At 40.1% G+C, this 57,671-nt stretch carries 63 protein-coding genes, 1 tRNA gene, 3 rRNA genes and 1 pseudogene (1 of these 68 cut by a window edge); 3 read left to right on the forward strand and 65 right to left on the reverse strand.

What is annotated here, in order from left to right; genetic code table 11:
- Both CDO33_RS17640 and CDO33_RS17645 read right to left on the reverse strand, forming a co-directional pair.
- Positions 1 to 125, reverse strand: the 5' end (the start) of a protein-coding gene (locus CDO33_RS17640; protein WP_133158701.1) for a hypothetical protein. It extends 157 nt beyond the left edge of the window; 125 of the gene's 282 nt are visible here — the first part of the coding sequence; the start codon lies at positions 123 to 125; its stop codon lies off the left edge, out of view.
- Between the two features lie 5 nt (positions 126 to 130).
- Positions 131 to 1,048, reverse strand: coding sequence for a ParM/StbA family protein (locus tag CDO33_RS17645; RefSeq protein ID WP_103082724.1), 918 nt, complete (start codon positions 1,046 to 1,048; stop codon positions 131 to 133).
- A gap of 514 nt (positions 1,049 to 1,562) precedes the next feature.
- Here CDO33_RS17645 and CDO33_RS17650 point away from each other — a divergent pair.
- The gene (locus CDO33_RS17650) at positions 1,563 to 2,234 is read left to right on the forward strand and encodes a hypothetical protein (protein ID WP_103082725.1); all 672 of its coding nucleotides are present in this window, start codon (positions 1,563 to 1,565) and stop codon (positions 2,232 to 2,234) included.
- A 48-nt stretch (positions 2,235 to 2,282) separates the two neighbouring features.
- Here CDO33_RS17650 and CDO33_RS17655 read toward each other — a convergent pair whose 3' ends face one another.
- From CDO33_RS17655 to CDO33_RS17735, 17 genes are all read right to left on the reverse strand, one after another.
- A complete protein-coding gene (locus CDO33_RS17655) occupies positions 2,283 to 4,931 on the reverse strand; it encodes a hypothetical protein (protein WP_103082726.1) in 2,649 nt (882 codons plus the stop codon).
- Between the two features lie 142 nt (positions 4,932 to 5,073).
- Positions 5,074 to 5,280, reverse strand: coding sequence for a hypothetical protein (locus CDO33_RS17660; protein WP_103082727.1), 207 nt, complete (start codon positions 5,278 to 5,280; stop codon positions 5,074 to 5,076).
- A gap of 93 nt (positions 5,281 to 5,373) precedes the next feature.
- Positions 5,374 to 5,811, reverse strand: coding sequence for a hypothetical protein (locus CDO33_RS17665; protein ID WP_031517644.1), 438 nt, complete (start codon positions 5,809 to 5,811; stop codon positions 5,374 to 5,376).
- A 142-nt stretch (positions 5,812 to 5,953) separates the two neighbouring features.
- Positions 5,954 to 6,829 carry a helix-turn-helix domain-containing protein gene (locus CDO33_RS17670; protein ID WP_103082728.1) on the reverse strand — a complete coding sequence of 292 codons (876 nt, stop codon included), beginning with the start codon at positions 6,827 to 6,829 and terminating at the stop codon, positions 5,954 to 5,956.
- Positions 6,830 to 7,219: 390 nt separating this feature from the next.
- Positions 7,220 to 8,497, reverse strand: coding sequence for a TnsD family Tn7-like transposition protein (locus CDO33_RS17675; RefSeq protein WP_103082729.1), 1,278 nt, complete (start codon positions 8,495 to 8,497; stop codon positions 7,220 to 7,222).
- Entirely contained in the window at positions 8,494 to 9,876 is a 1,383-nt protein-coding gene (locus CDO33_RS17680) for an ATP-binding protein (RefSeq protein WP_242973952.1), read from the reverse strand. Before CDO33_RS17680 ends, CDO33_RS17675 begins: the two co-directional genes overlap by 4 nt.
- Positions 9,857 to 11,920, reverse strand: coding sequence for a Mu transposase C-terminal domain-containing protein (locus CDO33_RS17685; protein ID WP_242973953.1), 2,064 nt, complete (start codon positions 11,918 to 11,920; stop codon positions 9,857 to 9,859). Before CDO33_RS17685 ends, CDO33_RS17680 begins: the two co-directional genes overlap by 20 nt.
- 119 nt (positions 11,921 to 12,039) lie before the next feature.
- Positions 12,040 to 12,843: an ExeA family protein gene (locus CDO33_RS17690; RefSeq protein ID WP_103083289.1), complete on the reverse strand. Its 804-nt coding sequence runs from the start codon at positions 12,841 to 12,843 to the stop codon at positions 12,040 to 12,042.
- Entirely contained in the window at positions 12,836 to 14,170 is a 1,335-nt protein-coding gene (locus tag CDO33_RS17695; RefSeq protein ID WP_103083290.1) for a DDE-type integrase/transposase/recombinase, read from the reverse strand. Before CDO33_RS17695 ends, CDO33_RS17690 begins: the two co-directional genes overlap by 8 nt.
- Positions 14,171 to 14,248: 78 nt before the next feature.
- On the reverse strand, positions 14,249 to 14,815 hold the full coding sequence (locus CDO33_RS17700; protein ID WP_103083291.1) for a DUF6431 domain-containing protein: 567 nt from the start codon (positions 14,813 to 14,815) through the stop codon (positions 14,249 to 14,251).
- Positions 14,816 to 14,964: 149 nt separating this feature from the next.
- Positions 14,965 to 15,777 (reverse strand): TnsA endonuclease C-terminal domain-containing protein, encoded by an 813-nt coding sequence (locus CDO33_RS17705; RefSeq protein WP_103082565.1) that lies wholly within the window; start codon positions 15,775 to 15,777, stop codon positions 14,965 to 14,967.
- 646 nt (positions 15,778 to 16,423) lie between these two features.
- Complete coding sequence (gene rpsI / locus CDO33_RS17710) at positions 16,424 to 16,816, reverse strand: 30S ribosomal protein S9 (protein ID WP_103082567.1); 393 nt, start codon at positions 16,814 to 16,816, stop codon at positions 16,424 to 16,426.
- Positions 16,817 to 16,841: 25 nt separating this feature from the next.
- Positions 16,842 to 17,276: a 50S ribosomal protein L13 gene (rplM, locus tag CDO33_RS17715; protein ID WP_103082564.1), complete on the reverse strand. Its 435-nt coding sequence runs from the start codon at positions 17,274 to 17,276 to the stop codon at positions 16,842 to 16,844.
- A gap of 427 nt (positions 17,277 to 17,703) precedes the next feature.
- Positions 17,704 to 18,471 (reverse strand): tRNA pseudouridine(38-40) synthase TruA, encoded by a 768-nt coding sequence (gene truA, locus CDO33_RS17720; RefSeq protein WP_103082563.1) that lies wholly within the window; start codon positions 18,469 to 18,471, stop codon positions 17,704 to 17,706.
- 314 nt (positions 18,472 to 18,785) lie between these two features.
- Positions 18,786 to 19,733, reverse strand: coding sequence for an ROK family protein (locus CDO33_RS17725; RefSeq protein ID WP_103082562.1), 948 nt, complete (start codon positions 19,731 to 19,733; stop codon positions 18,786 to 18,788).
- A 97-nt stretch (positions 19,734 to 19,830) separates the two neighbouring features.
- The gene (locus CDO33_RS17730) at positions 19,831 to 20,628 is read right to left on the reverse strand and encodes an energy-coupling factor transporter transmembrane component T family protein (protein WP_103082561.1); all 798 of its coding nucleotides are present in this window, start codon (positions 20,626 to 20,628) and stop codon (positions 19,831 to 19,833) included.
- Positions 20,621 to 21,475: an energy-coupling factor transporter ATPase gene (locus CDO33_RS17735; protein ID WP_103082560.1), complete on the reverse strand. Its 855-nt coding sequence runs from the start codon at positions 21,473 to 21,475 to the stop codon at positions 20,621 to 20,623. Before CDO33_RS17735 ends, CDO33_RS17730 begins: the two co-directional genes overlap by 8 nt.
- Before the next feature lie 190 nt (positions 21,476 to 21,665).
- On the opposite strand from CDO33_RS17735, the gene CDO33_RS17740 reads away from it, so the two are divergent.
- Positions 21,666 to 22,265, forward strand: a complete 600-nt coding sequence (locus CDO33_RS17740; RefSeq protein WP_103082559.1) for a class I SAM-dependent methyltransferase — start codon at positions 21,666 to 21,668, stop codon at positions 22,263 to 22,265.
- A 154-nt stretch (positions 22,266 to 22,419) separates the two neighbouring features.
- On the opposite strand, the gene CDO33_RS17745 is transcribed toward CDO33_RS17740, so the two are convergent.
- From CDO33_RS17745 to CDO33_RS20990, 36 genes and pseudogenes are all read right to left on the reverse strand, one after another.
- Positions 22,420 to 23,277, reverse strand: a complete 858-nt coding sequence (locus CDO33_RS17745; RefSeq protein WP_103082558.1) for an energy-coupling factor transporter ATPase — start codon at positions 23,275 to 23,277, stop codon at positions 22,420 to 22,422.
- Positions 23,278 to 23,370: 93 nt separating this feature from the next.
- Positions 23,371 to 23,895, reverse strand: coding sequence for a bL17 family ribosomal protein (locus CDO33_RS17750; protein WP_103082557.1), 525 nt, complete (start codon positions 23,893 to 23,895; stop codon positions 23,371 to 23,373).
- A 165-nt stretch (positions 23,896 to 24,060) separates the two neighbouring features.
- The gene (locus CDO33_RS17755; protein ID WP_103082556.1) at positions 24,061 to 25,005 is read right to left on the reverse strand and encodes a DNA-directed RNA polymerase subunit alpha; all 945 of its coding nucleotides are present in this window, start codon (positions 25,003 to 25,005) and stop codon (positions 24,061 to 24,063) included.
- Between the two features lie 148 nt (positions 25,006 to 25,153).
- Entirely contained in the window at positions 25,154 to 25,780 is a 627-nt protein-coding gene (rpsD, locus tag CDO33_RS17760) for a 30S ribosomal protein S4 (protein WP_103082555.1), read from the reverse strand.
- Between the two features lie 372 nt (positions 25,781 to 26,152).
- The gene (rpsK, locus tag CDO33_RS17765; RefSeq protein ID WP_103082554.1) at positions 26,153 to 26,557 is read right to left on the reverse strand and encodes a 30S ribosomal protein S11; all 405 of its coding nucleotides are present in this window, start codon (positions 26,555 to 26,557) and stop codon (positions 26,153 to 26,155) included.
- Positions 26,558 to 26,574: 17 nt separating this feature from the next.
- On the reverse strand, positions 26,575 to 26,946 hold the full coding sequence (gene rpsM, locus CDO33_RS17770; protein ID WP_103082553.1) for a 30S ribosomal protein S13: 372 nt from the start codon (positions 26,944 to 26,946) through the stop codon (positions 26,575 to 26,577).
- A 290-nt stretch (positions 26,947 to 27,236) separates the two neighbouring features.
- The gene (gene rpmJ / locus CDO33_RS17775) at positions 27,237 to 27,350 is read right to left on the reverse strand and encodes a 50S ribosomal protein L36 (protein WP_103082552.1); all 114 of its coding nucleotides are present in this window, start codon (positions 27,348 to 27,350) and stop codon (positions 27,237 to 27,239) included.
- A 73-nt stretch (positions 27,351 to 27,423) separates the two neighbouring features.
- Positions 27,424 to 27,642, reverse strand: a complete 219-nt coding sequence (gene infA, locus CDO33_RS17780) for a translation initiation factor IF-1 (protein ID WP_103082551.1) — start codon at positions 27,640 to 27,642, stop codon at positions 27,424 to 27,426.
- A 32-nt stretch (positions 27,643 to 27,674) separates the two neighbouring features.
- Positions 27,675 to 27,950: a KOW domain-containing RNA-binding protein gene (locus CDO33_RS17785; protein ID WP_103082550.1), complete on the reverse strand. Its 276-nt coding sequence runs from the start codon at positions 27,948 to 27,950 to the stop codon at positions 27,675 to 27,677.
- Between the two features lie 30 nt (positions 27,951 to 27,980).
- The gene (gene map, locus CDO33_RS17790; RefSeq protein WP_103082549.1) at positions 27,981 to 28,745 is read right to left on the reverse strand and encodes a type I methionyl aminopeptidase; all 765 of its coding nucleotides are present in this window, start codon (positions 28,743 to 28,745) and stop codon (positions 27,981 to 27,983) included.
- A gap of 23 nt (positions 28,746 to 28,768) precedes the next feature.
- Positions 28,769 to 29,434, reverse strand: a complete 666-nt coding sequence (locus CDO33_RS17795; protein ID WP_103082548.1) for an adenylate kinase — start codon at positions 29,432 to 29,434, stop codon at positions 28,769 to 28,771.
- A gap of 97 nt (positions 29,435 to 29,531) precedes the next feature.
- Positions 29,532 to 30,824 carry a preprotein translocase subunit SecY gene (secY, locus tag CDO33_RS17800; protein ID WP_103082547.1) on the reverse strand — a complete coding sequence of 431 codons (1,293 nt, stop codon included), beginning with the start codon at positions 30,822 to 30,824 and terminating at the stop codon, positions 29,532 to 29,534.
- A 1-nt stretch (position 30,825) separates the two neighbouring features.
- Complete coding sequence (gene rplO, locus CDO33_RS17805) at positions 30,826 to 31,269, reverse strand: 50S ribosomal protein L15 (protein WP_103082546.1); 444 nt, start codon at positions 31,267 to 31,269, stop codon at positions 30,826 to 30,828.
- A 14-nt stretch (positions 31,270 to 31,283) separates the two neighbouring features.
- A complete protein-coding gene (gene rpmD, locus CDO33_RS17810) occupies positions 31,284 to 31,463 on the reverse strand; it encodes a 50S ribosomal protein L30 (RefSeq protein WP_103082545.1) in 180 nt (59 codons plus the stop codon).
- Positions 31,464 to 31,474: 11 nt separating this feature from the next.
- Entirely contained in the window at positions 31,475 to 31,975 is a 501-nt protein-coding gene (gene rpsE / locus CDO33_RS17815) for a 30S ribosomal protein S5 (RefSeq protein ID WP_103082544.1), read from the reverse strand.
- Between the two features lie 18 nt (positions 31,976 to 31,993).
- The gene (gene rplR / locus CDO33_RS17820; protein ID WP_103082543.1) at positions 31,994 to 32,362 is read right to left on the reverse strand and encodes a 50S ribosomal protein L18; all 369 of its coding nucleotides are present in this window, start codon (positions 32,360 to 32,362) and stop codon (positions 31,994 to 31,996) included.
- A 15-nt stretch (positions 32,363 to 32,377) separates the two neighbouring features.
- Complete coding sequence (gene rplF / locus CDO33_RS17825) at positions 32,378 to 32,929, reverse strand: 50S ribosomal protein L6 (RefSeq protein WP_103082542.1); 552 nt, start codon at positions 32,927 to 32,929, stop codon at positions 32,378 to 32,380.
- A gap of 106 nt (positions 32,930 to 33,035) precedes the next feature.
- Positions 33,036 to 33,434, reverse strand: coding sequence for a 30S ribosomal protein S8 (gene rpsH, locus CDO33_RS17830; RefSeq protein WP_103082541.1), 399 nt, complete (start codon positions 33,432 to 33,434; stop codon positions 33,036 to 33,038).
- A gap of 27 nt (positions 33,435 to 33,461) precedes the next feature.
- Positions 33,462 to 33,647: a type Z 30S ribosomal protein S14 gene (locus CDO33_RS17835; protein WP_103082540.1), complete on the reverse strand. Its 186-nt coding sequence runs from the start codon at positions 33,645 to 33,647 to the stop codon at positions 33,462 to 33,464.
- A gap of 15 nt (positions 33,648 to 33,662) precedes the next feature.
- On the reverse strand, positions 33,663 to 34,205 hold the full coding sequence (rplE, locus tag CDO33_RS17840) for a 50S ribosomal protein L5 (RefSeq protein WP_103082566.1): 543 nt from the start codon (positions 34,203 to 34,205) through the stop codon (positions 33,663 to 33,665).
- Between the two features lie 35 nt (positions 34,206 to 34,240).
- Entirely contained in the window at positions 34,241 to 34,588 is a 348-nt protein-coding gene (rplX, locus tag CDO33_RS17845) for a 50S ribosomal protein L24 (protein WP_103082539.1), read from the reverse strand.
- Positions 34,589 to 34,606: 18 nt separating this feature from the next.
- The gene (gene rplN / locus CDO33_RS17850; protein WP_103082538.1) at positions 34,607 to 34,975 is read right to left on the reverse strand and encodes a 50S ribosomal protein L14; all 369 of its coding nucleotides are present in this window, start codon (positions 34,973 to 34,975) and stop codon (positions 34,607 to 34,609) included.
- A gap of 22 nt (positions 34,976 to 34,997) precedes the next feature.
- Positions 34,998 to 35,255 (reverse strand): 30S ribosomal protein S17, encoded by a 258-nt coding sequence (rpsQ, locus tag CDO33_RS17855; protein WP_103082537.1) that lies wholly within the window; start codon positions 35,253 to 35,255, stop codon positions 34,998 to 35,000.
- A 26-nt stretch (positions 35,256 to 35,281) separates the two neighbouring features.
- Entirely contained in the window at positions 35,282 to 35,485 is a 204-nt protein-coding gene (gene rpmC, locus CDO33_RS17860) for a 50S ribosomal protein L29 (protein WP_103082536.1), read from the reverse strand.
- Complete coding sequence (rplP, locus tag CDO33_RS17865) at positions 35,475 to 35,912, reverse strand: 50S ribosomal protein L16 (RefSeq protein WP_103082535.1); 438 nt, start codon at positions 35,910 to 35,912, stop codon at positions 35,475 to 35,477. Before rplP ends, rpmC begins: the two co-directional genes overlap by 11 nt.
- The gene (gene rpsC / locus CDO33_RS17870; RefSeq protein ID WP_103082534.1) at positions 35,912 to 36,580 is read right to left on the reverse strand and encodes a 30S ribosomal protein S3; all 669 of its coding nucleotides are present in this window, start codon (positions 36,578 to 36,580) and stop codon (positions 35,912 to 35,914) included. The genes rplP and rpsC overlap by 1 nt, the downstream gene beginning before the upstream one ends.
- 19 nt (positions 36,581 to 36,599) lie before the next feature.
- Entirely contained in the window at positions 36,600 to 37,076 is a 477-nt protein-coding gene (rplV, locus tag CDO33_RS17875) for a 50S ribosomal protein L22 (protein ID WP_103082533.1), read from the reverse strand.
- A gap of 32 nt (positions 37,077 to 37,108) precedes the next feature.
- Complete coding sequence (gene rpsS, locus CDO33_RS17880; RefSeq protein ID WP_103082532.1) at positions 37,109 to 37,393, reverse strand: 30S ribosomal protein S19; 285 nt, start codon at positions 37,391 to 37,393, stop codon at positions 37,109 to 37,111.
- A gap of 102 nt (positions 37,394 to 37,495) precedes the next feature.
- A complete protein-coding gene (gene rplB / locus CDO33_RS17885; RefSeq protein WP_103082531.1) occupies positions 37,496 to 38,329 on the reverse strand; it encodes a 50S ribosomal protein L2 in 834 nt (277 codons plus the stop codon).
- A 123-nt stretch (positions 38,330 to 38,452) separates the two neighbouring features.
- Positions 38,453 to 38,716, reverse strand: a pseudogene (rplW, locus tag CDO33_RS17890) (50S ribosomal protein L23); the annotation flags it as partial.
- Positions 38,716 to 39,342: a 50S ribosomal protein L4 gene (gene rplD, locus CDO33_RS17895; RefSeq protein WP_103082529.1), complete on the reverse strand. Its 627-nt coding sequence runs from the start codon at positions 39,340 to 39,342 to the stop codon at positions 38,716 to 38,718. The pseudogene rplW and the gene rplD, both read right to left, overlap by 1 nt.
- A gap of 23 nt (positions 39,343 to 39,365) precedes the next feature.
- On the reverse strand, positions 39,366 to 40,004 hold the full coding sequence (gene rplC / locus CDO33_RS17900; protein ID WP_103082528.1) for a 50S ribosomal protein L3: 639 nt from the start codon (positions 40,002 to 40,004) through the stop codon (positions 39,366 to 39,368).
- 126 nt (positions 40,005 to 40,130) lie between these two features.
- Complete coding sequence (gene rpsJ, locus CDO33_RS17905) at positions 40,131 to 40,442, reverse strand: 30S ribosomal protein S10 (RefSeq protein WP_103082527.1); 312 nt, start codon at positions 40,440 to 40,442, stop codon at positions 40,131 to 40,133.
- A 413-nt stretch (positions 40,443 to 40,855) separates the two neighbouring features.
- Positions 40,856 to 42,442 (reverse strand): ATP-binding cassette domain-containing protein, encoded by a 1,587-nt coding sequence (locus CDO33_RS17910; protein ID WP_103082526.1) that lies wholly within the window; start codon positions 42,440 to 42,442, stop codon positions 40,856 to 40,858.
- On the reverse strand, positions 42,423 to 44,030 hold the full coding sequence (locus CDO33_RS17915) for an ABC transporter ATP-binding protein (RefSeq protein ID WP_161496579.1): 1,608 nt from the start codon (positions 44,028 to 44,030) through the stop codon (positions 42,423 to 42,425). Before CDO33_RS17915 ends, CDO33_RS17910 begins: the two co-directional genes overlap by 20 nt.
- Positions 43,987 to 44,169, reverse strand: coding sequence for a hypothetical protein (locus tag CDO33_RS20990; RefSeq protein ID WP_161496578.1), 183 nt, complete (start codon positions 44,167 to 44,169; stop codon positions 43,987 to 43,989). Before CDO33_RS20990 ends, CDO33_RS17915 begins: the two co-directional genes overlap by 44 nt.
- A 156-nt stretch (positions 44,170 to 44,325) precedes the next feature.
- On the opposite strand from CDO33_RS20990, the gene CDO33_RS17920 reads away from it, so the two are divergent.
- A complete protein-coding gene (locus tag CDO33_RS17920) occupies positions 44,326 to 45,528 on the forward strand; it encodes an ISL3 family transposase (protein WP_103082524.1) in 1,203 nt (400 codons plus the stop codon).
- Positions 45,529 to 46,318: 790 nt separating this feature from the next.
- Here CDO33_RS17920 and rrf read toward each other — a convergent pair.
- The 10 genes from rrf to lysS all read right to left on the reverse strand — a co-directional run bounded on the left by rrf (position 46,319) and on the right by lysS (position 57,528).
- Positions 46,319 to 46,435: ribosomal RNA gene (gene rrf, locus CDO33_RS17925) — 5S ribosomal RNA — on the reverse strand.
- Positions 46,436 to 46,659: 224 nt separating this feature from the next.
- Positions 46,660 to 49,718 (reverse strand): 23S ribosomal RNA (locus CDO33_RS17930).
- A 344-nt stretch (positions 49,719 to 50,062) separates the two neighbouring features.
- Positions 50,063 to 50,139 (reverse strand) — tRNA-Ile (locus CDO33_RS17935).
- Positions 50,140 to 50,378: 239 nt separating this feature from the next.
- Positions 50,379 to 52,076, reverse strand: a 16S ribosomal RNA gene (locus tag CDO33_RS17940).
- Together the 16S, 23S and 5S rRNA genes with 1 tRNA gene alongside form the textbook arrangement of a ribosomal RNA operon.
- 587 nt (positions 52,077 to 52,663) lie before the next feature.
- Positions 52,664 to 53,107: an ATP-binding protein gene (locus CDO33_RS17945; protein ID WP_161496522.1), complete on the reverse strand. Its 444-nt coding sequence runs from the start codon at positions 53,105 to 53,107 to the stop codon at positions 52,664 to 52,666.
- An 85-nt stretch (positions 53,108 to 53,192) separates the two neighbouring features.
- Positions 53,193 to 53,969 carry a SigB/SigF/SigG family RNA polymerase sigma factor gene (locus CDO33_RS17950; RefSeq protein WP_103081715.1) on the reverse strand — a complete coding sequence of 259 codons (777 nt, stop codon included), beginning with the start codon at positions 53,967 to 53,969 and terminating at the stop codon, positions 53,193 to 53,195.
- 3 nt (positions 53,970 to 53,972) lie between these two features.
- Positions 53,973 to 54,365: an ATP-binding protein gene (locus CDO33_RS17955; protein WP_103081714.1), complete on the reverse strand. Its 393-nt coding sequence runs from the start codon at positions 54,363 to 54,365 to the stop codon at positions 53,973 to 53,975.
- A gap of 163 nt (positions 54,366 to 54,528) precedes the next feature.
- A complete protein-coding gene (locus tag CDO33_RS17960) occupies positions 54,529 to 54,846 on the reverse strand; it encodes an STAS domain-containing protein (protein ID WP_103081713.1) in 318 nt (105 codons plus the stop codon).
- A 209-nt stretch (positions 54,847 to 55,055) separates the two neighbouring features.
- A complete protein-coding gene (locus CDO33_RS17965) occupies positions 55,056 to 55,931 on the reverse strand; it encodes a J domain-containing protein (protein ID WP_103081712.1) in 876 nt (291 codons plus the stop codon).
- A 103-nt stretch (positions 55,932 to 56,034) separates the two neighbouring features.
- A complete protein-coding gene (lysS, locus tag CDO33_RS17970) occupies positions 56,035 to 57,528 on the reverse strand; it encodes a lysine--tRNA ligase (protein WP_103081711.1) in 1,494 nt (497 codons plus the stop codon).
- Between the last annotated feature and the right edge of the window lie 143 nt (positions 57,529 to 57,671).

Below are 57,671 nucleotides of genomic sequence, written 5' to 3' on the forward strand. Positions count from 1 at the left end.
TAGGCTAATATGGCTTTGATAATATAGGCTGTTTTCTGTCTTTTTGACCTGATAATATTGTAAGCAATCCGATCATTTTCTCTTTGTAAGTTAAAAGATAAGTTCAATCTTTTAATTTCATCCAAGAACATCACCTGTCCCTACTAACTGCCTGCTTTGCTAAAAGTTCAAAGCCTTTTACATTTGCAAAACTATCTAAAACTTCCATGTATCCTATTTTAGGACTGTTTTCAATGTATTTCTGCAAAAGCATTGAACCTCCTCCAACAAATATAGTTGGATTTATTTTCATCTCAAAGCCATACTCTTTCAATTTATCCAATAATTCTTCAACGTATATTTGTGTTTTCTCTTCAATTAAGGATTTGATATTTTCATTCTGAAAAAATGAGATATTTTCTCCTAGAATTGTATCTTCAATCTGTTCCTCATGTATTTCTATCCCTAAAGAGAGGATATCCTGTTTTATTGAATTTAGTAGAGTTACAATCCCAGTAGTTAAACTAATGCAAGATTTAATGTTCAAAAGCCCTTTTTCAACAGTGAAAACATCAATGGTATACCCACCAATATCTACAATATTAAGTCTTGATACATCCTTATAGTGGTTAAAGTGAGGCATTATTGCTGCATAGCCCTGGGGATATACATATGCATCTTTAATCGACACTTCATATTGCTTCTCTCCAAAGGTAAATGATACGTCATCCCTTATAAAATACTCCCTAAATTTATCCTTTTGCTTCCCGTAATACATAATAGGCAAGCCACATGCTAAAATGATTTCTCCTTTTTTAACCCCTTGATACTTCTTCTCTAATACTTCTGCAATGGCAGGCAATGATAGAATAAAAAAGTTGTCATTTACAGTCTTATCAAGTATTACAGGAAACCTTTCACCCGAAATGGAGTAATACTTGCCTTCAAATTCCAATAGTCTTTCTTTTGTAATAGGCATGGTGCCTGAAACTGTGAAGCCCGAATTATACTGATTAACAATGCTCTTTATTGCCTTATTCCCGTGGTCTATTCCTATAATATAACCCATAGATTTTCCCTCCTATTTTTTTGATTAATGGTTCCCCACAAGAACTTGCAATAACATTTAGTTCCTGTGGGGTTCTTAATAATAAGGTGTCACCTCCTTAAGTAATTACAATGTCTTTGTATCCTCCTTTCTTGCGTAAAATAAAAGGAAAAATGATTACAGGTTTAGAACACCCGCAGCATTTTCCCTAACTATCTAGAGTAAATAAAATTTGTCATGCTATATTTGAACAAATGATGTTGGATTCCTTGTTTTTCCCTAAATTTTTATCTGGTTTTTTCTTTCCAAAAAGTAAAAACCCCTGCATTGTTTTCCGGATTATCTGCCAAAGGCATCACTACAAAAACAATCTGCAGGGGTTTAATATCTATATTAACTTTGAAAGGAGAGTGTTGCTCATATTATAGCATGCATCAACGGTAAATGGAGCCCCAAATATTTACATATAATCGTTGATATCCTCCATTATCTATGATAGGATGATGTACACTAAAAAAATAAAGGAGGTATGTTTTTGGCATTTCCAGTGAATTTAGAGGATTTGCAAAATGCTATACTCAATAGCAACCTAACTGAAAAAGATTATGATTCACATGATTTCTTTATCCTAAAAACTTGCATTACCTTATTATCATCTATGCAGGATTTGATAGATCAGATAGAAACAGGTGAAGGCTTCTCTGTCCATTCTGAAAAAGAGTGGGCACAGTTTATCAAGTATTATAACAAGACTTATAAAAGGGCGAAAAAAATCTTCCATCGGTATTTGAAACGATTAAAAATCGATTATTGGGAACAAGAAGAACTGGTTCGCAGTATATTATGGGTTACAAAACTTATTAATTCTGGTTTCTATGATAATGATGATGAAGATGTGTATTTCCACGCCATTATTCTAAGCGGAAAATTTTTCACTTCAGTTTTTTACTATAATTATCTCATTAATGAGGCTTGTGACAGAAAGATTAACTCACCTGAAAGCCTTTTAAATACTAGAAAAAATCTATCTTCCATCAAAGACGAAAGGCTATGGATTGAAAAAACCTATATTAAGTTGAAAGACATGGAAATTGATGAAGTTCCTGAAGAAACAAAAGAAATGTTGTTTGCTCTATGGGATCGAACTTTCGATTTTGTACAAGAACTAAAAAAATGTTTTAGCAAAACTGAAGCCCTGAATAACTAATATAGTCCCCTGATACCTTGGGGACTATATTAATTCCAAATAATTAAACTATATTCCTATATATTCTTTTACCTCTCTTTGTGTTAATGAAATGAACTCTGCTCCAGGAACGGGATAATTACTTAAGACCAGAACTTTACAAGGTTCCGTTATAGTTCTAGCCCTTCCTACAGTTTGGACAAGTTCAGACTCTATCATATAAAATTGGATTTCCCGTAATAAATCATTGCTGCTGTAAGTATTGAAGTAAAAGTTATAGTTTCCCCTTGAAACAGGCTGATACATTACTTTGCTTTCATTTAGCCTTACATCAAGACCCAAAGCACTTGCAAATAGAAGATAACTATAGGGGTTAATATGGGGAGTCCCTATTACAGTGATATTTTGTCCTTTTAGATTATCACGCCCCGCACTATTCCAAAATGATATGCTTGGTTCACTTATATCATTAAAATAACCGCTGTAAGTGATAACCTTACTATCGGGGTTATATCTATTTATTAAAGCATTTGCAATATCCATCATTTCTTTTTTATTTCTATGAATAGATAATTTACTAAAGGCCCTTATAGGAACTTGCCAAATCTCTCCTATGTGTTCCACATCCCCAATATCATAAAATTTCATATTTTGACCGAAAACCATTTTATAAATCTTTTCATTGGCAGTTGCACTAAAAATAATAACCTTTTTATCAGGCAAATCTCTTTTGTTTATAAAAAGTATCTGCTCATTACCATTTCTCCCTGTCACTTTGACAAAATGACTTGAGTTTAAAAACCCCAGTATATTTGTTGTTATAAGGTCATTTTTTACAACTAATTTTTCAATCTCTTTTGCACAAAGCATAAAATAATTCGGTGTTTTTAGTACTACTCCTTCAGGTGTTTTGGTAATTAACTCAAACATAAAATCGGTTAACTTCTTTAAAGGCGAAAATTCCGGATCTAAATACACCAGTTGGCTAAGTATAACCATGTCTTGTATTGACATAGATGAAATTGGGAACATTCCATTTAGAACAATATCTTCATCTATTATTAGTGTATCATTAAAGTCCTTTTCAAAAAAAATTCTTTGGTGAGTAGTTAAGATAGTTTGGTTCTCAGATTTTTTTACTCGCCTCAAGTCCTTAATATATTTTGCTATTACTTCATTTTCCTTTGCTAATTGTCTTAAATACATATTTGCTCCTTTAAAGGATCCTGTATCATAGAGCCTATCTAACTTATTGCGTTTTTCAGGTTCAATATCAGGAAGTTGGGGGACAGCATAATGATGTACTCCTGCTTTTGCCAATCTGTCGCTTACCTCATCCTTTAATTTATGTGTAGGTACTGCTATCGTCAATTTATTATCTATACTTGCATTTATGTATTCTTCAGTTTTCCCTAACCCTGCTGGTGCCTTTATAACATAAATCCCCTTTTGTGGAGAGGCAATTATTTCACTAACAATATTGGATAATTCCTTTCTTGCCTCTTCTATACTTTTAGTTTTTCTTTTACCAACTACTTGAATTCTTCCCTTGAATAATTTTCCTTGTTCTATCATATTAATTCCATGTTTGCAGTCTTTAATAAATGGACAATAACTTTCGCACCTAGAAGGAGCATATTTACCCTTAAGAATTTGATTCTTCATAACCCACCAACTATAGTTTTTCACCTTATATTCTTCACGGCTGTTTAGAATCTTATCTACTTTCGTTACTCCACCTTTTATTTTCAAAAGGTTGGACATGAGGCCAAACATTTCATTATGGTGTAACCAATACTCGCCATCTATTGCTTCCCGGTATAATCGACAATTTTTATATAGGTTTTCAAAGGGGTAATCCTTTATAAGATATGTCTCAGTATTTTCCTTCTTAATATCAAAACGGGGGGCAAAGTCATTTTCCTTTTCAAAAAAACAATCCTGCGTATTATTGTAACAGAAATAGATTACATACCCCATATGACTAAAAAGTGTACTTTTATATATATTATTAATAAAAGACTTACACTTTTTAGTCATTGATACATAAACATTGCTATCATTAATTTCAGGCATATCTTTTTCATCATGAAACGTAAAAAACTTTGGATAACCATTCTCCATGTCAATACCAACATCTCTGCAAAAATTATACATGTTTCTCGATGCATTAGTACTATTTCTAATTACTGAACATGCAGCAAATATAAGATTCGGTATTGATTCTACATATGAAAAGTTTTCATAAATAACTTCCCTACCACCGTATATTATTCTCGAAGGATCCCTTGTTTCTGTTTTGGACTGTGGAAAAACTTCCAACAGTGATCTAATTACTAGGTTGCGAACCCTGATATCCTGAATCACCTCATCCATAACGAAAACCATTTTAAACCCACTATCTGAATTAAAGGGCGTGTATATAAATGAAGGAAATAGATTTACCCTTTCACAAGTATCTAACACATTTTCCAGCGAATCATTTTCAATATCAACAACAAATATTTGTTGACTTATCCAGTTCTTAATACTTCTCTGCCCATCCTTAAAAACCGATGGTGAATAAGTTTTGCCATTTGGTATTATTATGCTTTTGGCAAAATCCTTTACAGAAATTTCTTTGACATGACATCCAATTCGTGCTGCTATTTTTGCAATCTCTTCTTCTGTCGGCTTCTTACTAAACTTTTGAGTATCTAAACATAATTTAATCATCATTTTCATGCCTCCTTTGTTATTAAACAAAGGGGCATGCTGTGTTTAAGTATTTTCGTATGTGTTTTAAACGTGCTTTATTAGGATTCTATTTTTATATTATATTAAGTCTTTTTAGTGATTTTATTGTTGCCCCTGATTTTATTTATTCATAAGGTTCAAATCCTTTAGTTTCATATCCATAAGGATTGCAGTATTTGATACGTCTTCTCATCTTTCTTGAGGAAATCATTTCTCCTGTATATGGATTAATAACTCCCATTTCATCTCCTGTATAGGGATTTATTTCGATATAGTCATCTCTAAAATAGACATCCATACATGGCTCTTTACGGCCATTTTTTCTTGTCATTTAAGTCACCTCCCTTCTTATATTGGGGAGGGCTTTTTATAACCATTTGCCCTCCGACTTACATATTCCCTTCTCGCAAATCTCCACCATCTGCTATATTTGTTGATTTGCATATAGGAGATTCGCATATTTTTCAGAAAATCTTTTTTTAATTGTGTCATATCGAATATAAAATAGAAAAGTGTGGATAAACCACTTCTCTGCTTCATCTAACTTGGATATCTCAATTTCAAATAATTCCTTTGTTTTGTTAATAGCATTAGTCAATATTTTCCTTTCATCTCTTTTAAACTTCTCTAATGCTTCTTCTGATATCAGATTAGAATGTTTGTTTATAAAAAATTCTACTAGACTCATTAAGTCTAAAAAGTTTTCTGTTCTTATCATGGTTGATCCAACTTCTTGTATGTGTATTTCTGCAACATACTCAAAGTGAAAACCTTTTATAGTTGTCTCATCAATATAAATTGGCATTACAAAATTATTTGCATACGTTCTCTCAAGAATCGTTCCATCAAATGAATAACACATATTTCTTCTCTCCTTTCTTAAAAAACAAAAATACTAACAGGAAATAAAGCCAAAGATTAAATATCCTTTGACTAGGTTTGCTCTGTTAGTATGCTTTGATTTTTTGTATTCAGTTTTTTCTTATAAACAATTTTTAACCTAATTATCCTGCTTTAAATTCAAATAAAACTTTGCCAATAATCCTTATGCTTTTAGTATCAGTTAGAACAATAGGTGTATCATCTTCTTCCCTTGAAACTGCATTCATAATATCAGTTAAGACCATGGTTTTTTCCTGATAATTATATTTACCGACGTATATTGCATCACCCCTTTCAAAAAGTATTTTATCTTTATCTTTGTATTGTCCAAGATTAACAAGGTAGCAGTACTCCTTATCATCAGGCTTAAACCACACCACTTCACTATCTGGTTCTATTTCTTCCTTTAAAAGGCTAAAATCAAATCCCATATCTCTACCTGTTATTGGTCCGCTATTTAGTGCAGTATATAAAGGCAACTTCCTGAACTTACTTCTCACATATTCCCCAGTGGCTAGCCTAAGGTTCCTTATTTTTTTTAATCCGTAATAGGAATCCTCGGTATAAGGGGTTGCATAATCTGGATAGATAAAGTTCTCCCCTAATGCATCTTTTACGTTATTTAGTAGTTCGTCAGTTAAGTTATCATTCAAATTTTCCTTATTGGTTTCAAGGAAGTTAATAAAAGCATTAACCTTTTCCTCTTCCATATCATTTACTTTCAGTAATTCTCCCAAGTATTCCTTAAGAGTATTGCAGGCAATTATATGTTTTATATCTGATTCATCAAGGATCCCTATTTGGAAGAGTAAAAAAGGATAATTTATGTCTAGTATTTTGGCTATGATTTTTAAGTCCTCGTAATCTGGAATAATGTTGTTTTTAAGCATCTTGCTGATATAAGATGGTGATTTGTTTAGTGCATTTGCTAAATCAATTGCTTTTATATTTTTTTTGGCTATCTCTATTCTAATAAATTCACTTAAGTCAAAACTCATTATCTATCACCTCCTTGAGTATATAATATAACAAGTTTTACTAATTGTCAATTAATTTTATTATTATTTTATCAATTATTTTACTTTTATTCATTATTATTGTTGACATTTAGTAAATGTTGCTTTATAATTAACTTATAGTAAATCTATTTTCTTTTGTTTTTGCATATTAATTGAATTTTAGTAAATTAAATAGTGTGATGGGAGGTGTCTACCGAAAATATAGTTTAAAAAAGTAAAGGAGGTTGATAGATACCCAAGATAATGTTTTATAAAAGGTAAAAAAAAGGCCAAGAGAAATCCCAAATTTCTCTTGGCTAATGGATAGTAGCATGGTCTAAACTTCTTTTTGTCCCCTTCATAGGTAGTTAATGAAGGGGGTTGGTTGTTTTACTTGGAAGTTTTCTGTTGTATGCTTTGTTTTTTTAGATAATCATAAACAGTAGTATGGCTTGTCCCCATTAATTTTGCAACCGTTGGCACGCTGTTATACTTTAATAGCCGTATTAATTCCTCTCTCCAATAATCCCCGAAATCCACAATCCGAGAATATCTATACTTGTCTTCTTTTTTCGTATCAGGTCCACGTCTCAAATATGAAAAGCCACAATTCGGACAGGTAAAATATCCTATTGGACTCTTGGTTTTATAATTATTTTTTATTTCTACATTCTCAATTATATGTTTTTTATACTGTTTGCAAACAGGATTTAAACACGGATATGGTCCTTTCCCAAAAGGTAGGTACCCTACATTTTGATTAAATAACACTTCTGGTGATAGACCTAAAAATCTCATAAATAATATATGTTTTAATGGATCTTCGATAGTTGCTTTATTCCATCCCATTTTTAAAAGCCAATTACTGTTATTAGTCTTCCTAATTGTATTGTGAGTCATCTGAAGTATCTCACTGCCCCAAAAGGTTTCAAAATCAGTAATAAGATTTTTCTGGCGTAGACCTCCATTCACTGTAGTATACTCTAATATCTTTAACTGATTTAGATACTGCTCTTTTATGTTTGTTTTAATTTCAGGATTATTCAAAATCCAGTTCATATCCTCTGCAATAATCAGTAATTTTTCATAGGTCTTTGGCTCATACACAACCTCAGTTTCAACAACACAGTTTCTTTCCGTTGCTGCTATATATTTATATTTATTGTCCTCAAATGATACACTGCTATTATAAATAGGTATTTTATGGTGAGGACAAATATAGATGCCTCTTATCTGATGAACCCTATGCCAATATAATTCGCCATATCTTTCCATATCTTCTTTATTGCATTTTGGACAAAATCTTAGAAATTTATTTTCAGCCAGTGGGTTTATTATTCCTGTTATTTTGTTGTATATTTCAACATCCCCATGCAACATATACCGTCTTATTATTCCCCTGTTCTCAAGGCTTAAAAAGACTGTATAATACGGAAATAAGGTATGTTCAAGTATTAGCCTATCTACATCAAAAGGACTGTTTAAGGGCATATTTCGGACTAAATTTGCTAATAATGTTGGGAATTCCAGGCTACAAACTATACGCTTTACATTAAACAGATCCCTGGCAGTTTCACTTCCATTAAAATTTGGAGTTTTTTCATGATATCTGGCAAAAACACTATATAGTATTTCATCTGGATACGGTGTAGGAAAAAAAGTCATCATATAACTTCAAATCCTTTAATTAACCCATGATTTTTCAATATATCATAAGCAGTTAGATCTTCCTCCTTATTCTGCACCATAACTCTAATATCATTTTCTGCACTTGGAGGCACCTTCTTGGTTCTAACTTTCACTGGCTTTTCATTATTTTCTACTGTAGGTGGCTTGGATGTGGTAGGTATTACAAACCTATTCCAATTAGGCAATTCATAACTTAAATCAATGTTTCCAGTATATATGTCAGGATATTTTACTATTTCCATTACATTACCTGTCCTTAATGCATTTAGCATTGGCTTTACCAGCCTTAAACTTTCGTCAGCCACTTGTTTAATTAATTCAGGTGTTATTGTCTCAATCCCGCTTGAAATTGCCTTTGTTTGAGCAAGGGCATAAAGTTTCACTGTTATATCAATTATTCCTTGGGATTGATCATATAGGGTCTCTATTAATTCATCAGTCAGAGCAGTAGGCCTTTTCGTCCATTGATAGCCCCATATTGCGGTTACAAGTAGTTTGAAGTTAATATCATTATCTAACCTTTCAAATACCAAATCCCCTTGCCCTGAACCCCTTCTTGCCTGTCGGAACTTCCCTTGCAATACTCCCATAGCCTCAGGAGTTCCTATTAATAATACTGGTAAGCCAATAGTATTGACTAGAGTAACAAAAAAATTCAGCATCCTGTCGGCTCCTCCAGACTTAGACTTGCTAAGATTTTGTATCTCATCAATTACTAATAACCCTAATGAAATACTTTTAGCAATATTGCTCATGGCAACGAGCATATTATCCACTGAAAGTTTACCACTACCAAATCGTGAATAATAGTCTGTCCCTAATATCTCATCAACCTTACTAAAAAATGATAGACAAAGTCCTTTAATGCTTCCATCGTAAGAGCATTCAAGCCTTAAATATACTACCTGATATCGTGAAAGTGGGCTATCTTTGTATTTAGAGTGAACGATTACTTGTGGATACATGGATAATATTCTGTTCACAACTGTTGTTTTCCCCATACCTGATACTCCAAGTAAAGTAAAAGAGCCTGCGGTGCTGCGATAATTGTTTGAAACAAAGGACTTATCCAATACATTTCTTGCTACATAACCCTGTCTTATAACTCTACTGATTCTACTTTCTAAATCTAAATGTATCGCTAGTGGCTGAAAGACATCATATAGACGTCCCACTAAATGGGCTCTGTATTGATTATCTAACTGTCTTTCTTCTTTATTATAGGGAGGAAAATTTGCTAACTTTGATACTACCTCTTCAGAAGATATGATTTCAGGCAATGCCTCTATAAATGGATTACCTTTATATTCTGAAATAATCTGCTCTTTGTATTGGGCATTATGTATCAAATCCAGCACGATCTTTTCCCTCCTTCTGTGCCTTTAATAGTAATTCGACCAAATTTTGCTCGGCATCACCATAGGCTTTTTCTTCAACTACTATATTTGGTTCTTCTGGTCTTATTTCGATAATATTTTGTTTCCTCTCCTGCTGCTTCTCAAAATGGCGATTATCTCTGATATTCTGAATGCGTCTCTTTTTGCTTATGCCTTCTTCAACTTCATTTTTTGTCTCTTCTTTTGCCTGTTCAATGATTTCTTCTATGTCATTTAATAAGTCTATTTTATTTTGCAATTCTACTTTTTTTGAGGCTTTAGCCTGCATTTTTTCATATTCCATTAGATATGTTACTTCTTCAATGGGCTTTTCTTTGTATCTTGACTGGTGTTCTAATAAAAAACACTTATCAAATTTTCTCCCATCTTCATATTTGATATAAATATAACTCATATCCCTTGGATCATATGATATGTCAACTTTCCAAGATCCATTGTTCCTTGCTTTCTCGAACCAACGTTCTTTTAATGAGGTTTTAGAACCAAAGAGCATCCCTTTAAATTTAATCCCATGCTGTGTCACAGTTGCTTTATCTTTTGGCAGTAGGTTTAATTTCAATAAATCTTCATCAACAGTTCTTAACCTTCCTGTTCTATTAGCAACACCCCATTCCCAGATTAACTTGGGTATAGGTTCTACACCGTCTGCTATCATATCTTCACTTCGGGTATAGTTAGATAAATAGTGATGATTATTATGATACAATACACATTTTATTATGATTTGAGTAAACTGCCTTAAATCAAGGGTTGCTGAAAGTCTGTAATCTTGCTCTCCTCTTTCACGGTATTGACTTTTAATTGCACCAGGCATGAAAGGCTTGGTATGTTGGTTTATAGTATTAAAATACCTCTCTATAATCCCCTTCATGTCACCTCTGTAAGGGCTGGTATTTAATACTTTTATTCCAAATGCTGATATTAATGACTCTATGTTTTCCCCTTCCAATTCTCCTCTATCGGCAATAATTGCTTCAGGCAGGGTGCTGCAGTAATTCCACTCATCATTGCCAATCTCTATACCGTACTTCCTGCAAAAGGATACTTTATCTGACGCAGCATTAATTAATGCGATACTGGCCCCAATCCAACTTGGACCTTCCAAAGATATATTAATTCCTACGACACAACGTGAAAATACATCCATAACAGTATATATAACGGGCCTTCCTATAATCCAATTTCGATTATATTGGGATACTAAATAAACATCTCCTACTGTTGCATCTATTTGAAATATTGCTCCCGGTCCAAATGCTTCTTCAGTAGAAGAGCCTGTTAACCCCCTATGTTGTAATTCATATCGCTTTGCACTTTGCCTGGTAGATACTTCTTTTTTAATGTTTCTCTCCTTATTAAACCAATACCTGAATTGTCTTAATGTAGGAATGGCTTCATTTACTATTCCATTATCACTAAAGTATTCCTTGATCATAAGTTCATAGGTTAATGTTAAAGTCTTTCTTGAAGAATTGTAATAAAACCTATTAAGTGCTGTATTAAAAATCTTTATCGTTTCGGGTGTAATGACAAAAGTATTATTTTTTTCCTTGTTTCCTTGTTTCCCGCCACAATTATGATAATCAGGAAGTAAAGAGTTTTTGTGCATACCTCTCTGCCAAAACCGTTTTAAATATCTCATTACAGTTGCTTCATGCACATTATAAACGTATTCTCTGACAAGTTTAACCCTCTCTCCGGCAATGTAAATGTCAGGTTCAATAGTAACAATGTCTTTAATGGCATTGTATGCCTTATCTCTTATGACCTTATGTTTAGGTGGGATAGCCTCTTCATCTTTGATAATCATATATGGTTCATTCTCCAAAACATGTATAGTGCCATCATTTAGCCCACTCTGAATAAATGTTTCTGAAACTGTAATAGGCATTGAGTTACCATAAATATCAATTAGATAGATGATATCTTTATAGTAATACAGTATTCGGTAATATATTTTGCCTTGACTTGTTTCGTATAAGATTACACTATTGATTGGAAGCATACCTAGCACCCCAATCATGTCGCTGTTCGGCCTCTTTGACCGCAATCTGCTCATTCTTTTTGACCGCTAGTTTTGCTCATTAGCCCTGTCCGCAGATGTATACGGACAGGGCATATTAACTACCAGTTCAATTCTTCCTCAACAATAAGCCTTACCACATGATCGTCTATGATTTTTTTCTGTACCTGTGCCCCATGTAAAAGGCAAGCTGTACACGCCCGGTTGATTTTTCGCGGTACTCCATGAGAATATTCATATATCTCGTCTACCGCCATATCCGTAAATATCTCCCGGCTTTCTCCTGCATACTCCAGGTGCTTTCTTATGTATTCACCGGTTCTTTGCCGATCATATGGCATCATATGATATCGGATATCTATTCGCTGGCATATTGCCTCATATATCTGCTTCTTCAGGATGTCCTTCAACTCACTCTGGCCTACCAGGATTAAACTCATTGGGTTATACGAATCCATCCTGAAGTTTAGTAAAAACCGGATTTCCTCCAGCATCTCCCTTGAAAGTAGGTGTGCCTCATCTGTGATGATTATAGGAATACGTCTCTGTATTTCAATCAGGTTGCTGATCTCTCTCGTTAGTTGTCGTTTTGCATCGCTCCTGTAGAATTTCGCTTCACATCCCAGCTGGTTCAATACTTCCCAGTAAAAATTCCTCGGTGTCAACGCCGAATCGCTTATGTACATTACCTTGTACCGGTTGCTGTCCAGCGCCCCAACAAACTTCCTTATGGCTGTGGTCTTTCCTGTACCAACATCTCCCGTTATCACTGCAAACAACCGGTTCCGGGCCGCATACTCAAGCCTGCTGCAGACCTCTTCCAGCTCCGGATTGCTATACAAATGCTTCTCCGGTATATCCCGGGTGAACGGCGTGTGCAGAAAGTTGTAGTACTGCTCAAACATTTCTGTCACCGCCCTTCATGCTCCTGAAGGTTAATGCTCCGGTCTGCCGTTTTTGCCTCTTTTCATTCTCGCTCTCATATATTTTTAATAGCCGTGAATGAGTCGCCGATTTCGTTGCTGGTGTTTTTTCAACCTTTGAGCAGTATTCCCCAACCTTCAGCGGGGTTGCTGTCTTTCGGCGCTCACCATTGTACCATATCTCCAGAAGGCTCATATCAAAAGGATCATACCGCACATCCACTTTTTTGCCTATGTATTCGATTCCGGCTTCATATTCTATCCCTTGCAGCTTGAAACAGCCTGTGTTGTCAACTTTCCTTGTATCTTCCCATAAAAATGCGTCCCGGCATTCTTCAGGAGTTGCAAACCGCACCTTCTTTGGATCACTTGCATACGCCTGCGATGGAGAAACCCCTTTTAAACTGCTATGAGGCTTCCCGTTGTACCCTTCATCCAGCCATACCCGAAATTTGCGGTTAAGTTCCTCCAGGCTTTTTGCTTTCTCCAGCGATATCTCCTGGAAAAACTCTTCAACTGTGGCATTGAACCTCTCAATCTTGCCTTTGCTCTCCGGAGAATACGCCTTTGTGTTCATGTGACGGATTCCCAGCTTTGCACATGCTACTCTGAACCATTTCGAGATAAATACCTTGCCATTGTCAACGTATACTGCCTCCGGCTTGCCGTATTTCAATATTGCCTTGCGAAAACTGTCTTCCAATATCGGAAGCCTCTGATTGTCGTAAAATTCTGCATGACACACCAGCCTCGTCGCATCGTCAATAAATGCCACCATGTATGTCCGTTTCTTACCGCCGTCGGCAGTCGGTATGTACGGACCGTATTTGATATCTGCCTGCCACAATGTGTTCCTTCCGTTTTTGACGAACCGGCGGGCTGTCGTTCCTTCTATACGAACATTTCTGAAGTCTTTTGCACCAAAGCCCATCTTCAAAAGATGCCTGGACAAGGTGCTTCTGGAGACACTTCCTTTTTTGACAATCCCTTCGCCTTCAAGGATCTTTATGATCCTCCTGACACTTCTCTCCGGCAGTTCCTGTTTTATTTCGATTGCCCGATCTAATATTTCCTGAGATATCGCTCTTTGTTGCCCTGTATCTTTTCGTATCTTTGGTAATAGCCCTTCGTAACCATTCTCCCGGTACGCTGCAAGATACCTCCGAAGTGTCCTTTCCGAAATTCCTTCCCTCTCAAGTATCTCCTGCCGTATTCTCCGCTTTTCCGCCTCATCCAGATCCGGCTGCAATAGCGGCGATATGATCTCATGTTTCTTTAATGCTTTTTCCAATACTTCATTGTTTATCATTTCGATCCCTCCTGTGCTTTTTCCTAAAGCCTATCAGAAGGGAACTCCGGACAGCTACGCAAACTATGTGGGAATTTTCTATACAAATACTCCTGCCAGATGATTTGTTAGCCACATATTCGTTTCACCTATGGCAAGATGGCTGCTTTCTATCTGCGGCAGTAACCCAAGCAGCCGCTCAATCATGTGGAATACCTTTGTTTCTATCATCTCCAGCTCATTGACAAACTTGCCATAATACCTGTACAGTATAGCTCTTAATGCTCCTGCAGCTTGCCGCCCCCGTTGCCTGAATTCTTCTACCCACCGCCTTAATGTGGATATGCTGGCGGCAGTCTCAATCTCCTCAAGAGGTATACCGTCCTCCTGGTCCCGAAGGACCAGCTCGCTATCACAAGCCGAGTAATGCTTATACGGCCTGATGAAATCCGGTATGATTGCATGTGTCTTCCCACACTTGCTACAGATTACACGGAATATGTTAATCCATTCAATTTCCTCGCCCATATGCACATGACGTGCATATCTGTCATGAAAGGTTGTTTTCCCGCCGCATTTCGGGCATATCAACTCCAGCCTTTCCAAAAATTTTAAACAATTTCTGCGATACTCCTTAACATTCCGCCCCAGATATGCTATTATCATATTACAAATGTGTTAAAGGGCTTTGAGGGTTAGGTGCTGGAACACTTAACATATATATTCAAAGCTCTTATCATATCCTCCTTTTTTTCTTCCAGGAAGATATTAGCATACGTGCAAACGGTCACGCAACTTGAGCAACTCCGGGACATTTATCCGGGGCAGAAACACCAATCAATAATAATTTTAGGACGACTTTCTGTTATATCTATTAATTCATTCATATCAATGTAAATATGTTTAGATGCTAGAAGGTATTTAAAAATGAATAAGCCTGTTCCATCTGATACATTATTTTCTTTATCAAAGTCAGAAGTTATTTTTCTGATTGAATGTTTATTATCTCTAAATTTATCAATTAGAATGTTGCAATAATTCTCTAATGAATTTTCTGTTAAGCCTCTTTCTTCATAGGTATACAAACTTGAGTGTATCCACTCTATGTTTTTTACCATTTTAGTAGGTATTTCTTTTTGGGTAATTATGCCAAAATCAATTTGTTTTGCTGCCCAATATCTTCTTTCTATTTCCAGTCTTTCCAACACGGACTTTTTCCCTAACTCACTCGATGATTTTACTGTCCTTGCAATATATTTGTGATTTCGTAAAGTTAGTAGAAATGTAGTTGTTAGTATATATGGAGGCTCTCTATTAATAAAAAACTCTTGTTTAAGGTCTTTATTGTCTTTTACCACCTCTACTAAATCTAAAAGTGGATAATGTTCTCTAATATCTACTATTTCATCATCCCATTCAAACATGTAGAAACATCTGGTTTGAATATCTGAAAAGAAATGATGTATTCTGTTTGTCTTCCAGCCTTTTATACGTGAAACCCTGCCTTTTGACGGGAAGTCTTGTATAGATAACCAGGGCTTATAGGAGGCTAATTCCCCTGCACCACGGTTTTCAGACAGGAATCTTTTATACTTTGCCATAGTCCAAGAAGTATCTCTTTTGGCCATATAAACCTTCCTTTCTTTCACACTTCTTGGATGTGATGTTAACGTAGTATACTGGGATTTTCAACAGGGATAATGCTTTATTTTATATAGAAAACTTATTAAACGGCTGAATATTGGCGTTTGTTTATTTGAAATTTTTTTCTGAGATTTACCCTTATTTTTATTTCATTTTTTATTTATTACTATGTGTAGTTACAAATAAGTTTGCTCACGTAGTTACAAAGTTTGCTCGTGATGAAATGTAGTTGTTGCAATGCTTCTCGCCCATAAGTTACTTTGAGAGACAAAGTTTGCTCTCGGGTTTTATTACCTTAAAAAATATAAAAAAAGATATAAAAAATGAGAAAATTACAAGCGAGTTTGCTCGTGAGCAGTGAAGAATGACAAAGTTTGCTCGTGGAAGGTAATGAGTATTCATACGCAGGGTATAACCTACGGGAGGAAATATCGAAACCACCTACACATACGAATTATACAGGCTTACGAGGGATTACAACTGCGTCCGTTTAGCATATTTTTATTTATTTCTATATCTATTTTTGAACACAAAAAAACCGCCAAAGGTTTTTATACCTATGACGGTTTTGTAAACTCGCAAACAAACTTTGTAAGTTTGAACAAACTCGAGTGTAAATAAACAAAAGAATTACCTCTTGGAGAACTGAGGTGCCCTTCTCGCTTTTTTGAGACCGTATTTCTTTCTTTCCTTCATTCTTGGGTCTCTAGTAAGAAAACCGGCTTTCTTCAACGTAGGTCTGAACTCTTCGTCAGCCTTGAGCAGAGCCCTTGATATACCGTGCCTTATAGCACCGGCCTGACCGGTAAAGCCTCCGCCTACAACCTTGCATATTACATCGAATTTGCTTTCAGTACCTGTCAGCACCAAAGGCTGTTTTACTATAACTTTAAGGGTATTGAGCCCAAAATAATCGTCCAAGCTTCTATCATTTATGATAATATTCCCATCTCCGGGAACAAGTCTTACTCTCGCTACAGATTTTTTCCTTCTACCAGTTCCGTAATATTGCACCTTCGCCATGATCATTCTTTCCTCCCTTCACAAATCATATGTTGAGTTCAAGCACTTCTGGTTTTTGTGCCTGATGCTTATGCTCTCCGCCTGCGTATACCTTAAGCTTCCTGAACATTGCCCTTCCCAGGCTGTTCTTGGGGAGCATACCTTTGATTGCAACTTCCAACACCTTCTCCGGTCTCTTTGCCAGGAAATGGCGATAAGGTATTTCTTTAAGACCTCCCGGATAACCGGTATGATACCTGTATAATTTCTTATCAAGCTTCTTACCTGTCAAAACTATCTTTTCAGCATTGATAATAATTACATGATCACCGGTATCAACATGCGGTGTATAATTGGGCTTATGTTTTCCTCTCAATATTTTGGCAACTTCACTTGCCAGTCTTCCCAATGGTTTGCCTTCTGCATCGACAACATACCACTTTCTCTGAACTTCTTCGGCTTTCGCCATGAAAGTTTTCATGGAATCTCTAACCTCCTCAAAACTACTGATAGTGAATATTTATAAAAATTTAATACCTTCAGTTCAGTGCTACTACTTTACAGTGTAAACCTACATATTTAAACAATTCCCATAAGGTAGTAAATGAATTGAACCAAACTTTCGACACCTTAACATTTTAATATAGACATAGATAACATGTCAAGGATATTTTGCAAAGAACTTAATTTATCTCCTGCTTTCTCTCTATTTTAACCATATTATATCAATATCTCACGTATAATCGTCCGCCATACCATTTTTTTAGAACCAAAATCAAGACAAAGTCATGGATTTTGCAGTCTTTATTGGGTATTACGTTTTTAAATAGAGATAAGCTCAAGCAAGCTTCATTTTTTCCATCCGGTGGAGGTAAACCATAATGCCCATGCAGCACCACCCTTCTTCGTCAGAAGTACACTTCCACCAGATACAGACCATGGGCGGGAGCGGTTTGACCTGCCCTCCTCCTGTCGCGGCTCTCTATAATGGCAGGTATGTCATCGTATTTTATTTTTCCGTTTCCCACATATATTAATGTGCCTGCAATAATCCTGACCATATTATATAGAAATCCGTCTCCGGACACCTCCAGCTCAATAAGCTTTGAATCCTTACTGCATGGCCCGGGCAGAGCATTGCTGTTTTCCGAAATGGAAATTCCGGTGATGGTCCTTTCCGACGTTTTAGTATCGCTTCCGGAAGCTCTGAAAGCTGAAAAATCATGCCTTCCCAAAAAGTAAGGCAGAGCTTTTTGCATAGCCTCAATATCCAGGGGCAGATGAACCAAGGCAGCACGATTTCTGAGAAGAGCTGAAGGTTTACGGGAGTTGTATATCAAATACCTATACTTTTTACCCTTGCTGGAAAACCTCGCATGAAAGTCCGGGCTGACATCTTCTGATTCTCTGATGACAATATCCTCGGGCAGCAGGTTGTTTAATGCGTAAGCAAATTTTTCCCCGGGAATCCCCGAATTGGTGTGAAAATTCGCTACCTGCCCCAAAGCATGCACTCCCACATCGGTTCTGCTGCTCCCCACCAGGTCGCAGTCTTCCCCCGTTAAACTTTCTATGGCTCTTTTAACTACATCCTGCACTGTAACTGCGTTTGTCTGACTCTGCCATCCATGATAGTTCGTTCCGTCATATTCTATTGTCAGCTTAATATTGCGCACGCGTCTGACACCCCTGTGACTTAATTCATTGTGCTAGTAGTGCTGTTACAAAGTAATACGAAAAATTACTGGTTTGAATTCAGCTGATTGAAACTGTGTAAAGTAATGCGGTTATGCAAAACCGGCCCCAAATCCGGCCGATTTGGTAAATATCGTCCTTATAAGTCTTACCCTGCATTACTATTCTGTTTTCATATCCTTTTTGAATTCTGCATTCATACATCTAGTATGTACAACAAAAAGGCGGGATTATCCCGCCCATTCATCCATTCTATAAACGGTGGAATTGCCCCACCTATGATGCCTTTTGGCTCTTAGTCCTTACCAAGCATGGCAGCACCAACTATGCCCGCATCATTGCCCATCTGGGCTACTTTTATATCGGGAAGGGGTATTTCCTGAGTATAAACTCTTTCCCTTACCATCTTTCTCAACGGTGCCAGGAGGTATTCGCCTTCTTTGCAGACTCCGCCGCCGATAACAATTACTTCAGGCATGAACAAGTTAACCATATTAGCCAGGCCTTCTGCCAGATATTTAATATATTGGTCGACAAGCTGCTGCCCAATCTTATCTCCCTGACGAGAAGCATCAAAAGCTGTTTTCGCATCAATCTTTGAGAGATCACCGTCTACCAGTTTGTTAACCAGTGATTCCGGATGCTCCTTTGCAGCTTTGCGGGTCTCACGGATAAGTGCTGTTGCCGATGCATAAGCTTCCCAGCATCCTTTCCTTCCGCAGGTGCACTGCTCACCATCTACTACTATGGTCATGTGTCCCGGTTCAGAAGCTGCAGAGTTAAATCCGCTGTAAACTTTTCCGTTGATAACTACGCCGCCGCCCACTCCGGTACCGAGAGTGATGGTAACAGAGTTCTGCAATCCTTTTGCGGCACCGGCCACGCTTTCTGCCAATGCAGCTACGTTTGCATCGTTTCCAATATATACCGGAAGGTCAATATACTTCTGCATTTCCGCCCTTAACGGCACATTGTAAAATCTGAGGTTGTTGGCATATACCAGGATGCCGTTTTTCTCATCCGGAGTTCCAGGGCTTCCGATACCTATTGATTTTACGTCTTTCAAATCCACTCCGGCGTCCTTGATGACCTTCAGGGACAGCATAGCCATATCTTTGACTATTTCGGGATACTCCCTTTCCGTTCTGGTTGGAGTGCTGTCTTTTTTGATGATTTTGCCTTCTTCATCCACCAAGCCGACAGCGATATTGGTTCCTCCAAGATCAATTCCTATATAATACATAAAATACCTCCCAAAATACTAATTTTTTGGTTTCACCGCTGAAATTATATCTGTATATTATCATAAATTACAGGCAAAATAAATAGTTATTCGCAAACTACATGTACTGCAGATATAACACTGCTGCCGAAAATATGAGTGTGACAGCGCTTATTCCGTAATCTCTTCCCGTCAGCTGCAGCTGTTTCATGCGCGTCCGTCCTTCGCTTCCTCTGTAGCATCGAGCTTCCATGGCATTGGCCAGCTCATCGGCTCTTCTAAAGGCGCTTACAAACAAAGGCACCAATACCGGTATGAAACTCTTGGCTCTCTGTATCAGATTTCCTGTGTCAAAATCCGCTCCCCTTGCGGCCTGGGCTTTCATTATCTTATCCGTCTCCTCCAGGAGGGTGGGTATAAACCTCAGGGCAATAGTCATCATCATCGCTATTTCATGGGAAGGAACTCCAAAACGCTTAAAAGGGTTCATAAGCTTCTCTATGCCATCCGTCAGCAGAATGGGAGTGGTGGTCAACGTCAGAAGGGATGCCGTCATTATGAGGAGCGACAGCCTCAAGGTCATTTTAATGGTCATATCCACACCTTCATGAGTGATCTTCAGGAAACCAAACTGGAAAATAGGAGTCCCACGCCCTGAAAACAGGTTTATCAAAGCAGTAAAAATAATTATGAACATCACGGGTTTCAAGCCCTTCAGTGTATATCGTATAGGTATTCCGGAGGACACAATAACAGCAAGAGTAAACAGGACAAAAAGCCCAAAGCCAGCATAAGTGTTAATAAGCAACAATATCACCATTAAAAACACCGTCAGCAAGATTTTTGTCCTTGGGTCAGCTTTATGCAAATATGACTCTCCGGGTATATATTGTCCTATGGTAATATCCTTAATCATTTTTCAGTCTCCCCAGATACTTTGAAATTTCTTTTTTGGCTTCCTCTATAGTATATATTTTGTCATTTATTCCTGGTATGAAAGTTTTCAGCTTTTTCATGAGATATGTTATTTGCGGCGCTGAAAGTCCTATCTCTTCAAGCCTCCACGGGTCGCTAAATATTTCTTCCGGGCTTCCGTCCATCTCTATGGTTCCATTATTCATAACAATTACCCTGTCCGCTATTTCGGCAATATCCTCCATGCTGTGGGAAACCAATATAATCGTAATCCCAAGTTCTCTATGCATCCGACGGATAATAGAAAATATTTCGTCCCTTCCCGCCGGGTCCAGTCCTGCAGTAGGTTCGTCCAGAATGAGTATTTTGGGGTTCATGACCAGGACTCCGGCAATGGCCACACGTCTCTTTTGCCCACCGGACAGTTCAAAAGGAGACTTGTCCAGCACACTCTCATCCAGTCCGACATTTTTAATCGCAGCCTTGACCTGTCTATCCACTTCCTCTTCCGACATGCCATATTTCAGCAAGCCAAAAGCTACATCCTTAAACACCGTCTCCTCAAACAGCTGATGCTCCGGGTATTGGAAAACTATTCCCACAATCCGCCTTAATTCCTTGAGGTCCTTATTCCGCGTATCAATGCCGTTTATTCGGACACTTCCTGACGAAGGCTTCAATAAACCATTCAAATGCTGTATGAGGGTAGACTTGCCGGATCCGGTGTGTCCTATAATACCGACAAATTCTCCTGATTCTATTTTAAGGTTGATACCGGAAAGAGCAACCTTTTCATAAGGAGTGCCTTTCATATATATATAGCTTAAATTATCTATTACTATGGACATTAATTCCTCCATAAATTATTCAAATAATTACTTTTCCCTTAAGGTTATTTCCACCAAAACCTCTGGACAGAACATTATAATTATATAATAATGAAATCATAATACAAGTAGATGAGATATAAAGCAATATTAAAATAACCAGTAAAATACAGCAACAGGTAAATAATTATTACTGCAAGAGGAGCGAGATATGAGCGAGCATTATTATACGGAAAATCCTTCATCAAAATTAATAGAGAAGCAGTTTTCATTCAGCATAAAGGACAAAACACTGCACTTTAAATCAGTAAGCGGTGTATTCGCCTTCTCCGAAAAGGTGGATAAGGCTTCCCAGCTCCTGATAAAAGCATTTTCACCATCAGGTACGGATGTGCTTGACCTAGGATGTGGCTATGGAGCCATAGGGCTTTTTATTAAAGCTCTGTTTCCGGATCAAAAGGTTTTATTAAGTGATATAAACTCCAGAGCTATTGAATACGCAGCCTTGAATGCCCGGGAAAACAATTTGGAGGTTGAACTGGTAAAAAGCGATCTTTTTAGCAACTTACCTCAGGCAGCTTTTGATGATATAGTTTCCAATCCACCGATTGCCGCCGGTAAAAAGCTGAACACCGAACTGATCCACCAATCCTATGAGCATTTGAGGCCAGGCGGTTCCCTGTGGCTTGTCGCTTTTCACAACAAGGGTGGCTCCACCCTCAGGAACATTATGTCAGACCGGTACGGCAATGTCCAGGATGTGGTCAAAAGCGGCGGTATAAGAGTTTACCGTTCGTCCAGAACCGAATGACAAGGAGCACTGCCGTCTTGTCGGTACAATGGGCTGGAACCCACGTTATTTTTCTATAAGGTTGTTAATTACGGTCAATACATCCTTATAACGACATTTTCAATTTTCCCAATACACTTTTTGCTATGCAAAACATAGCCATCCCCGTATGGTTTTATTGGGATTTCATTGCTTTAGCCAGCACCCTGCCGGCATCCTCCACATTAAGCACGTTTGTGGGGAAACTATACCCTTCCTTATTCAGCTCATAAAAAAGCTCGGTCACCTGGGGAACATCCAGACCCAGATTTTTTATGCCCGGTACGTTGGAAAACACATCCCCGGGCTTTCCATCCATCACTATACTGCCGTTGTCAATTATTATAACCCGGTCTGCTTCCGCTGCCTCATCCATATAATGGGTTACATGGATTATGGTGATATTTTCTTCCTTATTGAGTTTTTTCAGCACTCCCATAACTTCTCTTCTACCTACCGGGTCCAGCATGGAAGTAGCTTCGTCCAGAATTATGCATTCCGGTTTCATAGCAAGAATGCCGGCAATAGCCACCCTCTGCTTCTGACCTCCGGACAGCAAATGGGGAGCATTTTTCTTCAATTCGTAAATACCCACAGCTTTCAGGGACTCGTCCACGCGCTTTCTGATTTCTGATGGTTCAACACCCATATTTTCGGGCCCAAAGGCTACATCCTCCTCAACCACTGTGCCCACTATCTGATTATCCGGATTTTGGAACACCATGCCGGCACTCCTCCGGATTTCCCACAGCCGGTCGGGATCCCTGGTGTCCATTCCCTTTACCAGGACAGTTCCCTCCGTCGGTATCAGAAGAGCATTCAAAAGCCTTGAAAAGGTTGATTTGCCGGAGCCATTCCTGCCTATAATAACAACAAACTGTCCCTTTTCAATCTTCAAATTTAGACTGTTCAAGGCCTTATGATCCTTTATTGCCTCCTGATCCGATTTATATATATATGATACATTTTTTAACTCAAACATTTTATCGCTCATATTTATTTTCCTATAACCTGTCTATATAAAATTAGGGATTATGCTGAACCAAGTTCCGCTTAATCCCATAGCAAACAATATTCTTATGTTATTTTACACCAATTCGAGAATTACAACCTCAGCAGCATCGCCTCTTCTTGGTCCAAGCTTGTATATCCTTGTGTAGCCGCCATTCTTTCCTTTATATTTTGGCGCTATTTCGTCGAACAACTTGTCAACAACATTTATAGGCTTGCCGTTCTCGTCTTTAACTCTGTAAACCCAGTTAATTGCCTTTCTTCTGGCATTCAGCCTTGAAGGGCTGTCAACAGTAACCATATCGGTTTTTATCTCTCTGTCAACCACTTCATACTTTCTGCCATTCTTGGATGTAACTGTTTTAGTTATCTTCCTGCCGTCGCTGTCCAATTTTGCTTTGCTGACCTTTACCTGTTTAGAAGTAAAATTGTCAACTTCGCTTACAGCAATCGATATCAGTTTTTCTGCAATATTTTTAACTTCCTTGGCTCTAGCCTCAGTAGTTTGGATCTTACCGTTCTGCAACAAGGATGTTACAAGGCTTTTTAAAATCGCCTTCCTTTGGTCTGTAGGACGACCAAGCTTTCTTTGTAGTGCCATTAAATTCCCTCCCTTACCTGATCCTGGCAACAGGCAGCAGTCAGCTATAAAATCTGAAACATGCATGCTCTGCTCTAATGGTATTTAGTTTACCCTATTGCCTTTATTTTCAGTATTTTAGTTATTTTTTGCTAAGTATACTGCCTGCTTGTCATAGCGGCATAATCATTCTTCACTGGGTGCAAGCGATAACCCTAAAGCACCAAGCTTTTGAAGTACCTCTTCAAGAGACTTTCTTCCGAGGTTCCTTACCTTCATCATATCCTCTTCCGTCCTGTTTGTCAGGTCTTCTACCGTATTTATACCTGCTCTCTTCAAGCAGTTGTACGACCTTACGGAGAGATCCAGTTCCTCAATAGTCATCTCAAGAACTTTTTCCTTCTTGGTCTCTTCCTTTTCCACCAATATCTCAGCATGTTTTGCATGATCTGAGAGATCGATGAAAAGGTTCAGGTGTTCGCTCAATATTTTCGCCCCAAGGCTTATTGACTCGTCCGGCTTTATGCTTCCATTTGTCCAAACTTCCAGAGTAAGCTTGTCATAATCTGTAAACTGGCCAACACGGGTATTTTCTACAGTATAGTTGACCTTTCTGATCGGTGTATAGATCGAATCAACCGGAATAATACCTATTGGCTGACCAGGTTGCTTGTTGTTCTCAGCGGAAACATATCCTCTGCCTTTGTTGATGGTCAACTCCATGTACAGCCTGTGGTCACCATTCAACGTAGCTATATGATGATTTGGATTAAGAATCTCCACATCGGCATCAGCTTTAATGTCTCCGGCAGTAACCTCTCCTTCACCATCAGCATCAATATAAACTACTTTGGGGCCTTCTCCGTTAAGCTTAAAGGATATCTCCTTAATGTTCAGGATAATTTCCGTGACATCCTCAATTACTCCAGGTATGGTGGAAAACTCATGCAAAACACCGTCAATCTTTATTGATGTTACAGCAACACCCGGCAAAGATGACAAAAGTATCCTTCTCAATGAGTTTCCCAGTGTGATTCCATATCCTCTTTCCAGAGGTTCCACAACAAATTTCCCGTAAGTGTTATCCTCACTTGTGGCTACACATTCAATCTTTGGCTTTTCCATTTCCATTACCAACAAACCCTCCCTTAAGTAAACTTTAAAATTTCTGAGGGCAACTGATTCATAAAATCCAATGCGGTCTATCTATAATAAATTCAAATTTAACTTCAGTTGCTGTTCCAAGAATATCGGTGATAAAACATCTAACCACCAGATATTACTTGGAATATAGCTCAACAATAAGGTGTTCACTGATAGGCAGGTCTATATCCTCTCTTGATGGCTGTGCAACTACCTTTCCAGTTAAATTCTCAGCATCAAATTCCAACCACTTTGGAACAAGTCTTCCGTTGGTTGCGTCCAACATAGCCTTAAATTTGGGTGAACTCTTGCTTTTGTCGGTAACAGCTATAACATCCCCAACTTTAAGAAGATATGAAGGTATATTTACCTTTTTACCGTTTACAGTAAAATGAGAATGTCTGACGAGCTGCCTTGCTTCAGGTCTAGACATAGCCAGACCAAGCCTGTAGACAACATTGTCGAGTCTGCTTTCCAATATTTTAAGAAGGTTTTCACCTGTAACACCTTTAGTTTTTAATGCCATTTCAAAATACTTTCTGAACTGGCTTTCAAGAACTCCATAGAATCTTCTTGCTTTCTGCTTTTCGCGAAGCTGAAGACCATATTCGGACAATTTCTTTTTATTCTGTCCATGCTGTCCGGGAGCGTATGCTCTTCTAGAAATTGCGCATTTATTTGTATAGCATCTTTCACCCTTCAGAAAAAGCTTTTCCCCTTCTCTGCGGCAGAGTCTGCAAGATGCTTCTGTATATCTTGCCATCTAAATTTACACCTCCAACGATATGAATTTACAATTGCTGATACAAACCTGCTTCACATACTGTCATCATCAATTGTAACCATCTTACATAAACATATAATATATAATGAACGTAGCTAATATCAAAATTACCAAAGAATAATCTACGGAAGGTTCATCAATATACCCGGCGAACCTTAAGCTGCATAATGGCACATGGTCCAAAGCCGCTATACGATGAGTAGTACTGCCTTGAGCTTTTCTTATAAGCATTTTTCTTATAAGAAAGGCTATCCGTAAATATTCTTAAAATAAGTTGAACTTATAACGTGCCTTCGATATGCGACGTTGACTTCCTATATCGACGCAAACTTGTACACGCCAACCTGAATATTACACTCTTCTTCTCTTAGGAGGCCTGCATCCATTGTGAGGAATGGGAGTTACGTCCTTTATCAGGCTCACTTCCAGACCAGCAGCCTGTAATGCTCTTATGGCAGCTTCCCTTCCTGAACCTGGTCCTTTTACATATACTTCTACATATTTCAGGCCGTGCTCCATAGCAGCTTTTGCTGCTGTTTCTGCAGCCATCTGAGCAGCAAAAGGTGTGCTCTTTTTGGATCCCCTAAAGCCCAATCCACCTGCGCTTGCCCATGATATTGCATTTCCTGCTGTATCTGTCATTGTTACAATTGTATTATTAAATGAAGAACGGATATGCGCTGCACCACGTTCGATATTTTTACGTTCTCTTCTTTTTCTGGTGGTTTTCTTTGCACCAGCAGCTTTTGTCGCCATTCAGATTTCAACCTCCTTTATTTCTTTCTTTGTACACCAACGGTTTTCTTTGGACCTTTTCTCGTTCTGGCATTAGTTTTGGTTCTCTGTCCCCTGACAGGCAGACCCAGTCTGTGCCTTCTTCCTCTATAGCATCCTATCTCAATAAGTCTCTTGATATTGAGGGCTACCTCTCTTCTGAGGTCACCTTCAACTTTATATTCCTTGTCTATAACTTCTCTCAGCTTTGCAATTTCATCATCAGTCAAATCTCTGATCCTTGTATCTGGGTTGACGCCGGTTTTAGCCAAGATTTCATTTGCTTTAGCCCTACCTATTCCATATATATACGTCAAACCAATTTCTGCCCTTTTTTCTCTGGGCAAATCAACTCCGGCGATACGAGCCATTAGTTTTTACACCTCCAAGTTAAAATCTCATCTTTTCAGTTTAAATAATTGTAGTTTTTATAATAAACACCTCAGGACATGATTAATGTTGCACAATATTTTGCACCCCATTATATCATGCAGCCGCTCCCGGATGTAATATTACTTGTGAATGTTGAATACTTAAGCCTGTAAGGTTTCTAGTCAACTGCCAACTTCAGCCGGCAGTTGACAACAAGCAAGTTAAAATTATATTAAATAATTTGCCTGTTGTCAACTGCCGACCATATTCCGCAACGCTAACCTGCGCATTAACCCTGCTTCTGTTTGTGCTTCGGGTTTTCGCAGATAACCATGACTCTGCCTTTTCTTCTTATTATTTTACACTTTTCGCATATAACCTTAACAGATGGCTTTACCTTCATTATAACCCCTCCTTCGACTATTCCTTCTCGTTAGTATCAAATCATGCTATTATACGTTACTTTGTATTAGCGCTTATTTGGCTCTCCATGTTATCCTGCCTCGGGACAGATCGTAGGGCGAGAGCTCTAAAGTTACTTTATCTCCCGGTAAAATCCTGATAAAATTCATCCTTAACTTACCGGAGATATGTGCCAGAACCTTGTGACCATTCTCCAGTTCTACTTCGAACATAGCGTTTGGCAGAGCTTCCACTACCGTTCCCTCTACCTCAATAACATCTTCCTTGGACAAAACCAAAAACCTCCTTTATATAGGCTTTCATATCAACTATTCATCGTTCCGTCAAGTTCAGCTAATGCTTTTCTTATATCTGCATTTGATACCTTTTGCCCGGTCAAAAGCCTGTTGCCTATGCTTTCAATTACCGTTTCCGACAGTTCCAGATGCTTTTTCTTTTTCTTTTTGGGTTTTTCAATTCTTCTTAGGTTTCCATCAGATATCAGCACGTACATGCTATCGACAATGCCTACTACCACAAACCTTTTGCCTGCGTCTCTTCCGGCTTTTGAGAAGACCACCTGTCCTAGGACAGTATCCAATTTTAATCACCTCAACCAACTATGCACTCATTAAAGTATAGTCAGAATAATAGGCTCCCCATCGGTAACAGCTATCGTATTTTCATAATGGGCAGATAAGCTTCCGTCTGCAGTTACAACAGTCCAGCGGTTCTTAAGCAGCTTTACCTGGTATCCTCCCTGATTTACCATCGGTTCAATAGCCAACGTAAAACCAGGTTCAAGACGAGGACCGCGTTCTCTTGTCCTGAAATTAGGAATCTGAGGTAGTTCGTGCATTTCCCGGCCTATTCCATGACCAACATAGTCCCTGACTACAGAATACCCGTTCTTTTCTACATGGTCCTGAATAGCTGCCGAGATATCAACTATCCTTTTGCCTTTCACCGCATGTTTGATGCCCTCGAAAAAACTCTCTTCAGTTACCTTAATCAACCTTTCAGCCTCAGGGGTTATGTCTCCTATGGCAAAAGTCCTAGCTGCATCCGTATGAAAACCTTCATAATATACGCCGATGTCAACACTTATAATATCTCCATTTTTTAACTGTCTTAAACCGGGGATACCATGGACAACTTCATCATTGACCGATGCGCAAATGCTTCCCGGAAAGTCGACAGCGCCAGGAAGCCCTTCATAGCCTTTAAATGATGGTATCGCTCCACTCTTTATTATAAACTGCTCTACTAGGCTATCGAGCTCCTGGGTTGTCACCCCCGGCTTCGCAGCCTCTTTCACCTTTTCTAAAGCAGCGGCAAGAATCTTCCCGCCTTTTTTCATTATTTCTAACTCACTTTTTGATTTTATGGATATCATACTTCCAACACCTTATTGCTTTCTTATGAAGACATCTTTTGCCTGAAACTATCCAGAGAGCTGAACAGTTCTCCGGTAGTATCCTCTATCTTATCCCTACCTGTGACAGTCAGTATTTTTCCCTGTTTTTCGTAGTAGTCTATCAAAGGTTCTGTCTGAGCATGATAGGTTTGAAGCCTCTTTATGACAGTCTCTTCCCTGTCATCCTCCCTTTGCACCACTGCTGTACCACATCCGGAACACTCCCCATTCTTTCCGGGAGGATTATAATCCGTATGGTAACTCATTCCGCAGCTCGGGCAAACACGCCTGCCAGACATCCTTCTTACTATTTCGTCATCAGAAACATAAATATTGATAACTGCGTCCAACATGATACCCATATCTTCCAGTGCTTTATCCAAATACTGAGCCTGCGGTATTGTTCTTGGAAATCCATCCAATATAAAGCCGTTCCTGCAGTCAGGCTGCAAAAGTCTGTCTTTTACAATGCCGATTGTGATTTCATCAGGAACCAGCAAACCTTTATCAATATATTCCTTGGCTTTCTTGCCAAGTTCCGTTCCTTCTTTTATATTGCTCCTGAATATATCACCGGTAGATATATGAGGTATATTAAACCTTTCCGACAGAATAACTGCCTGAGTACCTTTACCGGCGCCAGGCGCACCTAGCATAATAAGTCTCATAGCTGCCTCCAAACAATCAATAAAAACAAGAATACAGAATGAAGATCCAAATATGTATATCCCCTATTTGAGTCTTCATTCCTCTTCTTTAAAAGTTTTATTCCAGGAATCCCTTGTAGTGTCTCATAAGCATCTGTGATTCTATTTGCTTAACAGTATCCAGTGCAACTCCGACTAAGATCAGCAAGGAAGTTCCTCCAAACCATATACCTTGAATTTTGAATATTGCTCCGAATATAGTTGGGAATATAGTAATTAAAGCCAGAAACAAACCACCAAACCATGTAAGTCTGTTTAAAACTTTAGATATATAATCGGAAGTAGGCCTTCCCGGCCTGATACCAGGAATAAATCCACCGTTCTTTTTCATATTGTTGGCAATCTCAACAGGGTTGAACTGAATGACAGTATAGAAGAATGTAAAGAACATGATCAATACTGCATTTATCAATGCGAATCCAATACCCTGCTGAATATCCTTAAACCATAATACAATCGGGTTTGTTGAGTTCGGCGCAAAAAATGATATCAAAGTTGAAGGCAAAGAAGTGATGGACATGGCAAAGATTATCGGCATAACACCTGCCAGGTTTACCTTTATCGGTATATGTGTGCTTTGTCCACCGTATACCTTCCTACCCACGACCCTCTTTGCATACTGTACGGGAATTCTGCGCTCAGCCTCATTCACCCATATGACAGCTGCCATAACCGCTATAAATAAAGCTACAAGAGCGATGATCGCTAATATACCGAGAAAACCTTTTCCGAGAGTACCAGCGGTGTAATAGTTGGCAATAATTATGGCCGCCCGGGGACCTCTGGAAACAATACCAGCAAATATGATAAGCGATATGCCGTTTCCTACTCCGGACTCCGTGATTTGCTCACCAAGCCACATCAGGAATGCCGTACCGGCAGTAAAAGTGAGAGTGATTGTAATATAGCTGATGACTGACCTTCCCCCAATTATTGCGCTGGACAGCCCGAAATACAAACCGGTGGCCTGAAGAAATCCCAGAGCGACAGCCACATATCTGGTATACTGGGCTATAAGCTTTCTTCCTTCTTCCCCTTCTTTGGCCAACTGTTCAAGTTTAGGAATTGCAACTGTCAACAGCTGCATTATGATGGATGAGTTGATGTATGGTGTTATGCTCATAGCAAAAATTGATGCTGATTGAAAGGCACCACCCGAAATAATATCAATATATCCAAAAAGTTGGCCTCCGGAACTAGCCAGTCTTGCAAACACATCAGCATCTAACCCGGGAACAGGAATATGAGCTCCTATTCTGTAAATAACCAGCATTAAAATAGTAAACAACATCTTCTTTCTCAGGTCAGGAATCTTCCAGGCATTCCTTATTGTTTCCAGCATACCACCCATACTATACCACCTCGGCCTTTCCTCCTGCAGCCTCTATTTTTTCCGAAGCTGACTTAGTAAATTTAGCAGCTTGTACCGTAAGTTTCTTTGTGAGGTCTCCGTTTCCTAAAACTTTAACGCCATCAAGAACCTTCTTTACAAGTCCGCTTTCTTTTAGTACATCCAGAGTAACAACCGCACCGTCTTCGAAAATATTCAAGTCTGAAACATTTATCTCAGCATACTTAGTTGCAAATAACTTGTTGTTGAATCCTCTCTTGGGAATTCTTCTGTACAAAGGCATTTGTCCGCCTTCAAAGCCGCGTCTTACACCGCCGCCGGCACGGGCATTCTGGCCCTTGTGTCCTCTTCCGGCAGTTTTACCATTTCCGGATGCGGGTCCTCTGCCTTTCCTATAAGGTGCCCTCTTTGCACCTTCAGCAGGCTTTAACTCGTGAAGTTTCATGATTTGCACCTCCTTTATATTTCCTCAACCGATACCAGATGGGAAACCTTATTTATCATACCTCTTATCTGAGGGTTATCTTCATGTTCTACAGAGCTTCCTATCTTTTTCAGACCGAGAGCTTTAACTGTAGCAACCTGTTTTTCCTTTGCCTTGTTTATCCCTCTTACTAAAGTAATCTTTAACTTAGCCATTGAAGTGCCTCCTAACCCTGAATCTCTTCTACAGTCTTTCCGCGCAGTCTAGCCACTTCCTCAACTGTCTTTAACTGTGAAAGAGCATCGATAGTTGCATTTACCATATTTATAGGGTTATTTGAACCCAGGGACTTAGTTCTTATATCTCTTATTCCGGCAAGCTCCAAAACCGCTCTGACGGGACCTCCTGCAATAACTCCCGTACCTGGGGCAGCTGGTTTTACCAGAACCTTGCCTGCACCAAACTCACCAATTACTTCGTGAGGAACGGTTGTTTCCACGATCGGAACCTTTATAAGGTTCTTTTTCGCATCTTCAATTCCCTTCCTTATAGCGTCAGGAATTTCAGCAGCCTTACCCATTCCAGTTCCTACGTGACCATTTTCGTCTCCTACAACAACCAGGGCACTGAAACGGAAATTTCTACCGCCCTTAACAACCTTTGTTACACGGCCTATATTAACAACCTTTTCTTTCAGATCCAATGTACTAGCATCAATGCGTTGCAATATCTTTCACTCCTTTCACTAAAATTTTAAGCCGGCTTCCCTTGCACCTTCTGCAAGTTCTTTCACTCTTCCGTGATAGATATAACCGCCTCTGTCGAATACAACTGACTCAATACCTTTGTCCAGTGCCTTCTGCGCAATCAGCTTTCCAACTTCCCTAGCAGCTTCTTTATTTCCGCCGTACTGAAGTTTTCCTTTTAAAGCTTCATCAAGGCTTGATGCGGCAACCAGTGTTCTTCCGCTTTTATCGTCAATTATCTGGGCATATATATTTTTCAAACTTCTGTAAACATTCAATCTTGGGCGCTCCGGAGTACCGCTTACCTTTTTGCGTACCCTCAGATGCTTCCTAAGCCTTGCAACGTTTTTACTTGGCTTTTTTATCATTTATCTCACTCCTTCCTACTTCTTACCTTTGCCGCCGGTCTTACCTTCTTTGAGTTTAACCACTTCGCCTTCATACCTTATACCTTTTCCTTTATAAACCTCAGGTTCACGCTTAGACCTGATCTTTGCGGCGAACTCTCCTACAGCTTGCTTGTCAATTCCCTTCACTACCAGTTTGTTTGGTGCAGGAACCTCAACTGTAATACCAGCCGGCTCCTCCATTTCTACCGGATGGGAATATCCCAAAGTAAGAACGAGTTTTTTACCCTGTTTTACAGCTCTGAAACCGACTCCGACAATCTCAAGATGCTTTTCATAACCTTTGGTTACACCTTCAACCATGTTATTTATGAGAGTGCGTGTCAAACCATGCAATGCTTTATGCATTTTATCATCACTTGGTCTCTGGACGGTAACAAAACCGCCATCAACCTTGATTATCATGTCTTTGTGAAATTCTTTTGTCAAAGTACCTTTGCTACCTTTTACGGTAACTACATTGTTATTGTCCACCTTTACATCCACACCGGAAGGTATGGCTATCGGCAACTTACCAATTCTAGACATTTGTTGCACCTCCAGTTCTTAAATTATGAGCAGTCATAACTGCACATCCGAGCAGTCACCGCTGCTCTTTTCAGAAACAATTTATCAACCTTTAGCTTATCATATCTTACCATACGAACGCAAGAACTTCTCCGCCAACACCGTTCTGTCTTGCCTTTTTATCAGTCATTATACCTTTGGAAGTCGATACTATCGCTATACCCAAGCCTCCGAGAACCTTTGGCAATTCATCCTTGGAAGCGTATACTCTCAAACCGGGCTTGCTTATGCGCTTAATACCTGTTATTACATTTTGCTTATTCGCTGTATATTTCAAAGTGATCCTCAATATACCCTGCTTGCCGTCATCAATATCTTCGAAGCCCTTTATATAACCTTCATCCAGTAATATCTGGGCAATTGCCCTCTTCATATTTGAAGCCGGCACATCAACTGACTCATGTTTTGCTGAACTAGCATTTCTAATTCTGGTCAACATATCAGCAATTGCATCTGTTATCTGCATATGCTTAACCTCCTTTCAACGATTGAATTACCAACTTGCTTTTTTAACACCGGGTATCTGTCCTTTATAAGCCAAATCCCTGAAGCATAGACGGCATACGCCGAACTTCCTCATGTATGCATGAGGCCTTCCGCATATTTTGCACCGGTTGTATGCCCTGGTGCTAAATTTTGGGGGTCTCTGCTGCTTTATGATCATTGATTTCTTTGCCATGCGTTATTCCCTCCCTTAACTCTGGCTAAAAGGCATGCCGAGAAGCTTCAAAAGCTCTTTAGCCTCTTCATCACTTTTGGCTGTTGTAACAAAGGTGATATCCATACCTCTGATTTTATCTACCTTATCGTACTCGATTTCAGGGAAAATCAATTGCTCTTTTACGCCCATTGAGTAGTTTCCTCTACCGTCAAAGGAATTGGTGGAAACTCCTCTAAAGTCTCTAACTCTAGGCAATGCAACATTAAAAAGCTTGTCGACAAACTCATACATCCTGTTGCCGCGCAGTGTAACCCTGCATCCTATGCTCATGCCTTCTCTTACCTTGAAAGCTGCAACAGACTTCTTTGCTTTAGTTACAGCAGGCTTTTGCCCGGTGATTATAGCCATATCATTCACTGCTGCATCCAATGCCTTGGGGTTTTCCTTGACTTCCCCAACACCCATATTCAAAACGACCTTTTCCAATTTAGGTACTTCCATTGGACTTTTATATTTAAATTTAGCTTGTAAAGCCGGAATTACTTCGTTAGTATATTTCTCTTTTAATCTTGCCACTGTCACTATATATAACCTCCTTTCTCAAAACATCCTTAATCTTCCTTAGCTTTCTTTATTACATCTATAACTTCATTGCACTTTTTGCAAACCCTCTGTTTTTCTCCGTTCTCCAGTATGCGCTTACCAATCTTTGTCGGTTTGCCGCATCTCTCGCAAACAAGCATAACCTTGGAGCTGTTTATAGGTGATTCCTGATGGATAATGCCACCTTGCTGGTATGCATTTCTAGGTTTAACATGCTTTGTGGACATGTTCACACCTTCAACGATCACCATGCTTTTATCAGGAATAACTCTAAGAACTTTACCCTTCTTTCCCTTGTCTTTTCCGGAAAGAACGTATACAGTATCTCCCTTTTTCACATGAACCTTGTTAGCCAACTTAAGCCGCCTCCTCCCTTATAAAACTTCTGGTGCGAGGGACAAAATTTTCATGAAATCCTTATCCCTTAATTCTCTTGCGACAGGCCCAAATATACGGGTTCCTCTTGGGTTTTTGTCCTCTCTGATTATAACCGCCGCATTCTCATCAAATTTTATATATGAACCGTCTGCTCTTCTAACTCCTTTTTTAGAACGTACAATAACGCACTTGACAACGTCGCCTTTTTTAACAACACCGCCGGGTGTTGCATTTTTAACCGAAGCAATTATGACATCGCCTATGTTTGCATACTTTCTCCATGAACCACCTAGTACTTTTATGCACATAAGTTCTTTTGCACCGGTATTGTCAGCAACCTTCAGCCTTGACTGAACTTGAATCATGCTAATACCTCCTTCCAGTAAATTACCGTGCCTTTTCTATTATTTCCACAAGTCTCCATCTTTTTTCTTTGCTGAGGGGACGAGTTTCCATTACTCTAACCCTGTCGCCCACTCTGCACTCATTATTTTCATCATGGGCTTTCAATTTGTAAGTCCTCTTCATTATCTTTTTATATAATGGATGCCTTACGCTATCCTCGACTGCCACAACGATTGTTTTATCCATCTTGTCGCTTACAACCTTGCCGACTCTTGTCTTTCTTAAGCCTCTTTCAACCACTCGGTTTACCTCCTTTCAGGCGAAAATTACTTTACTTTCCCCTTTAACTCGTTTTCACGCATTATAGTCTTTATACGAGCGATAGATTTCTTAACATCTCTCAACTTCATTGGGTTTTCAAGCTGATTAGTAGCAAGCTGAAATCTCAACTTAAAAAGTTCAGACTTTAAATCATTCAATTCTTTTTCCAGTTCAACCTGTGTTTTTTCTCTGATTTCACTAGCTTTCATTTGCTTCACCACCCATTTCCTTTTCGCGGGCTACAAATTTGCACTTTATGGGAAGCTTATGAGAAGCAAGCCTTAATGCTTCTCTTGCTACTTCTTCCGATACGCCTGCGATTTCAAATAATATTCTTCCTGGTTTTACAACCGCTACCCAATACTCCGGAGAGCCTTTTCCGCTACCCATACGTGTTTCGGCAGGTTTCTGAGTAACCGGCTTATCCGGGAATATCTTTATCCATACCTTTCCGCCTCTTTTGATAAAACGTGTCATGGCTATTCTGGCAGCCTCAATCTGGTTGCTGGTTATCCATGCAGGTTCCATAGCCTGAAGTCCGAATTCACCATTGGAAACTACATTTCCCCTGGTGGCAACGCCCTTCATTCTTCCGCGCTGAACCTTTCTGTGCTTGACCCTTTTAGGCATTAACATTACTGTTCTCCTCCTTCCGCTTTCTTATCCTTCTTAACGGCTGGAAGTACTTCACCTTTATATATCCAAACTTTTACACCAATTTTACCATATGTGGTATCTGCTTCTGCAAAACCATAGTTTATATCAGCTCTTAAAGTCTGTAAAGGAATAGTACCCTCATGATAATGTTCGGTTCTGGCTATTTCTGCGCCGCCAAGACGTCCGGAAACTGCAGTCTTAATACCTTTTACTCCCAGTTTCATAGCCCTTGACATTGCCTGCTTCATAGCCCTTCTGAAAGAGATTCTCTTTTCCAACTGAGAAGCGATGCTTTCTGCAACCAGCTGAGCGTCTGTCTCAGGATTCTTGATCTCAGTTATGTTAATGAGGATACTCTTGCCTGTCAATTTTTCAAGCTCTTTCCTGAGCTCTTCAATTCCGGCTCCACCTTTTCCTATTACCAATCCGGGTTTTGCCGTATTTACATTAACTTTAACCTTATTTGCAGCCCTTTCAATTTCTATCCTTGAAATACCCGCAGCATAAAGTTTTTTCTTTATATATTTTCTTATTTTATAGTCTTCAACCAAAAATTCGCTGAAGTTCTTATCGTTAGCATACCATTTTGTATCCCAATCTTTTATGATTCCGATCCTTAATCCATGCGGATTTACCTTTTGGCCCATCCTCTAACCTCCTTTTCCTTTACTTTTTTTCCTTTAATACTACGGTTATGTTACTTGTCCTTTTGTTTATCCTGAAGCCTCTGCCCTGTGCTCTCGGCCTCATTCTCTTCAAGGTGGGGCCTTGTGATGCCACAGCATCTGCTACATACAAAACATCCTTGTTCAAGCCATTGTTGTTAACTGCATTAGCCTCCGCGGATTTAAGGAGCTTGTACAAAATCTCCGATGCTGCTTTAGGTGTAAATTTTACTATTGCATAAGCTTCTTCAAGGGGTTTGTTCTTTATAAGATCAAGAACTATCTTAACCTTTCTGGATGATATACGGGCATTTCTCAGTATTGCTTTTCCCTGATCCTTGCCTATACCCAAAGCTTTTCTTTCCTTCTTTGTGAGCAAGCCTGGCTTCTTGTTCCTTCTATGTTCAGAGTTATAAACTTCTAATAAGTGATCCTTTTCCTTAAGAAGCTCTTCCTTTGATCTAACCTTTTTCTCCAACTAGGATTCCTCCTTTCAGTCGCAAATAAATATTATTTCAGTGCGGTCGACTTTTCGGTATGACCGCTGTGGCCTTTAAAAGTTCTTGTTGGAGCAAATTCTCCCAACTTATGGCCTACCATTTCTTCAGTTATATAAACAGGCACGTGTTTTCTTCCGTCATGCACTGCGATTGTATGTCCTACCATCTGAGGAAATATCGTCGATGCTCTTGACCATGTCTTGATCACTTTTTTCTCATTGGCCTTATTCATTTCTTCAATTTTCTTAAGAAGTGAAGGTAACACATATGGCCCTTTTTTTAACGATCTGCTCATTTACAAATCCTCCTTTCGACATATATGGCACAGGTTTCATATGGCTGCAGGATTTCCTCCGTTACCGGTTACCTGCTCCATACTTATCCCCTGTCAAGCTGATTATTTAGCATTCCTTCTCTTTATGATATACTTATCAGACTTCTTGCCCTTCTTCCTGGTCTTGTAACCCAGCGTCGGTTTACCCCAAGGAGTAACAGGGCTCGGTCTTCCTATAGGAGATTTACCTTCTCCACCACCATGAGGATGGTCTACAGGGTTCATTACGACACCACGAACGGTAGGTCTGATACCCATCCATCTTTTTCTTCCGGCTTTACCGATAGAAACATTCTCATGATCCAAATTTCCTACCTGTCCGATAGTTGCTCTGCAGTTTATGGATACAGCTCTTACTTCGCCGGAAGGAAGTCTAACCTGAGCATATGCTCCTTCTTTTGCCATCAGCTGGGCTGCATTACCGGCAGCTCTTACCAGTTGTCCACCTTTGCCTGGTTTTAATTCAATGTTATGAATAATGGTACCAACAGGCATATTGGCGAGGGGCAGTGCATTTCCGGGTCTGATATCGGCATTTTCTCCGGATTCAACTATATCCCCTACCTTAAGATCAACAGGTGCAAGGATATATCTCTTTTCACCGTCTAAATACTGGAGAAGTGCAATATTTGCAGTCCTGTTAGGATCATATTCAATAGCTACTACTTTAGCTTTTATTCCGTCCTTGTTACGTTTGAAATCAATTATTCTATATTTCTGTTTCGCTCCGCCACCCTGGTGACGAACAGTGATCCTACCGTATGAGTTTCTTCCGCCGTTCTTTTTGAGAGGCTCCACTAAGGATTTCTCAGGGGCCTTTTTAGTGATTTCCTCAAAGGTGGAAACCGTCATAAACCTTCTGGCGGGTGAAGTAGGACTATACTTTTTGATTGCCATCTTACTCTCACTCCTTCATATCTCTTATATCTACTATCACGATATACCGAATTCTTCTATACTTGTTTTGTACTTCTTGCTGCTTGTAGTTTCCTTGCCGCCTTTTACCTTATAGGTTTCCGGCTTAGGATCTGTATCAATTTTTACTATGGCTTTCTTCCAATCCGGTCTTGGTCCCACATGTACACCCATTCTCTTTGTCTTTCCTTCATAATTGACCGTATTAACCTGAACAACCTTAACCTGGAATAATTTCTCCACAGCATTTTTTATATCGGTTTTTGTAGCATTGACATCAACTACAAAGGTGTACTTGCCGTTAGCTATTTCCTCATTGCTCTTTTCTGTAATATACGGTCTTTTAATGATTTCTTCCGGGCTTTTCATTATGCGTACACCTCCTCAACTTTCGAAACAGCATCCTTTGTGAGTATAAGCTTGTTATACTTCATAAGGTCATAAACATTTATCGTATTTACAAGGGATGTTTTAATCCCCGGTATATTGCGGGCAGATTTCTCAACATTTTCATCCTTGTTTGCCAAAACCACCAAAGCGCTTTCATTTTCCAACTTCAAGTTCTTCAGCACATTTACGAACTGCTTCGTCTTTATGCTGTCGAAACCGAATTTATCCAGTACAAGGATGTCATTATCTACAACCTTTGAGCTTAATGCCGATTTAAGAGCAAGCCTCTTTACTTTTTTCGGCAGTGTATATCTGTAAGATCTGGGCTTGGGACCTAATACGATACCACCCTTTATCCACTGGGCTGAACGTATGCTTCCCTGTCTTGCCCTACCTGTTCCTTTTTGTCTCCAAGGCTTTATACCGCCGCCTCTTACTTCACTTTTGGTTTTGGTAGATTGTGTACCTTGTCTTTTATTTGCTAATTGGTTTACAACCGCAAGGTGAATTGCGTTTTGGTTAACTTCCACGCCAAATATTTCATCCTTCAGCTGAATATCACCAATCACTTCACCATTTATGTTATACAAATCAACTTTTGGCATTTTATATCCTCCCTTCCAAGTCGTTATTTACCTGATTTGACGGTTTCCTTTATTTCCAGGAGACCGCCCTTAGGACCAGGAACTGCTCCTTTTACAACCAGTAAGTTTCTTTCACTGTCAACCTTGACAACTTCCAGATTCTGAACAGTTACCCTTTCCGCTCCCATATGTCCGGGCAGCTTTTTACCTTTGAAAACTCTTCCCGGGCTCGTATTAGGACCCATGGAACCAGGTCTTCTATGATACATTGAACCGTGGGTTTCTCTACCACCGGACTGTCCGAATCTCTTTATTGTACTCTGGAAACCCTTACCTTTTGAAATTCCGCTGACATCAACTTTTTCACCGATCTGGAACATGTCAGCAACCTTGATTTCCTGTCCTACTTCAAAATTATCGGAGTCATCAACTCTGAACTCCTTCAAATATCTCAACGGTGATATCTTTGTCTTTGAAAATATACCTTTATCAGGCTTGTTAAGCTTCTTTTCCGAAACTCCTTCGAAACCGACCCTTACAGCAGAATAGCCGTCGCTTTCGGTTGTCTTTCTCTGAACAACAGTTATCGGTCCAGCTTCTATAACAGTTACCGGCAAAGCGATTCCGTTTTCATTAAATATCTGTGTCATTCCGACCTTTTTACCAAGTATAAATTTCTTCATTCTTTTCCCTCCTATGGTTATTGGTTCACATTTTCGCATCAGCGCAATGGGAACTTGACCTTTTATTGAGCTGTCCTATGGCAATGCCTGGCGATTGCTGACTTGGCCATACGACAAACATCCTTTTTACAGTTTTATCTCAATATCGACGCCGGCAGGCAGATCCAATCTCATTAACGCATCTACAGTCTTTGGTGTAGGAACTAATATGTCTATCAATCTTTTATGTGTTCTCATTTCAAACTGCTCCCTTGAGTCTTTATACTTATGAGGAGCTCTCAGGATTGTTATTACCTCTTTTTCAGTAGGCAGTGGAACTGGTCCCGACACCTTAGCTCCGGTCCTCTTTGCTGTTTCAACAATCTTTTCTGCAGACTGATCGATAAGCTGATGATCAAAAGCCTTCAGCCTGATTCTGATTTTCTGTTTGTTTGCCATACGTAAACCTCCTTATACACTAAATTTGCCACGTACAACAAGAATTTCTGTACACTATGCCGGGTGTTTCATATTAAGCTATATAAAAACCCAGGTAATCATTTAGCCTGTACGACTAGTTAACCTGGGCTGTACTCATACATAGACACACTTCAAGCGTGAATATCGCAAAATGTACAGTGACTTGTCGCCCGGTTTCTCTGAATCGGACATTCTCGGTGAAAGTTCCCTATTTCTCTGAATAGCAATCTCCCACTTCATCGTATGCCACGTCACAACATACAGTATTCTACTATATAATTATTTTTTTTGCAAGGGGATTTTTCAAAAAAGTTTATAAAGCACAAAAACCTGCAATAGCGGATATGAAGCCCTTCGGAAAGGTTGTAACAAATTTCCACCTCTTTATAGAATTAAAGGTGAACTACCTTATTGGCGCATGCTGTCAATCTTTTGTTATGAGACACATATATTATCGTCTTATCCCACATTTCTATAAACTTACACACCCAATTTAGTCCGTCAGCATCAAGGCTGTTATTAGGTTCATCCAACAATATGATCGGCGTATCCCGTATCAGTGCTCTCGCAATTGAAATCCGCTGTTTTTCTCCTCCGGACAGGGTGCCGCCTGAAGCATCAAGGACCATATCTTTTAAATACAGGATTCCTAAATTATCCATGAGATTTTTGATTCTGTCATCAGTGGCATTGATATTTCCAAGCCGGATGTTATCATAAACAGTCCCCGGAAAGAGGCACACATCCTGCATCGCGTAGGCAAAACAACTTCTCCATGCGTCAAGGTTGAGTTCTTTTAACTCGCTGCTCGAAATAGTGATTTTTCCATCATAATCTTTCAACAGGCCGCTTAGGATTTTTAAGAGGGTGGATTTTCCACTGCCGTTGGAGCCGCAAATAGCAATTTTATCTCCCTTTTGGATATTAAAGGACAGTCCGTCAATAATTTTCCCTTTTTCATCATAGGAGTAACTCAAATTATCCACTATTATTGGAAATAGATTGTCTTGTATGTCGATGCCGCCATTCGCCTCACTGTCCGCATATATTGTCATAAGCCTGTCGGAGATGTTTTTTATGACGGGTATTCCCTTTACGACAGCAGAAATATTGTTAAGAAGGTTGTCGAATATGGCAAGATATCCGAACATTTCTGCTACCGACCCGGGAGATATGCTTTTATTGGCCACCATAACAGCCCCAACAATAAATATTACTAAAGAAGCCGATGTATTTACCAAATTTGAAATGCTGCCGCTTATCTCCTTATAGGTAATGCTTTTTTTCATAGTCCGGTGATAATAGGATTTGAATTTTTCATCCAGGCGGGAACACAATGCATTTTTTAGAGCAAATAACCTTACAATATGCGGTTGCCGTACTATATCCGCTTCATAAGCTCTTACACCGGTAAGATACTCCCTCTCTTCCCTGTCAAATTTTGATTCGACATGAAGTACGAATGCAGGTACTAGTAATTTCAGCAGTGAAAGGCATATAGTGCTGATACCAAACCATATATTTATGCTTAATGTATTGAACAGCAGCACAACGGCAGATATAAGCGTAACAATTATCTTGGTCGCTATATCCATCCAATAGATTCTGAAATTATTCGGGTCATTCTCCAGCCTGTACTGGACTTCTCCCTCATCTAATGCCATGGCTTTTTTGTATTCCTTGTCGAGAAACCGGGAAGATATGATCCTGTCATGCAAAAGAGCACCTTTTAGCATGCTTATATTGCATATCAACTCCAGAAGAGGAAAGATAAAAACTGTCAGAGATATGCAAATCAACAGCCGCATGATATTTTCCCTTGCATAGGCAATATCTAGTTTAAATACCGCGTCGGCAAAGTTTCCCAATACTTTCGCGGTCAATATTGTAACTAGATATATGGACAAGTCTCCGCATAAACTAATTACAAGAGGCTTAAGCATCGCCCTGCAGCAATCCTTATATATTAACCTTTTCATATATGAATCCCCCGTTTCCAACCGTTAGGATTTTATCCGCCAGTTCTGTCAATTCATCATCATGGGTGATGATAACAGCCCCAGCTCTTCTTTCTTTTATCATATCGCAGAACACTTCTTTTGCTGCAACATCAAGGGAATTAGTCGGTTCGTCCAGTAATATCAAAGATCTGTCTAGCCCTAATGCAATAGACAGAAAACCTTTCTTCCTTTCGCCGCCGGATAAATCTCTGATAATCGATTTTTTAATTGTTTCTTCCGTCAGCCCAAACCTGTATGCATTGTATAATATCCGAACCCTCTTTTCATCTTGATTTGTCAGCATAGTATATAGTTCATACAAAGTCATATCAAATATTGCATCTTCCTGGGGCAAATAGAAAAGGTTTGACTCCAATTCATTCTCTTTCATCTCTGAAGGTATTGCACCTGCAACAGACAACTCACCTTCATAACCAATAATCAATCCACAAATCAATTTAAGCAATGTTGACTTACCGATACCATTTTCACCTTTTACAATGGTGATTTCGTTAAAGGAGATTTCGGCGCTTACCCGGTCAAAAATGAGTTTATCCTCATAGGAGAAAGAAAACTCTTTCATTTTAATTGTATTATCTTTACCGGAAAAGGTATTTTTAGCTGTAACAGGCTCAAACCATGCATTAAGTCTTTTGGATGCAACTTTCGATACGGTAATGGCGGGAACAGTATCAAAAACCGCCTTAACGGCGAAAAAAAATGTGCCTGAAAGCGCAATAGCAGCAACACCACTTTCCAGTGAAGCCTTGTTCCATAACACCATCGCTCCAATAATACCATAGGAACCATACTTTAATATGTTTGACGCAAATGAACTCATTGTCCTTTCCAATGAACCAGTGATTTCCGCTTTACTGCCGATCTTTATGTATTTTTTGTGTATAGTTGCCAGATTCCTTATATACCATTCTTTTAATTTATAAAGCTTTATTGTAGGGAAACCTCTGTAGCTTGCTATAATATAGTCAGTCAAATCTGCTTCAACCTTCCGGGTTTCCTCATAATTCACCTGTAAATACCTTTTTACAATAATAGGCGGAAAGATTTGAACCAGCGATATACCCACTAAAATAACGGCAATGGCAAGACTGTGATAGGAAATAAAAGAAAAGCACGCTATGGCGTTTATTATCGCCGAGCCCAATCCAGGTACCAATTCAATTTTTTTATTTATAATTGTGTTGAAGTCATCGTTCAGATTTTCAATAGTTTCTCCATGTTCACTATTATAAAGCCTATGTAACGGTTGCGACAAAAACTGAATATATAATATCATCTTGCATTTATGTGTCGACAAGGCTTTTAATCTATTAAACATTATTCCTGTAGGCGCTTTAAAAAACTCCCATCCTATTGTGATACCCATAAGCCAGGCTACTCTATTTAGAAGATTCTTCAAATCCCCGGAGGTAGCAAAAGATACGATTTCTTTCATTATATTGGCTGTTATTAATGGAATGGGAATAAAAACAGTGTTTAGCATCCAGGATATGATGGCTGTTTTATAAAGTTGCTTTTTGAATTGCTTGTCCGCAGCAGCTTTCATCTTTTTCACCACCATAAAGCTTATCATATAATGTTTTTAAAGGTGTGCAAATGTGTTCCAAATCGGCACTACAACCATTTAAATATTTTTTTAAAGTTTTTAATTGAGCATGAATAGTTATTATAGAAATCGCCTTCAATGAATTCATCAAATTTTTTGGTTCAACGATAAATTTTGTGGCACATTGACAATTCCATAAAGTACCTTGGAAAATACCTGGTAAAAGGTATTTAAAAATCCGGCAACCTCCCTTACAGTATTATACGCCAATATAAACACAAAGGAGGTGTACCGGATGAATAACATATTAGATTTTACAGCACAAATGCTTGGTGTTCAAGACTTAAAGGTTATTCATACCTATGTAAATAATGGCATATTTACTGTTTGTGCTATGCCATCAACCATTTCAGGAATTTGCCCGAAATGTGGTTGCACAACAGAAACAATACATGATGTAAGGGTTCAGGACTATATTCATCTACCTATATGGGGTACAAAAACCGTCTTGGTGTTGCCAATATTCCGTTTGGAATGCAAATGCGACCCTGACCATCCCTTTGACTTGAGGTATAGTTTTATAAGGGAATACCAGCGCCAGACGATACCTTATGAAATATATATTTACAACCTGTGTAAACAAAACACGATAGAAAATGTATGTCTACTTGAAGGTATCAGTCATGGTAAATGCCAGAGAATTTTCAACCACTATGCCCAGGAAGAAATTGATTCAAGGCCGTCTAAGAAGGTAAGGTTTATCGGCATAGACGATCTGGCAAGAAGAAAGGGTCACAATTATAACACTGCGGTATATGACCTTGAAACCCATTCAGTGATAGCCATGTTCAGGGGAAGAACCAAGGAAGATGTAATAGCCTATTTCAAACACTTAAGTGAAGAGTTCAGGAATGATATCGAAGCTGCTGCCATGGATATGAGCAGGAGTTACTGTAACGGGGTGCTCGAAACCCTTCCCAATGCTAAACCGGTTATCGACAGGTTTCATGTATCACAGTTGCTTCATGACCAGGTAGACGATGCACGAAAACACATTCAAAATAAAGTCAGGAAGGAAGAAGGCGATAAACAAAAGGTATTCGGCATCCGTTGGGCATTACTTAAGAACTTCGAAGACCTTGAGGCTGATGAGATGAACCGACTTTTTAAAGTATGTGATGAATACCCAGAACTCGGTGAATGTTTTGCCATAAAGGAAGAATTCCGCAAGTTCTTCAAGATCAATACCAAGGAAAATGCCGCAGCTTTTATTGATTATTTCAAGGAATTGGTTGAGGAAAGCCAGATACCTGAGCTCCTATCCTTCAATCAAACCCTTGACCACTGGCGAGAATACATTCTTAACTATTATGATTGCAAAATCAGCAACGGACCCACTGAGGGGTTCAATCACAAGATTAAGAATATAAAACGCCGGGCCTATGGATATCGAAATGACAAAAACTTCGAAATCCGGGTTAAGCTTGAATGTGCATAGTCCTTTTGTAGGTTTTCAAGGTACATAGGTTAGGTCTAACCATTATTACTGGAACAATTATCGTATTGAGTTTACCTAACCCAAACTATATAAAATGTAGTGAAATTTACATTTTTAAGCTCCCAAGTCGCTGGTAAAATTGATCAGGTGATTCCTTGAATTTACCAGTTGACGCTGGGGCATTACCGCTTAGCACAAAATTCGTGGATGAACCTTATATTTTTGATCTATTATTATCCCAGGTATAAGATTGACCTTATGGAAATAGTCTGTTTCTCGATAATTCAAACTTTACCGCATCCTGTGAGCTTATGCTTTATTATTAACATATTATTATTAATACAACTATTTATTTTTCAATGCGCAAATCGAACCAATGCAATTTTATCTATTATAGTATTTAACATACTTGTATACATTTGTCAATTGTAATTTTATTTTACATGGTATATTGTACTGATTATACTAATTTCGTACAATTGCAAGCCTTGTAATTTCTTAAACTAACACCATACTATAATAGTACGTGAAAATTGCCCCTACAGTAGAATTAATTCACCATAGATTTAAAATAATAAAATAAAGGGAATTCTCTCCTATGAAAAGCAAACTTTATCTATAGTAAGAATGAAAGAAATTGACCACTCTGTTCATTAAAATAGAAGATTATTGCGCTGCTATTATCCATTACTTTTGCCTGCAGCTTTCTGTAATGAAACAATTGAAATTATCTCTCTATGCCTCAATACAACAAAACCCTGAGGTGAATAACCTCAGGGTTCTGATATAAATCTGGCAGCGACCTACTTTCCCAGGACGTCTCCGTCCAAGTATCATCGGCACTGAGAAGCTTAACTGCCGTGTTCGGAATGGGTACGGGTGTTTCCTTCTCGTTATTGCCACCAGATATCTAAAATTGTGATATGCTTCGTATTGCTGCGTCAGCCTTCCTGCCTCCGGTACTCATTTATCTTTCATAAATTCCGTTCCTCAGCAGTCGGCTTCCTTGCACTACTTGCATCTGACAATTTTATAAACTTTGTGCAATTTCTTGCACTCTCAAAACTATATAATGTAAGCTTTCTTCGAAGACTTGTCTTCACTTTCAGACTATTAAAAGACCTTCTTTTCTTGGTCAAGCCCTCGACCTATTAGTACCGGTCAGCTTCGTACATTACTGCACTTCCACATCCGGCCTATCTACCATGTAGTCTTCATGGGGTCTTACTTCTTTCGAATGGGATATCTCATCTTGGGGTGGGTTTCACGCTTAGATGCCTTCAGCGTTTATCCCTGCCGAACTTGGCTACCCAGCTCTGCACTTGGCAATGCAACTGGTGCACCAGAGGTTCGTCCATCCCGGTCCTCTCGTACTAAGGACAGATCCCCTCAAATATCCTGCGCCCGCGACAGATAGGGACCGAACTGTCTCACGACGTTCTGAACCCAGCTCGCGTACCGCTTTAATTGGCGAACAGCCAAACCCTTGGAACCTGCTACAGCTCCAGGATGCGATGAGCCGACATCGAGGTGCCAAACCTCCCCGTCGATGTGGACTCTTGGGGGAGATAAGCCTGTTATCCCCAGGGTAGCTTTTATCCGTTGAGCGATGGCAATTCCACTTTCATACCACCGGATCACTAAGCCCTACTTTCGTACCTGCTCGAGGTGTCTCTCTCACAGTCAGGCTACCTTATGCCTTTGCACTCGTTGCGCGGTTTCCAACCGCGCTGAGGTAACCTTTGGACGCCTCCGTTACCTTTTGGGAGGCGACCGCCCCAGTCAAACTGCCCACCTGACAGTGTCCCAAGTCCAGCTTATGGACTCTGGTTAGAGTTCCAGTACTCTTAGAGTGGTATTCCAACGTCGGCTCCATAGCGGCTGGCGCCGCTACTTCTCTGCCTCCCACCTATCCTATACAAAGAATACCGAAACCCAGTATCAGGCTACAGTAAAGCTCCATGGGGTCTTTCCGTCTAGTCGCGGGTAACTTGCATCTTCACAAGTACTACAATTTCACCGGGTGCGTTGTCGAGACAGTGCCCAAATCATTACGCCATTCGTGCGGGTCAGAACTTACCTGACAAGGAATTTCGCTACCTTAGGACCGTTATAGTTACGGCCGCCGTTTACTGGGGCTTAAGTTCATGCCTTCGCTTGCGCTAAGCATTCCCCGTAACCTTCCAGCACCGGGCAGGCGTCAGCCCCTATACGTCATCTTTCGATTTAGCAGAGACCTGTGTTTTTGATAAACAGTTGCTTGGGCCTTTTCACTGCGGCCTGTATTCCTACAGGCACCCCTTCTCGCGAACTTACGGGGTCAATTTGCCGAGTTCCTTAACAACGCTTCTCCCGCTCGTCTTAGGATTCTCTCCTCACCTACCTGTGTCGGTTTGCGGTACGGGTACCTTCTCTCTCGATAGTGGCTTTTCTCGTCAGTGTGGAATCGGCTACTTCGGTACTCTATTTTCCCTCCCCATCAGGCCTTCGAAACGTCCGGCGGATTTGCCTACCGGACTATCTACCTCCCTTGGACGAGCTTTTCCAGTTACTCGCTTAGCCTATCCTCCTGCGTCCCCACCTCTCTCAAACAAGAGACGGTAGTACAGGAATTTCAACCTGTTGTCCATCGCCTACGCCTTTCGGCCTCGGCTTAGGTCCCGACTTACCCTGGGCGGACGAGCCTTCCCCAGGAAACCTTAGGTTTTCGACGGTAAAGATTCTCACTTTACTCTCGCTACTTATTCCGGCATTCTCACTACTGTTTCGTCCACACGTCCTCACGATCGTGCTTCGGCCTACGACAGTAAGCTCCCCTACCAAGCATGTATGTTCAATGCTATCTCCTACACAGTTTTGCCTTTGGTGTAATTTTATCGAAATCTCCTTTTTCAATTACTCATTTAATCAAGGTTGATTTCGATGAAGCTTACCCCTTGCTTCACTGCCTTTAGGAAACACCATTGAACACACACGCTTCCATAGCTTCGGTACACAGTTTAGCCCCGGTAATTTTCGGCGCAGGCTCACTCGACTAGTGAGCTATTACGCACTCTTTGAATGAATGGCTGCTTCTAAGCCAACATCCTAGTTGTCTTAGCAAACCCACATCCTTTTCCACTTAACTGTGATTTTGGGACCTTAGCTGATGGTCTGGGCTGTTTCCCTTTTGACTACGAAACTTATCTCCCGTAGTCTGACTCCCTAACATCGTCTATACGGCATTCTGAGTTTGATAGGGTTCGGTAACCTGGTAAGGCCCCTAGCCCATTCAGTGCTTTACCTCCGCTAGACTTTCATTAGAGGCTAGCCCTAAAGCTATTTCGGGGAGAACCAGCTATCTCCGAGTTCGATTGGAATTTCTCCGCTATCCACAGCTCATCCCAGACCTTTTCAACGGTCACGTGGTTCGGTCCTCCACGGGATTTTACTCCCGCTTCAACCTGTCCATGGATAGGTCACCCGGTTTCGGGTCTATGGCATGTGACTTTGTCGCCCTGTTAAGACTCGGTTTCCCTTCGGCTCCGTACCTCTAGTACTTAACCTTGCCACATACTATAACTCGCCGGACCGTTCTACAAAAAGTACGCTGTCGAGCCTTAACGCTCTCCAACTGCTTGTAAACATAGGGTTTCAGGTTCTCTTTCACTCCCCTCCCGGGGTTCTTTTCACCTTTCCCTCACGGTACTGCTCCACTATCGGTCACCAGTTAGTATTTAGCCTTGGAAGGTGGTCCTCCCTGCTTCCCACCAGGTTTCACGTGCCTTGTGGTACTCTGGATCCCGGCCTGTCTTCATATCTTTCGCATACGGGACTTTTACCCTCTATGGTCTGCACGTTCCAGTGCCTCATTCTGCTAGATACTCCGAATCATTCCGCCGGTCCTCAACCCCGGGCTACATTGCTGTACCCCGGTTTGGGCTAATCCGCTTTCGCTCGCCACTACTTACGGAATCACTTTTGTTTTCTTTTCCTGTAGGTACTTAGATGTTTCAGTTCCCTACGTCTCCCCCATGTATGCTATGTATTCACATACATGTACCTGGGCATTTACCCCAGGTGGGTTCCCCCATTCGGACATCTGCGGGTCAATGGCTATTTGCGCCTCTCCGCAGCTTTTCGCAGCTTATCACGTCCTTCATCGGCTTCTGGTGCCAAGGCATTCACCCTATGCTCTTAATAGCTTGACCTTCTTAGATACGATCTCTCGATATCTTTCGGTTCTCTTCAAGTGATTGTCTTTTAACCATCTTGTGAAGACTTCCTAAGAGTCACGCATACCTTTCGATACTTGTTACCCTTATTTTTTCTTGTCTTCTCATCTTCTGAAAACTGCTATAACCTTCGCATTACTGCTCGGTTCTAACAATTTTCAACTTACATTATATAGTTTTCAAAGTGCAAGTTCTTCGGCTGACTTCTGACTTTTTAAGTCTTCATCAACCGGGATTTATTATTATACATGGTTGGCATATCAATGTCAACCAGTACTTTTTTCCTTCTCTCCTAACTCTTATTGAGCTATTCAAGAAAGTGGTGGGCTCAAATGGAATCGAACCATCGACCTCACGCTTATCAGGCGTGCGCTCTAACCATCTGAGCTATGAGCCCATATTATTATATCCAATTTTCTCTGACGGCTTATTAACCATCAGGGACTTCTTATTATACATGATTGACGCTTAAATGTCAACCAGTACTTTTTCTTTTTTCAAAACCTCATTGGGCTTTGAAAACTAAACAGTGTAGACAAGGAACTCTTTAACCGGTAACATTTCTGTTATCCGGTATCGACCAGAAGATTCGTCCTCACCTGATGCTATCCATCAGATTCGGACCGTTCTCCTTAGAAAGGAGGTGATCCAGCCGCACCTTCCGATACGGCTACCTTGTTACGACTTCACCCCAATCATCGGCCCCACCTTCGGCAGCGCCCTCCTTGCGGTTAAGCTACTGACTTCGGGTGTTGCTGACTCTCATGGTGTGACGGGCGGTGTGTACAAGGCCCGGGAACGTATTCACGGCAGTATGCTGACCTGCCATTACTAGCAATTCCGACTTCATGTGGGCGGGTTGCAGCCCACAATCCGAACTGGGACTACTTTTGGGGATTTGCTCCGCCTTACGGCTTCGCTTCCCTTTGTTGTAGCCATTGTAGTACGTGTGTAGCCCAGGACATAAGGGGCATGATGATTTGACGTCGTCCCCACCTTCCTCCGATTTGTCACCGGCAGTCTCGTTAGAGTGGTCACCTTTACGTGTTACCAACTAACAACAAGGGTTGCGCTCGTTGCGGGACTTAACCCAACATCTCACGACACGAGCTGACGACAACCATGCACCACCTGTACAGAGGCTCCGAAGAGCTATGCCATCTCTGACATATCCCTCTGTATGTCAAGCCCTGGTAAGGTTCTTCGCGTTGCTTCGAATTAAACCACATACTCCACTGCTTGTGCGGGCCCCCGTCAATTCCTTTGAGTTTCAACCTTGCGGCCGTACTCCCCAGGTGGGATACTTATTGTGTTTACTCCGGCACAGAAGGGGTCGATACCTCCTACACCTAGTATCCATCGTTTACGGCGTGGACTACCAGGGTATCTAATCCTGTTCGCTCCCCACGCTTTCGCGCCTCAGCGTCAGTTACTGTCCAGAAAGCCGCCTTCGCCACTGGTGTTCCTCCTAATATCTACGCATTTCACCGCTACACTAGGAATTCCGCTTTCCTCTCCAGCACTCAAGAAACATAGTTTCAGATGCAGCCCCACGGTTGAGCCATGGTATTTCACATCTGACTTACATCCCCGCCTACGCGCCCTTTACACCCAGTAATTCCGGACAACGCTCGCCACCTACGTATTACCGCGGCTGCTGGCACGTAGTTAGCCGTGGCTTGTTTTTGAGGTACCGTCACTTCCTTCGTCCCTCATCAAAGAAGTTTACAATCCGAAGACCTTCATCCTTCACGCGGCGTTGCTGCGTCAGAGTTTCCTCCATTGCGCAATATTCCCCACTGCTGCCTCCCGTAGGAGTCTGGGCCGTGTCTCAGTCCCAATGTGGCCGATCAACCTCTCAGTTCGGCTACCGATCGTCGCCTTGGTGGTCCGTTACACCGCCAACTAGCTAATCGGACGCGGGCCCATCTTGCACCGGATTTCTCCTTTGATCACAGGAAGATGCCTCCCCGTGATGTTATGCGGTATTAGCACAAGTTTCCCTGTGTTATCCCCCTGTGCAAGGCAGGTTGCCCACGCGTTACTCACCCGTCCGCCGCTAAGTAGAGTCCAACACTCAGCACTCAAGTATGGCGTCTCTTATCAATACTATTTTGACTTGCTTTAGTCATAGCATTGTGTTAGGCACTTAATTTAGCGTGATGCACAAAACTTTCTTTTAAATATGTCTATCAACAAGGTAGTTTGTGCATGACGCTGGCTTAACTTTTGCCAACGCTCGAATACTCAGTGTTGAACTCTACTCCGCTCGACTTGCATGTGTTAGGCACGCCGCCAGCGTTCGTCCTGAGCCAGGATCAAACTCTCAAATAAAAGATTTCTTTTATTCAAAAGCCTTTTGGCTCTGTTTACTTACTAGCTTTTATAAGCACGTAACTCAAATTCATTTTCGAGTTCCCTTTGTCTTTACACTGTTTACTTTTCAAAGTCCAATTTTTTGCCGCCTCACCGAAGCGGCTTGATTATCATACCTCGCTGTCCCGCTTTTGTCAACACTTTTTTTCTTTGAACTTTTTACCGGTTTTCTCATCCCGGTTCAAGTCCGCTGTGTTGCCCGCCGCAGCGACAGCTTTTATATATTACCACACAAGTTTTATCTCTGTCAAGGATTTATCTGTATGTAAATTTTACCTGTACGGGGCGACCCAAAAAGCCAGCTTTACTCACTGAGACCACCCCCCTTCTGTGACAAAGCCATGCATGGCATAATTATCACATGAATTCAGGTAATTGCCTGGCCTTCTATCAAGCCTACCACAGAAGAGATATCCCTGCTCAATATAAAAAGCACTTGGATAAGTGCTTTTATCATATAAAGTTATTTAGTAAAGCTATTTAAGTTTGCTGCCGCCTTCCCGTCTTTATTAAGCTTCTAAAACGGGCATAAATCCGATGACAATCTAATCTTTAGAAATCTTTTTGACTGCTACTATCTTGTTGCCCTTCCTATTATGCTTGATCTTTTCACAAAGGCTCTCCACAATCATTATGCCTCTTCCCGTTTCCTTTGCATCAAACAAGCTCTCCATGCAGCATTGATTCTTATTTCTGCTTCGCACCAGTTCATAGTCGTATCCCTGGCCCTGATCCTCTATTATAAAGAAGGCATTATTGTCACCGGAAATGCCTGCAGTAACTTTAATATATGCTTCCGGACACTGCTGGTTACCATGTTTAATTGCATTTAGCAGCAGCTCATTTAAAATTACTCTTACATCAAACAAAATGTCGTCATCCAATTTCCCGCATGCGTTCTGAAGACTGTTTATTACTTCTGATACAGTTTTGCCCACAGAACTTATACTGCTGGGTATTTTTGTATCATAGGTTTTCAAAGCAAACAAGTTCTTCCCATCCTTATTTATTCATCAGTTATTAATACCCACTAACATAATTCTTTAAACATATTTAAACATATGTTTAAGCGGATTATTGCTCGAGTATTTTCCTGAAGCGCTCCAGAACCTTTTTCTCAAGCCTGGAGACGTACATTTGGGAAACCCCTAACTTATCTGCAATCTGTTTCTGGGTCTGATTGCCAAAATATCTCATTTTTATGAATTCCCTCTCCGCCTGGTTAAATTTATTCAGGCTCTGTCTAAGGAAATCCCTGTTTTCAATTTTCTCAAACGTGCTGTCTTCAGCACCTATAGTCTCATGCAATTCTATATCGTCATCGGAATAAACCGTTTGATCAAAGGACTGAATGCTATATGCATTCCACGATTCAATAGTCTCAAGTACAGTTTCTTCACTGATATTGAGATACTCTGCTATTTCGTCAACCCTCGGCACCCTTTGCAGCTCATATGACAAAGTTTCCCGCGCATGGTTCACCTTTTGGTATATTTCATAAATTCTCCTGGGTATTCTTATCAAAGCAGCTTTATCCCGGAAAAACCTTTTTATCTCTCCGATAATGGTAGGAGTTGCAAAACTTACGAATTTAACACCCTTCTCCAGGCTGAAACGCTCTACAGACTTAATAAGCGCAATGCACGCCACCTGATATATGTCTTCATAATCCATTCCCCTGTTCAGAAATTTACGGGTTATGATATCAGCCAGATACAGGTATTTATTCACAATCTCGTTTCTGTTCTCTACAGTAGGATTATCCCTGTATTTTAAAAATAGTGCTTCCTCACTTACCTCATTGAAATCGGTAGTGTTCGCAGCAACGGTTTGATGATTGTTAGCCTTCATCTCTTAACTGTTCTCCTCAATAGATTTTGACATGGCCAGCAAGAAATCTTTATCCGGACACAATTCCACGTCATCCATCAGCGCATTTATTATGGATAGGCCCAAAGCGTCATTTTCTTCATCAAAAACACACTTTAACGACTTGTCGGGGCAGTCAAAAATGATATCCAGCCTCCTGTCGCCGATTCTAAATACTATTTTATAGCTGGTGGCTATCTGGCTTCCTGCCTTGACCAACTTATTGCATACTTCTGAAATAGCTACCTTTATGTCTTCAATTCCTTCAATATCAAACCCAACTCTATTGGCAACCCCTGAAGATGTAAGCCTTGCAATGCTCACAAACTCTGCTTTAAAAGGCAGTATAAGCTCAATATCATTTTTATCTACATTCATTACCTTAGCCGCTCCTTTCAAATCTGCAAGTACTACGGATGCATACTTTAACTAGAATAAAATGCCCGGATAGTGCGACTTTCCCATTGGTTGGCCGATACCAAACTGTAAATTGCCGTCACATAAAACTTGCACCGGGTGCACATCATATATGATGAAAAACTCATCCCTCGATCATGAATAATTTATCCAATCCTGTTATCAGAAATAGCTTATTAATGTTTTCCCTCATATTGGATATTATAATGTTTTTCTCCTTTTGTCTTGCTTTCTTAAGAGCACCGACCAAAATACCCAGTCCCGTGCTGTCTATATATGTCAAATCCTTAAAGTCTATTCTAATGTCGGATTTGCTCTCATCCACCAGGCTGTATAGCTTATCCTTCAGCTTTTGAGACGTATATATATCCACCTCGCCGGATATAGCAACATTTATTGCTTCACCGTTCTTTTCTTCTCTGAATATCAATTCACTAGCCATATATTCCCTCCTCTTCACAGCTTATTATACAAGAAGCAGAAGGTTTATTTATGAAATTCCTACTACCTTACTGCAATTTCCTGCTTATTAACACAATATATTATATTATATTACTAGAACAAAATAAAGAGAGTTAAGTATAGTAAAAAAACAGGAAGGACAACCCGATCCTTCCTGCTTACATATGTTTTTGTCTTATTAACCCAACTTTATTCCAACAGAAGCTCTATGACCTTGACCGCCTTATCATAATTTTGTGTATTTGCCGCAATTGCAGCAATTTTCTCTTCACCGAACAAATTCAAATCTTTAAAAAATTCGCTTTCACTTACATCGATTCCATATAAGTGCACTTCTTTGGTCTCCTCAATTTCCAGCCAGCAATCCTTGGTCAGCTCATCGCTGATTTGAGCTTCCTCGACAAAGCTTTGCAAATCCATCAGGGCTTCCTGCTTTCCATAAATTTCAAACTGTGTCTTGTCTAAAATCATGACATCGATTTCGGCAGTACCCATCATAGCCATGATTTTCATGCGCGCGGCATAATCCATCTGCGCATTCTCGGCATCTCCGCTCTTTGATATGGTCATAATTTGGATTCCAGGTTCTTTAATATCAGGTACGCCGGTTTTGATTTTTTCAGCCATGGCCTCGGTGTCATTCATGAAAAACTCCCCAATAAAAACTATGTTAAAATCGGGCTGAACAGCTGTGACACAACTTCTGATTGAAACTGCAAGAACTATCAGTACAATAATTCCTATCAGTATGTGTTTGCTATGGTAATGAAAAAAGTTGTTCACCTTTTTGTCATCCATCCCCATCTTCCGAATCAGCTTATTAACCTTCTCATGGAATGGGGATATGGGCTCAGGCTTCATGGCGCTTTTTGACTTATATTCTACCAGCTCTCTGTATGCCTCAGTTATGGCATTCCACTCTTTTTCATCCTCTTCACTGAGCTCACCGGAGATTTTTTTAGCTCGGTATGCCTTCAATAAAATATCATATTTCTTCTCTATCTCTTCCCTGGTAGCTCCCTGCTTGAGTCCCAATATTTCATAATTGTTTTTAGCTTCACTCATACCGGATCCCCCTGTCCTAGTAAAGCACCTTGGTTAATCGACCGACATAACTTAACATCATCCTTAACTCATGCGATAGCACCCATGGATACCGGAAGCCAGATTAATCCCGCGGTTTCATTGTAGGGAACAACAGTACATCCCTTATGGAATAAGAATCGGTGAGCAGCATTACCAGCCTGTCAATTCCTATTCCAAGACCGCCGGTAGGAGGCATTCCGTATTCCAGCGCGGTAATAAAGTCTTCATCCATCATATTAGCCTCTTCATCGCCGGCTTCGCGCTTCTTCACTTGATTTATAAATCTTTCCTTTTGATCTATCGGGTCATTCAATTCCGAGTATGCATTGCCCATTTCCCTGCCTGTTATAAAGATTTCAAACCTTTCGGTCAGCTCAGGCCTGTCCGGTTTTCTCTTAGTAAGAGGTGAGACCTCGACAGGATAATCATATATAAAGGTAGGCTGGACAAGATGCTCTTCCACGAATTCTTCAAACATCAGGTTCAAAACTTCCCCCTTGGAAAGCTTGCCTTCCACGCGGACCTTTTTCTCCTCAGCAACCTTGCGTGCTTCCTCATCGCTGTTTATAAGGTCAAAATCCACTCCTGTGTACTTTTTCACTGCCTCTATCATTGTCATTCTATTCCATGGCGGTGTCAGATCTATTTCCTGACCCTGGTATACAACCTTCGTCGTACCCAGTACCTCCTGAGCTGCAGTGGATATTATGCCTTCCGCCAGTTCCATCATTCCCTTGTAGTCCGTATAGGCTTGATACACTTCCATCATAGTAAACTCAGGATTATGCTTAACGGACATCCCCTCATTCCTGAACATCCTGCCCATTTCATAGACCCTTTCCAGTCCTCCGACAATGAGCCTCTTCAGGTACAGCTCAGGAGCAATCCTGAGATACATGTCTATGTCCAAAGTGTTGTGATGTGTAATAAAAGGTCTTGCAGCAGCACCACCGGGTATTGTGTTCAAAAGTGGTGTGTCCACTTCAAGGAATCCCCTGTCATCAAGGTACTTTCTTATGCTTTTGATAATCTTGCTCCTGGTAATGAACGTCTTACGGACATCAGGATTAACAATGAGGTCAACATATCTCTGCCTGTACCTTAAGTCAGGATCTTTCAGGCCATGCCATTTTTCCGGAAGAGGCTGAAGGGATTTGGCCAGTAATGTTACCTCGGAAGCTTTGATGGAGATTTCCCCTTTGTGGGTTCTGAAAACTTCACCCTTCACCCCCACCATATCACCTATGTCCAGTTTTTTGAAATATTCGTAATTTTCCTCGCCTATTCCGTCTATCCTTACATATATCTGTATTCTGCCATCCCTATCCTGAATGTCGCAAAAGCTCGCTTTGCCCATGCCCCTCTTGGACATCATCCTTCCGGCAATGGATACATGCTGCCCTTCCATTTGCTCAAAATTTTCAATTATCTGTGCGGTAGAGCAGTTAACATCATATTTCACAATTTTAAACGGATCCCGCCCGGACTGCTGAAGTTCAGCAAGCTTCTGTCTTCTTACCTTCAGTACTTCACTCAGATCCTGCATTTCCTGATTGATTTCTGTATTTTCAGCCATCCTAGTTTCCTCCTATGTCACTTGGCAATCTATATCTATATAATATTCAAATAAAATCGGCACAACAAATAAATCATCGAAGCTATATTTTCGAGATTTGTGCAATTTTAAGCTTTATAATGCATTCCAATACAAAACATTGA

This window comes from Clostridium thermosuccinogenes (genome assembly GCF_002896855.1).
Lineage (GTDB): Bacteria > Bacillota > Clostridia > Acetivibrionales > DSM-5807 > Pseudoclostridium > Pseudoclostridium thermosuccinogenes.

Bases quoted from the DNA above. Each gene is read 5' to 3' on its own strand.
- CDO33_RS17645 (WP_103082724.1), bottom strand. From the start codon at position 1,048: ATGGGTTATATTATAGGAATAGACCACGGGAATAAGGCAATAAAGAGC.
- CDO33_RS17655 (WP_103082726.1), bottom strand. From the start codon at position 4,931: ATGATGATTAAATTATGTTTAGATACTCAAAAGTTTAGTAAGAAGCCG.
- CDO33_RS17660 (WP_103082727.1), bottom strand. From the start codon at position 5,280: ATGACAAGAAAAAATGGCCGTAAAGAGCCATGTATGGATGTCTATTTT.
- CDO33_RS17665 (WP_031517644.1), bottom strand. From the start codon at position 5,811: ATGTGTTATTCATTTGATGGAACGATTCTTGAGAGAACGTATGCAAAT.
- CDO33_RS17670 (WP_103082728.1), bottom strand. From the start codon at position 6,829: ATGAGTTTTGACTTAAGTGAATTTATTAGAATAGAGATAGCCAAAAAA.
- CDO33_RS17675 (WP_103082729.1), bottom strand. From the start codon at position 8,497: ATGATGACTTTTTTTCCTACACCGTATCCAGATGAAATACTATATAGT.
- CDO33_RS17685 (WP_242973953.1), bottom strand. From the start codon at position 11,920: ATGCTTCCAATCAATAGTGTAATCTTATACGAAACAAGTCAAGGCAAA.
- CDO33_RS17690 (WP_103083289.1), bottom strand. From the start codon at position 12,843: ATGTTTGAGCAGTACTACAACTTTCTGCACACGCCGTTCACCCGGGAT.
- CDO33_RS17695 (WP_103083290.1), bottom strand. From the start codon at position 14,170: ATGATAAACAATGAAGTATTGGAAAAAGCATTAAAGAAACATGAGATC.
- CDO33_RS17700 (WP_103083291.1), bottom strand. From the start codon at position 14,815: ATGATAATAGCATATCTGGGGCGGAATGTTAAGGAGTATCGCAGAAAT.
- CDO33_RS17705 (WP_103082565.1), bottom strand. From the start codon at position 15,777: ATGGCCAAAAGAGATACTTCTTGGACTATGGCAAAGTATAAAAGATTC.
- rpsI (WP_103082567.1), bottom strand. From the start codon at position 16,816: ATGGCGAAGGTGCAATATTACGGAACTGGTAGAAGGAAAAAATCTGTA.
- rplM (WP_103082564.1), bottom strand. From the start codon at position 17,276: ATGAAAACTTTCATGGCGAAAGCCGAAGAAGTTCAGAGAAAGTGGTAT.
- CDO33_RS17725 (WP_103082562.1), bottom strand. From the start codon at position 19,733: ATGTATTATATAGGAATTGATCTTGGAGGAACCAATATCGCTGTCGGC.
- CDO33_RS17730 (WP_103082561.1), bottom strand. From the start codon at position 20,628: ATGATTAAGGATATTACCATAGGACAATATATACCCGGAGAGTCATAT.
- CDO33_RS17735 (WP_103082560.1), bottom strand. From the start codon at position 21,475: ATGTCCATAGTAATAGATAATTTAAGCTATATATATATGAAAGGCACT.
- CDO33_RS17740 (WP_103082559.1), top strand. From the start codon at position 21,666: ATGAGCGAGCATTATTATACGGAAAATCCTTCATCAAAATTAATAGAG.
- CDO33_RS17745 (WP_103082558.1), bottom strand. From the start codon at position 23,277: ATGAGCGATAAAATGTTTGAGTTAAAAAATGTATCATATATATATAAA.
- CDO33_RS17750 (WP_103082557.1), bottom strand. From the start codon at position 23,895: ATGGCACTACAAAGAAAGCTTGGTCGTCCTACAGACCAAAGGAAGGCG.
- CDO33_RS17755 (WP_103082556.1), bottom strand. From the start codon at position 25,005: ATGGAAATGGAAAAGCCAAAGATTGAATGTGTAGCCACAAGTGAGGAT.
- rpsD (WP_103082555.1), bottom strand. From the start codon at position 25,780: ATGGCAAGATATACAGAAGCATCTTGCAGACTCTGCCGCAGAGAAGGG.
- rpsK (WP_103082554.1), bottom strand. From the start codon at position 26,557: ATGGCGACAAAAGCTGCTGGTGCAAAGAAAACCACCAGAAAAAGAAGA.
- rpsM (WP_103082553.1), bottom strand. From the start codon at position 26,946: ATGGCTCGTATCGCCGGAGTTGATTTGCCCAGAGAAAAAAGGGCAGAA.
- rpmJ (WP_103082552.1), bottom strand. From the start codon at position 27,350: ATGAAGGTAAAGCCATCTGTTAAGGTTATATGCGAAAAGTGTAAAATA.
- map (WP_103082549.1), bottom strand. From the start codon at position 28,745: ATGATATCCATAAAATCAAAAAGTGAGTTAGAAATAATGAAAAAAGGC.
- CDO33_RS17795 (WP_103082548.1), bottom strand. From the start codon at position 29,434: ATGAGACTTATTATGCTAGGTGCGCCTGGCGCCGGTAAAGGTACTCAG.
- secY (WP_103082547.1), bottom strand. From the start codon at position 30,824: ATGGGTGGTATGCTGGAAACAATAAGGAATGCCTGGAAGATTCCTGAC.
- rplO (WP_103082546.1), bottom strand. From the start codon at position 31,269: ATGAAACTTCACGAGTTAAAGCCTGCTGAAGGTGCAAAGAGGGCACCT.
- rpmD (WP_103082545.1), bottom strand. From the start codon at position 31,463: ATGGCTAAGTTAAAGATTACTTTAGTAAGAGGGATAAACAAGGCAAAG.
- rplR (WP_103082543.1), bottom strand. From the start codon at position 32,362: ATGATAAAAAAGCCAAGTAAAAACGTTGCAAGGCTTAGGAAGCATCTG.
- rplF (WP_103082542.1), bottom strand. From the start codon at position 32,929: ATGTCTAGAATTGGTAAGTTGCCGATAGCCATACCTTCCGGTGTGGAT.
- rpsH (WP_103082541.1), bottom strand. From the start codon at position 33,434: ATGCAGATAACAGATGCAATTGCTGATATGTTGACCAGAATTAGAAAT.
- CDO33_RS17835 (WP_103082540.1), bottom strand. From the start codon at position 33,647: ATGGCAAAGAAATCAATGATCATAAAGCAGCAGAGACCCCCAAAATTT.
- rplN (WP_103082538.1), bottom strand. From the start codon at position 34,975: ATGATTCAAGTTCAGTCAAGGCTGAAGGTTGCTGACAATACCGGTGCA.
- rpmC (WP_103082536.1), bottom strand. From the start codon at position 35,485: ATGAAAGCTAGTGAAATCAGAGAAAAAACACAGGTTGAACTGGAAAAA.
- rplP (WP_103082535.1), bottom strand. From the start codon at position 35,912: ATGTTAATGCCTAAAAGGGTCAAGCACAGAAAGGTTCAGCGCGGAAGA.
- rpsC (WP_103082534.1), bottom strand. From the start codon at position 36,580: ATGGGCCAAAAGGTAAATCCGCATGGATTAAGGATCGGAATCATAAAA.
- rpsS (WP_103082532.1), bottom strand. From the start codon at position 37,393: ATGAGCAGATCGTTAAAAAAAGGGCCATATGTGTTACCTTCACTTCTT.
- rplB (WP_103082531.1), bottom strand. From the start codon at position 38,329: ATGGCAATCAAAAAGTATAGTCCTACTTCACCCGCCAGAAGGTTTATG.
- rplD (WP_103082529.1), bottom strand. From the start codon at position 39,342: ATGCCAAAAGTTGATTTGTATAACATAAATGGTGAAGTGATTGGTGAT.
- rplC (WP_103082528.1), bottom strand. From the start codon at position 40,004: ATGAAGAAATTTATACTTGGTAAAAAGGTCGGAATGACACAGATATTT.
- rpsJ (WP_103082527.1), bottom strand. From the start codon at position 40,442: ATGGCAAACAAACAGAAAATCAGAATCAGGCTGAAGGCTTTTGATCAT.
- CDO33_RS17910 (WP_103082526.1), bottom strand. From the start codon at position 42,442: ATGAAAAGGTTAATATATAAGGATTGCTGCAGGGCGATGCTTAAGCCT.
- CDO33_RS17915 (WP_161496579.1), bottom strand. From the start codon at position 44,030: ATGAAAGCTGCTGCGGACAAGCAATTCAAAAAGCAACTTTATAAAACA.
- CDO33_RS17920 (WP_103082524.1), top strand. From the start codon at position 44,326: ATGAATAACATATTAGATTTTACAGCACAAATGCTTGGTGTTCAAGAC.
- CDO33_RS17950 (WP_103081715.1), bottom strand. From the start codon at position 53,969: ATGAAGGCTAACAATCATCAAACCGTTGCTGCGAACACTACCGATTTC.
- CDO33_RS17955 (WP_103081714.1), bottom strand. From the start codon at position 54,365: ATGAATGTAGATAAAAATGATATTGAGCTTATACTGCCTTTTAAAGCA.
- CDO33_RS17960 (WP_103081713.1), bottom strand. From the start codon at position 54,846: ATGGCTAGTGAATTGATATTCAGAGAAGAAAAGAACGGTGAAGCAATA.
- CDO33_RS17965 (WP_103081712.1), bottom strand. From the start codon at position 55,931: ATGAGTGAAGCTAAAAACAATTATGAAATATTGGGACTCAAGCAGGGA.
- lysS (WP_103081711.1), bottom strand. From the start codon at position 57,528: ATGGCTGAAAATACAGAAATCAATCAGGAAATGCAGGATCTGAGTGAA.